The organism is Saccharopolyspora indica, from assembly GCF_027853965.1.
Taxonomy (GTDB): Bacteria; Actinomycetota; Actinomycetes; order Mycobacteriales; family Pseudonocardiaceae; genus Saccharopolyspora; species Saccharopolyspora indica.
In genome coordinates, this window is the sequence record NZ_JAQGLB010000004.1 from 56,485 (window position 1) to 114,155 (window position 57,671).

52 protein-coding genes, 2 tRNA genes and 1 pseudogene (2 of these 55 only partly in view) are annotated in these 57,671 nt (G+C 70.1%); 25 read left to right on the forward strand and 30 right to left on the reverse strand.

Features of this window, described 5'->3' with window-relative positions; all coding sequences use genetic code 11:
• Positions 1-410, reverse strand: partial view of a class E sortase gene (locus OU416_RS10870; protein ID WP_270926767.1) — the beginning only. Its footprint begins 412 nt before the window's first position; 410 of the gene's 822 nt are visible here — the first part of the coding sequence; it begins with the start codon at positions 408-410; its stop codon lies beyond the left edge, outside the window.
• A gap of 198 nt (positions 411-608) precedes the next feature.
• On the opposite strand from OU416_RS10870, the gene crgA reads away from it, so the two are divergent.
• Both crgA and OU416_RS10880 read left to right on the forward strand, forming a co-directional pair.
• Positions 609-875 carry a cell division protein CrgA gene (gene crgA / locus OU416_RS10875; protein ID WP_270926768.1) on the forward strand — a complete coding sequence of 89 codons (267 nt, stop codon included), beginning with the start codon at positions 609-611 and terminating at the stop codon, positions 873-875.
• A 162-nt stretch (positions 876-1,037) separates the two neighbouring features.
• Entirely contained in the window at positions 1,038-1,448 is a 411-nt protein-coding gene (locus OU416_RS10880; RefSeq protein ID WP_270926769.1) for a PH domain-containing protein, read from the forward strand.
• 1 nt (position 1,449) lies between these two features.
• On the opposite strand, the gene OU416_RS10885 is transcribed toward OU416_RS10880, so the two are convergent.
• Both OU416_RS10885 and OU416_RS10890 read right to left on the reverse strand, forming a co-directional pair.
• A complete protein-coding gene (locus OU416_RS10885; protein ID WP_270926770.1) occupies positions 1,450-2,379 on the reverse strand; it encodes a rhomboid family intramembrane serine protease in 930 nt (309 codons plus the stop codon).
• Positions 2,380-2,413: 34 nt separating this feature from the next.
• Complete coding sequence (locus tag OU416_RS10890) at positions 2,414-2,962, reverse strand: peptidylprolyl isomerase (protein WP_270926771.1); 549 nt, start codon at positions 2,960-2,962, stop codon at positions 2,414-2,416.
• Between the two features lie 105 nt (positions 2,963-3,067).
• Here OU416_RS10890 and OU416_RS10895 point away from each other — a divergent pair, with 105 nt between their 5' ends.
• The 4 genes from OU416_RS10895 to OU416_RS10910 all read left to right on the forward strand — a co-directional run bounded on the left by OU416_RS10895 (position 3,068) and on the right by OU416_RS10910 (position 5,043).
• Positions 3,068-3,631 carry a hypothetical protein gene (locus OU416_RS10895; RefSeq protein WP_270926772.1) on the forward strand — a complete coding sequence of 188 codons (564 nt, stop codon included), beginning with the start codon at positions 3,068-3,070 and terminating at the stop codon, positions 3,629-3,631.
• Positions 3,632-3,738: 107 nt separating this feature from the next.
• Positions 3,739-4,233, forward strand: coding sequence for an SRPBCC family protein (locus OU416_RS10900; protein WP_270926773.1), 495 nt, complete (start codon positions 3,739-3,741; stop codon positions 4,231-4,233).
• A 49-nt stretch (positions 4,234-4,282) separates the two neighbouring features.
• Positions 4,283-4,492, forward strand: a complete 210-nt coding sequence (locus tag OU416_RS10905; RefSeq protein WP_093150665.1) for a helix-turn-helix domain-containing protein — start codon at positions 4,283-4,285, stop codon at positions 4,490-4,492.
• Positions 4,489-5,043, forward strand: a complete 555-nt coding sequence (locus tag OU416_RS10910) for a Clp protease N-terminal domain-containing protein (RefSeq protein WP_270926774.1) — start codon at positions 4,489-4,491, stop codon at positions 5,041-5,043. The genes OU416_RS10905 and OU416_RS10910 overlap by 4 nt, the downstream gene beginning before the upstream one ends.
• Here OU416_RS10910 and OU416_RS10915 read toward each other — a convergent pair whose 3' ends face one another.
• The 12 genes and pseudogenes from OU416_RS10915 to dnaA form a co-directional block, all read right to left on the reverse strand.
• A complete protein-coding gene (locus OU416_RS10915) occupies positions 5,044-6,294 on the reverse strand; it encodes an MFS transporter (protein WP_270926775.1) in 1,251 nt (416 codons plus the stop codon). It lies immediately after the preceding gene.
• A 382-nt stretch (positions 6,295-6,676) separates the two neighbouring features.
• Positions 6,677-6,749, reverse strand: a tRNA-Ala gene (locus OU416_RS10920).
• Between the two features lie 108 nt (positions 6,750-6,857).
• Positions 6,858-6,965 (reverse strand): annotated as a pseudogene (locus tag OU416_RS10925) (DLW-39 family protein); the annotation flags it as partial.
• Positions 6,966-7,027: 62 nt separating this feature from the next.
• Positions 7,028-7,101, reverse strand: a tRNA-Ile gene (locus OU416_RS10930).
• Positions 7,102-7,217: 116 nt separating this feature from the next.
• Positions 7,218-7,991, reverse strand: a complete 774-nt coding sequence (locus OU416_RS10935; RefSeq protein ID WP_270926776.1) for a DUF3566 domain-containing protein — start codon at positions 7,989-7,991, stop codon at positions 7,218-7,220.
• Between the two features lie 51 nt (positions 7,992-8,042).
• Positions 8,043-10,538 carry a DNA gyrase subunit A gene (gene gyrA, locus OU416_RS10940; protein WP_270926777.1) on the reverse strand — a complete coding sequence of 832 codons (2,496 nt, stop codon included), beginning with the start codon at positions 10,536-10,538 and terminating at the stop codon, positions 8,043-8,045.
• 107 nt (positions 10,539-10,645) lie between these two features.
• Positions 10,646-12,619, reverse strand: a complete 1,974-nt coding sequence (gene gyrB, locus OU416_RS10945) for a DNA topoisomerase (ATP-hydrolyzing) subunit B (protein WP_270926778.1) — start codon at positions 12,617-12,619, stop codon at positions 10,646-10,648.
• Positions 12,620-12,957: 338 nt separating this feature from the next.
• Positions 12,958-13,506, reverse strand: coding sequence for a DciA family protein (locus OU416_RS10950; RefSeq protein ID WP_270927171.1), 549 nt, complete (start codon positions 13,504-13,506; stop codon positions 12,958-12,960).
• A 91-nt stretch (positions 13,507-13,597) separates the two neighbouring features.
• The gene (gene recF, locus OU416_RS10955; protein WP_270926779.1) at positions 13,598-14,773 is read right to left on the reverse strand and encodes a DNA replication/repair protein RecF; all 1,176 of its coding nucleotides are present in this window, start codon (positions 14,771-14,773) and stop codon (positions 13,598-13,600) included.
• A gap of 195 nt (positions 14,774-14,968) precedes the next feature.
• On the reverse strand, positions 14,969-15,856 hold the full coding sequence (gene gnd / locus OU416_RS10960) for a phosphogluconate dehydrogenase (NAD(+)-dependent, decarboxylating) (protein WP_270926780.1): 888 nt from the start codon (positions 15,854-15,856) through the stop codon (positions 14,969-14,971).
• Between the two features lie 180 nt (positions 15,857-16,036).
• Complete coding sequence (gene dnaN / locus OU416_RS10965) at positions 16,037-17,161, reverse strand: DNA polymerase III subunit beta (protein WP_270926781.1); 1,125 nt, start codon at positions 17,159-17,161, stop codon at positions 16,037-16,039.
• 1,400 nt (positions 17,162-18,561) lie between these two features.
• Positions 18,562-20,307: a chromosomal replication initiator protein DnaA gene (gene dnaA, locus OU416_RS10970; protein WP_270926782.1), complete on the reverse strand. Its 1,746-nt coding sequence runs from the start codon at positions 20,305-20,307 to the stop codon at positions 18,562-18,564.
• 741 nt (positions 20,308-21,048) lie between these two features.
• On the opposite strand from dnaA, the gene rpmH reads away from it, so the two are divergent.
• The 8 genes from rpmH to OU416_RS11010 all read left to right on the forward strand — a co-directional run bounded on the left by rpmH (position 21,049) and on the right by OU416_RS11010 (position 26,527).
• Positions 21,049-21,192: a 50S ribosomal protein L34 gene (rpmH, locus tag OU416_RS10975; RefSeq protein WP_093150693.1), complete on the forward strand. Its 144-nt coding sequence runs from the start codon at positions 21,049-21,051 to the stop codon at positions 21,190-21,192.
• A gap of 12 nt (positions 21,193-21,204) precedes the next feature.
• Positions 21,205-21,648 (forward strand): ribonuclease P protein component, encoded by a 444-nt coding sequence (gene rnpA, locus OU416_RS10980; protein WP_270926783.1) that lies wholly within the window; start codon positions 21,205-21,207, stop codon positions 21,646-21,648.
• Positions 21,648-21,971 (forward strand): membrane protein insertion efficiency factor YidD, encoded by a 324-nt coding sequence (gene yidD, locus OU416_RS10985; RefSeq protein ID WP_270926784.1) that lies wholly within the window; start codon positions 21,648-21,650, stop codon positions 21,969-21,971. Before rnpA ends, yidD begins: the two co-directional genes overlap by 1 nt.
• Before the next feature lie 5 nt (positions 21,972-21,976).
• A complete protein-coding gene (gene yidC, locus OU416_RS10990) occupies positions 21,977-22,924 on the forward strand; it encodes a membrane protein insertase YidC (protein ID WP_270926785.1) in 948 nt (315 codons plus the stop codon).
• A 32-nt stretch (positions 22,925-22,956) separates the two neighbouring features.
• Entirely contained in the window at positions 22,957-23,490 is a 534-nt protein-coding gene (locus tag OU416_RS10995; RefSeq protein ID WP_270926786.1) for a Jag family protein, read from the forward strand.
• Between the two features lie 354 nt (positions 23,491-23,844).
• Positions 23,845-24,537, forward strand: a complete 693-nt coding sequence (gene rsmG / locus OU416_RS11000; protein WP_270926787.1) for a 16S rRNA (guanine(527)-N(7))-methyltransferase RsmG — start codon at positions 23,845-23,847, stop codon at positions 24,535-24,537.
• A gap of 101 nt (positions 24,538-24,638) precedes the next feature.
• Positions 24,639-25,535: a ParA family protein gene (locus OU416_RS11005; RefSeq protein ID WP_270926788.1), complete on the forward strand. Its 897-nt coding sequence runs from the start codon at positions 24,639-24,641 to the stop codon at positions 25,533-25,535.
• Positions 25,532-26,527, forward strand: coding sequence for a ParB/RepB/Spo0J family partition protein (locus OU416_RS11010; RefSeq protein WP_270926789.1), 996 nt, complete (start codon positions 25,532-25,534; stop codon positions 26,525-26,527). The genes OU416_RS11005 and OU416_RS11010 overlap by 4 nt, the downstream gene beginning before the upstream one ends.
• Positions 26,528-26,647: 120 nt before the next feature.
• Here OU416_RS11010 and OU416_RS11015 read toward each other — a convergent pair whose 3' ends face one another.
• The gene (locus OU416_RS11015) at positions 26,648-27,598 is read right to left on the reverse strand and encodes a D-alanine--D-alanine ligase family protein (RefSeq protein ID WP_270926790.1); all 951 of its coding nucleotides are present in this window, start codon (positions 27,596-27,598) and stop codon (positions 26,648-26,650) included.
• A gap of 85 nt (positions 27,599-27,683) precedes the next feature.
• Positions 27,684-29,009, reverse strand: a complete 1,326-nt coding sequence (locus OU416_RS11020; RefSeq protein ID WP_270926791.1) for an aminotransferase-like domain-containing protein — start codon at positions 29,007-29,009, stop codon at positions 27,684-27,686.
• 260 nt (positions 29,010-29,269) lie between these two features.
• On the opposite strand from OU416_RS11020, the gene OU416_RS11025 reads away from it, so the two are divergent.
• Positions 29,270-29,896 carry a GNAT family N-acetyltransferase gene (locus OU416_RS11025; protein ID WP_270926792.1) on the forward strand — a complete coding sequence of 209 codons (627 nt, stop codon included), beginning with the start codon at positions 29,270-29,272 and terminating at the stop codon, positions 29,894-29,896.
• A gap of 103 nt (positions 29,897-29,999) precedes the next feature.
• On the opposite strand, the gene OU416_RS11030 is transcribed toward OU416_RS11025, so the two are convergent.
• The 9 genes from OU416_RS11030 to OU416_RS11070 form a co-directional block, all read right to left on the reverse strand.
• The gene (locus OU416_RS11030; protein ID WP_093350810.1) at positions 30,000-31,148 is read right to left on the reverse strand and encodes an N-acetylmuramoyl-L-alanine amidase; all 1,149 of its coding nucleotides are present in this window, start codon (positions 31,146-31,148) and stop codon (positions 30,000-30,002) included.
• A gap of 285 nt (positions 31,149-31,433) precedes the next feature.
• Complete coding sequence (gene trxA / locus OU416_RS11035) at positions 31,434-31,760, reverse strand: thioredoxin (protein WP_270926793.1); 327 nt, start codon at positions 31,758-31,760, stop codon at positions 31,434-31,436.
• A gap of 25 nt (positions 31,761-31,785) precedes the next feature.
• Positions 31,786-32,772 carry a thioredoxin-disulfide reductase gene (gene trxB / locus OU416_RS11040; RefSeq protein WP_270926794.1) on the reverse strand — a complete coding sequence of 329 codons (987 nt, stop codon included), beginning with the start codon at positions 32,770-32,772 and terminating at the stop codon, positions 31,786-31,788.
• A gap of 247 nt (positions 32,773-33,019) precedes the next feature.
• The gene (locus tag OU416_RS11045; RefSeq protein ID WP_270926795.1) at positions 33,020-33,817 is read right to left on the reverse strand and encodes an anti-sigma factor; all 798 of its coding nucleotides are present in this window, start codon (positions 33,815-33,817) and stop codon (positions 33,020-33,022) included.
• Positions 33,814-34,422 (reverse strand): RNA polymerase sigma factor SigM, encoded by a 609-nt coding sequence (gene sigM, locus OU416_RS11050; RefSeq protein ID WP_093150732.1) that lies wholly within the window; start codon positions 34,420-34,422, stop codon positions 33,814-33,816. The genes OU416_RS11045 and sigM overlap by 4 nt, the downstream gene beginning before the upstream one ends.
• Positions 34,423-34,504: 82 nt before the next feature.
• Positions 34,505-36,073, reverse strand: a complete 1,569-nt coding sequence (locus OU416_RS11055) for a protein kinase family protein (RefSeq protein ID WP_270926796.1) — start codon at positions 36,071-36,073, stop codon at positions 34,505-34,507.
• 99 nt (positions 36,074-36,172) lie between these two features.
• Positions 36,173-38,017 (reverse strand): murein biosynthesis integral membrane protein MurJ, encoded by a 1,845-nt coding sequence (gene murJ, locus OU416_RS11060; protein ID WP_270926797.1) that lies wholly within the window; start codon positions 38,015-38,017, stop codon positions 36,173-36,175.
• Positions 38,018-38,339: 322 nt separating this feature from the next.
• Positions 38,340-40,556, reverse strand: a complete 2,217-nt coding sequence (locus OU416_RS11065; protein ID WP_270926798.1) for a DUF6049 family protein — start codon at positions 40,554-40,556, stop codon at positions 38,340-38,342.
• A complete protein-coding gene (locus tag OU416_RS11070) occupies positions 40,553-41,110 on the reverse strand; it encodes an NUDIX hydrolase (protein ID WP_270926799.1) in 558 nt (185 codons plus the stop codon). Before OU416_RS11070 ends, OU416_RS11065 begins: the two co-directional genes overlap by 4 nt.
• Before the next feature lie 149 nt (positions 41,111-41,259).
• Between OU416_RS11070 and OU416_RS11075 the strand changes: the two genes are divergently transcribed.
• The 3 genes from OU416_RS11075 to OU416_RS11085 all read left to right on the forward strand — a co-directional run bounded on the left by OU416_RS11075 (position 41,260) and on the right by OU416_RS11085 (position 43,852).
• Complete coding sequence (locus tag OU416_RS11075; RefSeq protein WP_270926800.1) at positions 41,260-42,750, forward strand: CCA tRNA nucleotidyltransferase; 1,491 nt, start codon at positions 41,260-41,262, stop codon at positions 42,748-42,750.
• Positions 42,751-42,911: 161 nt separating this feature from the next.
• Complete coding sequence (locus OU416_RS11080) at positions 42,912-43,484, forward strand: YqgE/AlgH family protein (RefSeq protein ID WP_270926801.1); 573 nt, start codon at positions 42,912-42,914, stop codon at positions 43,482-43,484.
• Positions 43,485-43,495: 11 nt separating this feature from the next.
• Complete coding sequence (locus OU416_RS11085) at positions 43,496-43,852, forward strand: VOC family protein (protein WP_270926802.1); 357 nt, start codon at positions 43,496-43,498, stop codon at positions 43,850-43,852.
• A 49-nt stretch (positions 43,853-43,901) separates the two neighbouring features.
• Here OU416_RS11085 and OU416_RS11090 read toward each other — a convergent pair whose 3' ends face one another.
• Positions 43,902-44,315: an SdpI family protein gene (locus tag OU416_RS11090; protein ID WP_270926803.1), complete on the reverse strand. Its 414-nt coding sequence runs from the start codon at positions 44,313-44,315 to the stop codon at positions 43,902-43,904.
• Between the two features lie 124 nt (positions 44,316-44,439).
• Here OU416_RS11090 and OU416_RS11095 point away from each other — a divergent pair, with 124 nt between their 5' ends.
• Both OU416_RS11095 and leuS read left to right on the forward strand, forming a co-directional pair.
• Positions 44,440-45,507 carry an esterase-like activity of phytase family protein gene (locus OU416_RS11095; protein ID WP_270926804.1) on the forward strand — a complete coding sequence of 356 codons (1,068 nt, stop codon included), beginning with the start codon at positions 44,440-44,442 and terminating at the stop codon, positions 45,505-45,507.
• A 221-nt stretch (positions 45,508-45,728) separates the two neighbouring features.
• Complete coding sequence (gene leuS, locus OU416_RS11100) at positions 45,729-48,593, forward strand: leucine--tRNA ligase (protein ID WP_270926805.1); 2,865 nt, start codon at positions 45,729-45,731, stop codon at positions 48,591-48,593.
• Positions 48,594-48,666: 73 nt separating this feature from the next.
• Here leuS and OU416_RS11105 read toward each other — a convergent pair whose 3' ends face one another.
• Positions 48,667-49,716, reverse strand: coding sequence for a MerR family transcriptional regulator (locus OU416_RS11105; RefSeq protein ID WP_270926806.1), 1,050 nt, complete (start codon positions 49,714-49,716; stop codon positions 48,667-48,669).
• A 158-nt stretch (positions 49,717-49,874) separates the two neighbouring features.
• Between OU416_RS11105 and OU416_RS11110 the strand changes: the two genes are divergently transcribed.
• Positions 49,875-51,800, forward strand: a complete 1,926-nt coding sequence (locus tag OU416_RS11110; RefSeq protein WP_270926807.1) for an acyl-CoA dehydrogenase family protein — start codon at positions 49,875-49,877, stop codon at positions 51,798-51,800.
• A gap of 81 nt (positions 51,801-51,881) precedes the next feature.
• On the opposite strand, the gene OU416_RS11115 is transcribed toward OU416_RS11110, so the two are convergent.
• Positions 51,882-52,709, reverse strand: coding sequence for an isocitrate lyase/PEP mutase family protein (locus tag OU416_RS11115; protein ID WP_270926808.1), 828 nt, complete (start codon positions 52,707-52,709; stop codon positions 51,882-51,884).
• 151 nt (positions 52,710-52,860) lie between these two features.
• On the opposite strand from OU416_RS11115, the gene OU416_RS11120 reads away from it, so the two are divergent.
• Positions 52,861-53,826, forward strand: a complete 966-nt coding sequence (locus OU416_RS11120; RefSeq protein WP_270926809.1) for a hypothetical protein — start codon at positions 52,861-52,863, stop codon at positions 53,824-53,826.
• 44 nt (positions 53,827-53,870) lie between these two features.
• On the opposite strand, the gene OU416_RS11125 is transcribed toward OU416_RS11120, so the two are convergent.
• Positions 53,871-54,917, reverse strand: a complete 1,047-nt coding sequence (locus tag OU416_RS11125; protein ID WP_270926810.1) for a methyltransferase domain-containing protein — start codon at positions 54,915-54,917, stop codon at positions 53,871-53,873.
• A 281-nt stretch (positions 54,918-55,198) separates the two neighbouring features.
• Here OU416_RS11125 and OU416_RS11130 point away from each other — a divergent pair, with 281 nt between their 5' ends.
• The 3 genes from OU416_RS11130 to OU416_RS11140 form a co-directional block, all read left to right on the forward strand.
• Positions 55,199-55,612, forward strand: coding sequence for a helix-turn-helix domain-containing protein (locus tag OU416_RS11130; RefSeq protein WP_372907223.1), 414 nt, complete (start codon positions 55,199-55,201; stop codon positions 55,610-55,612).
• 35 nt (positions 55,613-55,647) lie between these two features.
• A complete protein-coding gene (locus OU416_RS11135; RefSeq protein WP_270926812.1) occupies positions 55,648-56,058 on the forward strand; it encodes a VOC family protein in 411 nt (136 codons plus the stop codon).
• A gap of 284 nt (positions 56,059-56,342) precedes the next feature.
• Positions 56,343-57,671 carry the 5' portion of an ATP-binding protein gene (locus OU416_RS11140; RefSeq protein WP_270926813.1) on the forward strand. The gene runs 792 nt beyond the window's last position, so the window shows 1,329 of its 2,121 coding nt (coding positions 1-1,329); the start codon lies at positions 56,343-56,345; its stop codon lies off the right edge, out of view.

The following is a 57,671-nucleotide window of genomic DNA, read 5'->3' on the forward strand; positions in this document are numbered from 1 at the left end:
CCCTTGCCGATCCGGTGCCCGGCCACCGCGAAGTTCCCCCGCTCGCCGGGCCAGGCGGTGCCGGTGTAGTGGCCGGGGCCGCCGGACAGGGTCGCGCTGTCGGTGCCCTCCAGCACCGCGAACCGGAAGTCCGGCCCGAACTCCGGCAGGTACAGCTGGGCGAAGCCCTCACCGGTGCTCGGCGGCGGTGGCGGCGCTGCCGGTGGCGGCTGCTGCCACCGGGTCAGCAGCCGGTCGGTGGCCGCGGCCTGCTTGCGGGCGGTGGACCAGTCGGTGACGTAGACCGCGTAGAACACGAAGAGCAGCAGCACCAGACCGGCGGTGATCAGCAGTTCGCCCACCACGCGCAGCGCGGAGCGGGCGCGGCGGCGCTCCGGCGGCGGGGCCTCGGGGTGCTCCGGTGCTGCCACGGTTGCGCTCTCCGTCACTGCTCGGACCGCGGGGACTGGTTCGTCCCCGGGCGAAATGACCACAGGCGGGCTCTAGATCAGCTCTGTGATTACGTTAACGTGGTACCTGGAACAACGAACCGATCCGCGGCTGGTTTCGCGGGTCGGCGACCGCCCGAGCACGCGGCACCCGCGGCCGCACCACCTGGCGAGGACACCATGCCGAAGTCCAAGGTCCGCAAGAAGGACTCACCCACCCCGGTGGGCGACCGCCGCACGCCGGTGAAGGCGAAGGCGGTCGGCCCGTCGCACCCCATCTACGTCGTAGTGATGCTGGGGATGATGATCATCGGGCTGCTCTGGCTGGTGATCAACTACATCGCGGGCGAGAAGATCCCGTTCATGACCGACCTCGGCGGCTGGAACTTCGCCGTCGGGTTCGCCTTCATGATCGTCGGCCTGCTGATGACGATGCGCTGGCGCTGACCGCACCGCCGCGATTCGTGACGAGGCCCGGAGGGCGCAATCCCTTCGGGCCTCACTCATCTCGTCGGGGTATTGACAGCCGGTCGTCGAACAACATGGGTGTAACTCATCCCCAATGGGGATAACTCCTGTGGATAACTCATCGGTAGCGGGTGGATAACGGTGGACGTGCCGAACGGAGCGCAGCAGTGGGCGACCCCGGCGGGGTTGGTCGCGACCGGCTGGGTGCTCACCGCAGCGGCTGCCACCTGGTGGTTCGCCGCCGAATCCGCGGTGGACCGGACCTTCGTCGGAGTGCTGGTGCTCGCCATGGCCGTCGCCTCGGCGCACGCCACCCTCTGCCGCCCGCGGCTGCGCGCCGACCGCGAGGGCGTGACCGTCCGCGGCCTGGGCGGCCGGCGGCACTGGCCCTGGTCAGCGGTGACGGTCCGGGTCCGCCACCACCGCCGCTTCGGCCGCGAGGTGCAGTCCCTGGAACTCGACGCGGACGCCGCCCTGGTCATCCTGACCCGGCTCGACCTCGGCTCGGACCCGCAGGACGTCGCCGAGGCCTTGCGCGGCTGGCAGAGCTGACTCAGGAACCGAGCACGCCGCAGCGGGTCTGCGCTCCGGATCCGAAGCACACCACGTTGCCGAACTGCACGTCGCGCGTGATCACCACGGCCAGCAGCACCACCAGCAGCGCGCCCAGCGCACCGGCCTGGATCAGCACCTGCCGGTTGCGGGGCGCGTAGACCAGCGCGCCGGTCGCGAGCACGCCGAGCACCAGGCCACCGATGTGCCCGAGCAGCGAGATCCCCGGGATCACCACGCTGGCGACGATGTTCAGCGCGATGACCACCAGCACCGGCCGCAGGCTCACCTTCAGCCGCAGCGCGGCGATGGCGATCCCGCCCATCAGGCCGTAGACGGCACCGGACGCACCGGCCACCGGCGTCACCTCGTCGCCGAACAGGAACACCGCGGCGCTGCCGCCGAGCAGCGACAGCAGGTACACCGCGATGAACCGCGCCCGCCCGAGCAGCAGTTCCAGGTCACGCCCGATCACCCAGAGGGCGATCATGTTCATCGCCAGGTGCAGCAACCCGATGTGCAGGAACCCGGCGGTGAGCAACCGCCACCACTGGCCGCCCGCGACCAGGATCGGCCACAGCGCGAACTCGTCGAACAGCGGCGCGGTGAAGTTCGCACCGATGCTGCCCGCCTGCACCGCGGTGAGCGCGAAGATCAGCACGTTCACGGCGATCAGCACCGGCACCAGGATCGGCTTGGCGGGCAGCCGCGCACCGGCGACGGTCACCGGCTGCCGCATGCCGCGCTGCCCCTGCGCGACGCAGTCGACGCAGTGCTGGCCGACGGAGGCGTCGCGCAGGCACTCCGGGCACGCCGGGCGCTCGCACCGGGTGCAGCGCAGGCCGGTCGGGCGGTCGGGGTGCCGGACGCAGGTCGGCAGCTGCGGCGGCGCCCCGTCCGCCCCCGGCTGGGATCCGGGCGGAACAGTCACGTGTGGGACCTGCCCTCTGCTCGGTGAGCGGGGATCAACCTCGCTCGATCGAGACCCTCTCGATGACGATGTCGGTGACCGGGCGGTCCGCCGCACCGGTGGCGGTCTGCCCGATGGCGTCGACCACGTTGCGGGACTCCTGGTCGGCGACCTCGCCGAAGATGGTGTGCTTGTAGTTCAACCAGCTGGTCGCGGCGACCGTGATGAAGAACTGCGAGCCGTTGGTGTTCGGGCCCGCGTTGGCCATGGCCAGCAGGTACGGGCGGTCGAACTGCAGGGTCGGGTGGAACTCGTCGCCGAACTGGTAGCCCGGGCCACCGCGGCCGGTCCCGGTCGGGTCACCGGTCTGGAGCATGAAGCCGTCGATGACGCGGTGGAAGATCACCCCGTCGTAGAACGGGCCGGACTTCTCGCCCTTCGCGTTGGGGGCCGCGTAGTCCTTGGTGCCTTCGGCGAGACCCACGAAATTACTCACGGTCTTGGGCGCCTGGTCGGGGAACAGGTTGAGCCGGATATCCCCCTGCGAGGTGTGCAGGGTCGCGGTCACCTTCGTCCCAACGAGCGATCCGTTGTCTTCAGCCACCCGGCCATCCTGCCATCGAACAGGCCGATCGCGGTCTCTGGGTGCAGTATGGGCCCCGATGCGGCCAGTAGTCGACCGGCGGACGCCGGGCCCAGGAGGCACACGATGGATGAGGTGAAGGCGATGGCCCGAGCTGGCGAGAGCGTGGGCAAGGCGGTGGGAACCGGCATCAAATCCGCTCGCCGCAACGCCAAGCGCGCGGGCGAGGTCGGGGTGGCGCTGTCCAAGCACGCCGCCGCGCTGGCCGAGCAGGAACTCGCCAGCCACGGCATCTCGACCGAGGACCTGCAGGAGAAGCTCGCGCAGCGCGCCACCGGGATGTCCCGCGAGGAGCTCGCCAAGCAGAGCCGCCGGGCGCGCAAGCGGTGGGAGAAGAAGGCCGCGGCCTCCCGCAAGCAGCTCGCCAAGAACACCGCGGTGGCCCGCAAGGAGCTGGCCGAGCGGATCAGCCCGAGCAAGCCGAAGCGCCGCAAGTGGCCGTGGGTGCTGCTGGTGCTGGCCGGGTTGGCGGCGGCGGCCGCGGTGGCGTTCTCCCGGCGCCCGGAGGAACTGCCGGTCGCCTCTGCGGACAACGACCTCACCAGGCGCGACACCCCGGCCCGCCACCGCGCGGAGGTGCCCGCCCAGACCGACGGCCAGCACCGCCCCACCTCGGAACGCTCCCGCTGACGAACGCGGCGAAGGGCACTTTCGGGCGAACCTCCTGCCCGGAGGTGCCCTTCGCTATGCCCCAGATCACAGATCGGTGGATCGGTTCGCGGGGCCAAGATGCTGGCATGGCTGAACTGATCAGTTACGACCTGCGCGCCACCGCGGACGTGGCCGCGACGGCGGACGCCGTCTACCGAGTCGCCAGCGACATCACCCGGATGGGCGAGTGGAGCCCCGAGTGCACGGGCGGCCGGTGGACGTCCGGCGAGCCCGGCGCCGTCGGCGCCCGGTTCGAGGGGGACAACCAGGCCAGGGGCGACACCTGGACCACCGAGTGCCAGGTGGTCGAGGCCGAACCGGGACGCCGGTTCGCCTGGGAGGTGCTCACCGCCCCCGCGCTCACGGACAACATGGTGTGGTCCTTCGAGATCGAACCGACCGCGGACGGCTGCGTGCTGACCCAGCGCTTCCGGATGAAGTCCCCGCCGAGCCGCCTGCTGAACATCCGGGACAGCCTCCCGCCGGAACGGGCCGCGACGTTCGCGGACTTCCGCCGCGGCCTCCTCCAGAAGGGCATGCAGCAGACGGTGGACCGGATCAAGGCGGCCGCCGAGGGCTGATCTGTCAACGTGGGTTGACACCTCCCGCTTGTCAACGTAGGTTGACGTCATGGCAGGAGCTACGGAACTCGCCGCCGCGGCGAGCGATCGCGATCCCCGAGTGGGCCTGCGCGCCGTGGCGGCGCTGCGGAAGCTGCTCGAACAGCTCGAATCGGTGCAGGTCCGCAACGCGCGCAACCACGGGTGGTCGTGGCAGGAGGTCGCAGCGGAACTGGGCGTGTCCAGGCAGGCCGTGCACAAGAAACACGGGAGGTCATGACCATGTTCGAGAGGTTCACCGCAGCCGCCCGCCAGGCGGTGGTCGGCGCGACGGAGCAGGCGCAGCGGCAGGTGCACCCGGAGATCACCGACGAGCACCTGCTGCTCGCGCTCGTGCACATGCCGACGACCCGCGCCGGCCAGTTGCTCGCCGAGCACGGCGTCGACGAGGACGGCGTGGTCGCGGCCTACGCGAAGGCGCGCAGGTTCGGCGGTCTGAGCGATTCCGACGCCGAGGCCCTGCGCGAGCTGGGCATCGACGTGGGCGAGGTCGTCGCGCACGTCGAACGCTCCCTCGGCCCCGACGCCATGGCCGAACCGAACCGCCGCCGGCGGCGGCGCTTCTTCAAAGCGCACCGGCCGTTCAGCACCAGTGCCAAGTCCACGATCGAAGGCGCGCTGCGCGAAGCGGTCGAACTGCGGCACCGCGAGATCCGCGACGAGCACATCCTGCTCGCGCTCCTCAGCGGCCGAGGTGTCGCCGCCGACTTCCTGGCCGGGCACGACCTGACCCACCGGACCGTCCGCCAGGCACTCCGCAACGCGGCCTGATCACTGCTCGACCCGCTCGGCCGCGCGCTCCGAGGACTGCGCCACCTCGGGGCGCCGGACCAGCGCGGCACCGACGGCGCCCAGCGCGCCGACCACGGCGAACGCGTAGAAGCCCCACGGGTAAGCGATGCCGGCCGTGAGCAGCGCGCCGCCGAGCAGCGGGCCGCAGATCGCGCCGATGCGCCCGATCCCGGCCGACCAGCCGAGCCCGGTCGCCCGGTTCGCGGCCGGGTAGACGCGACCGATGTAGGCGTACACCAGCACCTGCGAGCTGAACACGAAGCAACCGGCGACCAGGACGGCGACGTACACGCCGATCCCGGGCAGCTTGATGCTCAACGCCGCCAGGAAGACGGCCGAAGCCGCGAACCAGCCGATGGTGGACGGCCGAGGCCCGATCCGGTCGGCCACCGCACCGGCGATCAGCAACCCGATCACCGCGCCGATGTTCAGCGTCAGCAACAACCCCAGCGCCGCGTCGAGCGGATAACCCGCCGACTTCATGATCTGCGGCAACCAGGTGTTCAACCCGTAGACCAGCAGCAACCCCATGAACGACGTGACCCAGAAGGCGATGGTCGCGCGGGCGAACCCACCGCGGAACAGCGAAGCGACGGCATCGGCCCCACCGCGGGGACCGCGCTCGGCCTTGACGCGCTGGAACGACTCCGACTCGGGCAGGTACCGGAGCATGAGCGGCACCAGCACCAGCGCCGGAGCAGCTCCGATCACGAACATCGCGCGCCAACCCAGGTTCGGCAGCACGGCGATCCCCAGCAACGCCGTCAGCACGGCCCCGACGTGGTACCCGGTCATGATCGTGGTGGTGGCGCTACCGCTCTTGCCCGCACGAGCGTGCTCGGTGACCAGGGCGATCGCGGTGGGAAGGCAACCTCCGAGCCCGAGCCCGGCGAGGAACCGAAGCAACCCGAACACGAAGACCGAAGGCGCAACCGCGCACAACGCGGTGAGCAGCGAAAAGCTGGTGACCGCGAAGATCAGCGCCTTCCGCCGCCCGATGACATCGGTGATCGTCCCGATGGCCAGCGCCCCGATTGTCATCCCGACCAGGCCGGCGGTGGACGCGATGGAAGCGCTGGCGGCGGTCAGCCCCCACTGCTTCGTCTCGAGCAGCACCGGAAGCACGCTGCCGAGCACGACGAGGTCGAACCCGTCCAGCAGCACAGCGGTCCAGCAGAGCGGCAAGACCCAACCGCTCCGCCCGACAGAACCCGTCCCGGACCCGGACATAGCCCAACCTCCCTGCCCCACTGCAGAAAACCCAGTGCAGGGATGCTCCCCGTCCAACCCCCAAGACACCGAACCAAACTTCCACCCAGCAAAAACCCCCACCAAAAACCCCAGAAACCCCCACAAGCACCAACGAAGAAACCGAATAAGAAGCCGAAACGGACACTGGAGAAGGTGCCAACAAAGCCACCGATGCCTCGGAGCCAGGGGCTGGTCGGTGAGCAGACCGGGAACGCCACCCCACGCAAGGAGCCCACGAGAGGCAACCCCCGCACCGTGGGGGGCTTGGGGGGTTCGACCCCCCAAAATAATGACGTAGAGATAAAGCGAAAAAGCCCCCGCACAAGCGGGGGCTTTGAGCACACTTCACCGAATCTCTACGTGGAGACGAGGGGAATCGAACCCCTAACCCCCGCCTTGCAAAGGCGGTGCTCTGCCAATTGAGCTACGTCCCCTGGCCGTCGCCGCACGAGATCGGTGGATCGTCGGTGGCGACGAGAACAGCCCGGCGCGGCGAAACCGGACCGGGCTGGTTCAGGTGTCTCGCCGGGCGATCAGGCCTCGGCGGTCGCCTCGCGCCAGAGGTCGGCCTCGGCCTTGGCGGCGCGGTTGCGCCGGACCACGAACAGCACGACTCCAGCAACTGCGGCGAGTGCGAGCAGCTTCTTCACTTCCGGTCGCCTCCTTGCACGCGGCGCGCGGCCCGTGACGTTCGGGTTGAAAGGGTTACCAGTGGGCCTAGAAGGACTTGAACCTTCGACCTCTTCGTTATCAGCGAAGCGCTCTAACCGCCTGAGCTATAGGCCCTTGTTGTGATTCAAAGACTACAGGACGCCTTCCGGCCCTTCGAACGGGGGGTCGTCTTGCGCCCGGAGCGACGTGGCGATCCCGGCCCGGTGGACCGGAATCGCCACGTCAGCGGCTCATTCCCGCTCGGACAGGGTGATCTCGACGCCGCCGGCGAAGTCGGCCGCCACGTTGTAGATGAACGCGGCCACCGTCGCCAGCGCGGTCACCAGCACGATGTTGATCGCGCCGATGATCGAGGCGACGCCGAACACCCGGGCGGCGCTGATCAGCGGCTCGGCCGCCGCGTCGTCCGGCTGGGTCAGCTCGCTGAAGGTGCCGTTGAGCTGATCCCACACGCCCATGCCGTCGAGCACGCCGTAGAGCACCGCGACCGCGATCATCCAGACGAAGAACAGCGCCACGCTGAGCACCAGCGCGAGCTTCAGCACCGACCACGGGTCCACCCGCTTGACCTGCAGGCTGGCCCGCCGCGGTCCGCGGCTGGGTCGGCGCGCCGACGGCGTCGACGCGCGCGGCCCCGCGGCCCCGGTACCGGCCCCGGTGAACGAGACCTGGGTCCGGGCCGACGGCGGCACCTTGGTGCGCACCGTCTCCTGGTCCGCGGTCTGCTTGGGGATGGTCTGCGTGTCGTCGACGTCCGGCACCTGGGCGACCACCGGAGGGGCCTCGGGGGCCTCCCCGCCGGTCGCCGACGCCGACGCGCGCTGCCACGGCGGCGGCGTTTCCGTGCCGTTCAGCTCCTCACCGCTGGGGCTGTCGGCCTCAGCGGCCACCGGGGCGGTCTCGGTTTCCGCCTCGACGGTGCTGTCGACGGTCTGCGTGCTGGCCGAAGCCTGGTCCGCGTCCTTGTGCGGGCCCGAGGACTCCGGCTTCTCGGAAGATGTCACGAGCGATCCTTCGGTGATCGTCGGCGGTGTGCGGCGTGGTCTCCCACAGTGTTACTTCTGCTGCTCCGGCCCCGCAGCGTCCGGGTCGGCGGCCTCATCGGCGTTGCGCGCGATGGCCACCAGCGCGGAACCCTCGTCGAGGTTCATCAGACGAACCCCCTTCGTCTGCCTGCCGGCCTTGCGGACCTCCTTGGCGGTGGTCCGGATGACCCCTCCGCTGGAGGTGATCGCGTAGAGCTCGTCGTCGAGCTCGACGATGAGCGCCCCCACAAGCCTGCCACGCTTGTTGTCGTACTGGAGAGTCAGCACTCCCTTTCCGCCGCGACCCTGCACCGGGTAGTCGTCGATCGGGGTGCGCTTGGCGTAGCCGCCGTCGGTGGCGACCAGCACGTACCGGTCCTCCCGCACGACGCCCATGGCCAGCAGCTCGTCACCGTCGTTGAAGCGCATGCCCAGCACGCCGGAGGTGGCGCGGCCCATCGGGCGCAGCGCCTCGTCGGTGGCGTGGAACCGGATCGACTGACCCTCGGCGGACACCAGCAGCAGGTCGTCGTCGGCGGAGCAGAGCACCGCACCGACCAGCTCGTCGTCCTCCTTGAGGTTGACGCCGATGAGACCACCCGATCGGTTGGAATCGAAATCGGTCAACCGGGACTTCTTGACCAGGCCCTTCTTGGTGGCGAGCACCAGGTACGGGGCGGCGGTGTAGTCCTTGATCTGCATGACCTGGGCGATCTGCTCGTCCGGCTGGAAGGCCAGCAGGTTCGCCACGTGCTGGCCGCGCGCGGTGCGGTTGGCCTCCGGCAGCTCGTAGGCCTTCGCCCGGTAGACCCGGCCCTTGTTGGTGAAGAACAGGATCCAGTCGTGGGTCGAGCAGACGAAGAAGTGCGACACGATGTCGTCCTGCTTCAGCTGCGCGCCCTGCACGCCCTTGCCGCCGCGCTTCTGCGCCCGGTACAGGTCGGTGCGGGTCCGCTTGGCGTAGCCGGTGCGGGTGATGGTGACGACCACGTCCTCCTCGGCGATGAGGTCCTCCATGGAGACCTCGCCCTCGAAGGGGATGATCTGCGTGCGGCGGTCCTCGCCGTACTTGTCGACGATCTCCATCAGCTCGTCGCGGATGATCTGCCGCTGCCGCTCCGGCTTGGCGAGGATGTCCTTGAGGTCCTCGATCTCGCGCTCGATCTCGGCCAGCTGGTCGACGATCTTCTGCCGCTCCAGGGCGGCGAGGCGGCGCAGCTGCATCTCCAGGATCGCGTTGGCCTGGACCTCGTCGACCGTGAGCAGGTCGATCAGGCCCTGGCGCGCGTCGTCGACCGTGGGCGAGCGCCGGATCAGGGCGATGACCTCGTCCAGCATGTCCAGCGCCTTGACCAGACCGCGCAGGATGTGGGCGCGTTCCTCGGCCTTCTTCAGCCGGAACCTGGTGCGCCGGACGATGACCTCGATCTGGTGCTTGACGTAGTACCGGATCACCTGGTCCAGCCGCAGCGTGCGCGGCACGCCGTCGACCAGCGCCAGCATGTTGACGCCGAAGGTCGTCTGCAGCTGGGTGTGCTTGTAGAGGTTGTTCAGCACCACCTTCGGGATCGCGTCGCGCTTGAGCGTGACGACGATCCGCATGCCGCGCCGGCTGTTGGATTCGTCGGCGATGTCGGAGATGCCGGTGAGCTTGCCCTCCCGGTGCATCGAGGCGATGTTCTCGATGAGGTTGTCCGGGTTGACCTGGTAGGGCAGCTCGGTGACGACCAGCGTGGTGCGCCCCTTGCTGTCCTCCTCGATGGTGACGACGGCCCGCATCTTGATGGAGCCGCGGCCGGTGCGGTAGGCGTCCGCGATCGCGTTGGTGCCCAGGATCTGCGCGTGGGTCGGGAAGTCCGGGCCCTTGATGCGCGCCATCAGCGCTTCGAGCAGCTGCTCGTCGTCGCACTCCGGGTTCTCCAGCGCCCAGACGACGCCGTCGGCGACCTCGCGCAGGTTGTGCGGCGGGATGTTGGTCGCCATCCCGACCGCGATGCCGCCACCGCCGTTGACCAGCAGGTTCGGGAACCGGGCCGGCAGCACGTCGGGTTCCTGGGTGCGGCCGTCGTAGTTGTCGGAGAAGTCGACGGTGTCCTCTTCGATGTCGGCGAGCATGTGCATCGCCAACGGGGCCAGCCGCGACTCGGTGTACCGCATGGCCGCGGCCGGGTCGTTGCCGGGCGAACCGAAGTTGCCCTGGCCGTCGATCAGCTTGTGCCGCATCGACCACGGCTGGGCGAGCCGGACCAGGGTGTCGTAGATCGCCGAGTCGCCGTGCGGGTGGTAGTTGCCCATCACGTCGCCGACGACGCGGGAGCACTTCACGTAGCCGCGGTCCGGGCGGAAGCCGGAGTCGTACATCGCGTACAGCACGCGCCGGTGCACCGGCTTGAGCCCGTCGCGCACGTCCGGCAGGGCGCGCGCGACGATGACGCTCATCGCGTAGTTGATGTAGGAGTTCTGCATCTCCTGCTGGATGTCGACCGGCTCGATCCGGCCGTGTTCCGGCGGCAGGACTTCAGTCACGACTTGAGATTCCTTTCGGGAGGTCGGAGGCCGCAGCCCGGGCGGATCGGGCGGTCATCGCCGCGAACCGGGTGTCCGACCGGGTCGGGTGAGTTCCGGCGAGCGGGTCACACGTCGAGGAAGCCGGCGTCCTTGGCGTTGCGGGTGATGAAGGAGCGCCGGGCTTCGACGTCCTCGCCCATCAGCACGCTGAACAGCTCGTCGGCGGTGGCCGCGTCGTCCAGCGAGACCTGCAGCAGCAGCCGGGTCTCCGGGTTCATCGTGGTGTCCCACAGCTCGTCGGCGTTCATCTCGCCGAGACCCTTGTAGCGCTGGATGCCGTCGTCCTTCGGCAGCTTGCGGCCGGCGGCGGCGCCCGCCTCCAGCAGCGCGTCGCGCTCGCGGTCGCTGTAGGCGTACTCCGGCTCCGAGCGCGGCCACTTGATCTTGTACAGCGGTGGCTGCGCGAGGAACACGTGGCCGTTCTCGATCAGCGGGCGCATGAAGCGGAACAGCAGGGTGAGCAGCAGGGTGCGGATGTGCTGGCCGTCGACGTCGGCGTCGGCCATCAGCACGATCTTGTGGTACCGCAGCTTGGCCAGGTCGAACTCGTCGTGGATGCCGGTGCCCAGCGCGGTGATGATCGCCTGGACCTCGTTGTTCTTGAGGACCTTGTCGATCCGCGACTTCTCCACGTTGATGATCTTGCCGCGCAGCGGCAGGATCGCCTGGAAGCGGGACTCGCGGCCCTCCTTGGCCGAGCCGCCCGCGGAGTCGCCCTCCACGATGTAGAGCTCGCACTCCTCCGGGTTGTTGGACTGGCAGTCCTTCAGCTTGCCCGGCAGGCCGCCGATGTCCATCGCGCTCTTGCGGCGCACCAGCTCCTTGGCCTTGCGCGCGGCCATCCGCGCCTGCGCCGAGGAGACCGCCTTGTTGACGATCACCTTGGCCTCGGCCGGGTTGCGCTCGAACCAGTCGGTCAGCCACTCGAAGGCGGTGGTCTGCACGAACGACTTGACCTCGGTGTTGCCCAGCTTGGTCTTGGTCTGGCCCTCGAACTGCGGCTCGCGGACCTTCACCGAGACGATCGCGGCCAGGCCCTCGCGGACGTCGTCACCGGTGAGGTTGCCGTCCTTGTCCTTGATCAGCTTCTTGTCCCGCGCGTAGCTGTTGACCACGCGGGTCAGCGCGGAGCGGAAGCCCTCCTCGTGGGTGCCGCCCTCGTGCGTGTTGATGGTGTTCGCGAAGGTGTAGACCGACTGGTTGTAGCCGGAGTTCCACTGCATCGCGATCTCCAGCTCCTGCCCGGAGCCGGACGCGTTGAAGGAGACCACCTTCTTGTGGATGGGCTCCTTGGTGGCGTTGATGTGCCGGACGAAGTCCTCCAGACCGCCCGGGTAGTGGAAGGTCCGCTCCTTCGCGCGGGCGGTGGTGCCGCTCGCGTCGACGCCGGCCTCGTCCTCCTCCGCGACCCGCTCGTCGCGCAGGATGATGGTCAGGCCCTTGTTCAGGAACGCCATCTCCTGCAGCCGGCGCGCGATCGTCTCGGCGTTGTACCGGGTGGTCTCGAAGATCGACGGGTCGGCCCAGAAGGTGATGCTGGTGCCGGTCTTGTCGGTGGTCTCACCGCGCTCGACCTCGGCGACCGGCTTGGAGCCCTCGTAGCGCTGCCGCCACACGTGGCCGCCGGTGTGGATCTCGGCCTCCAGCGCCGTGGACAGCGCGTTGACCACCGACACACCGACGCCGTGCAGACCACCGGAGACCGCGTAAGCGTCGCTGTCGAACTTGCCGCCCGCGTGCAGCACGGTCAGCACGACTTCGAGGGTCGGCTTCTTCTCCACCGGGTGGATGTCGACCGGGATGCCGCGGCCGTCGTCGATCACGCGCACGCCGCCGTCGGGCAGCAGGGTCACCTCGACGGTCGTCGCGTACCCGGCCATCGCCTCGTCGACCGAGTTGTCCACGACCTCCTGCACCAGGTGGTGCAGACCGCGCTCACCGGTCGAGCCGATGTACATGCCCGGACGCTTGCGGACGGCCTCAAGGCCCTCAAGAACGGTGATGGATGAAGCGTTGTAATCGCTCTTCTTCGGTGCCACGGGCCTCGATTTCTCCTTGAGCCGACTGTGCTGGCAGGGTGATCGGTCGATGCCGGTTCGAACGCGACGGCGTCGGAGCACCGCTGACCACTCGGGGCGACTCTCGTCTGCTGGCGCCGCGACCGGCCATGACCCGGTGCCGCGCACCACGCCGGTGCGCTTCGCTGGCGGGCGCCTCGGCCACACCCGGTTTGATTCTACTGGTCGACCCGGACAGAAGTGGGGCAAGGACACCCCTGACTTGCTCACAGAGCGGAGAACTCGAATCAATCCACCATCCGAGAGCCGCGAGAGTCGGCCAGCGGGTCTCGGCGCCGATCCGCCGCCCGCTCGCGGGCTCAGCCGTAGGTGTCGCGCGGGCCGCGACCGGGAACGTGCCGCGGGCCGTGCCGCCAGCTCGGCGCGGCCGGCCCCTGCACCTTGATGCGGCGGACCACGTCGCGGCCGACGCCATCGCTGATCCGCTTGAGGATCTGCCGTTGCAGCAGGCGCAGCTGGGTGGCCCACGCGGTGGACTGGGCCTGGACGGTGAGCTCGCCGTCCTTGAGCGCGACCGGCTTGGTGTGCTCGGCGACGTCGGCGCCGACCAGCGCGGGCCACTTCGCGAACACCTGACCGCCGGAGAGGTGCTCGGTCCAGCCCCGCTCGGAGGCGATGCGGGCCGCCAGCCTGCCCAGCGGCTGCGGATCCCGATCGTCCGGCCCCGGCCCCGACCAGCCACGACGGCGTCGCGGCCGGATCTTGCCGCCCTTCTTCTTGGCGTCCCGGCGGCGAGCCGCCGACTGCTCGCGGGCGGCCTGCAGAGCGGCGCGGGCCAGGTCGGGGCCGCTCAACTCGGCGCCATCGCCCCCGGCCACCGGCCCGGTCGGTGGCGTCGAGTTATCCACACCATCCACAGAGTTATCCCCAGCTGTGGGTGAATCCGTGGGCCGAGTGGCCTCTTCGATCACGCTGGGTGAAGCTTTCGGCCGCGCGCGGTCACTGGACACGTCGCACCTCGCCTTCGCGGACGTCGAATCGCGCACCGGTGAGCTCGGGCGGCACGTCCTCGGCCACCGCCGCGGTCACCAGCACCTGCTCGGCCCCGGCGACCAGTTCGGCCAGCCGGGCCCGCCTGCGCCGGTCCAGTTCGGCGAAGACGTCGTCCAGGATCAACACCGGTTCCGCGCCATCCTCGGTGAGCAGGTGGTAAGAAGCCAGCCGCAACGCCAGGACGAACGACCACGATTCGCCGTGGCTGGCGTAGCCCTTGGCGGGCAGGTCGCCGAGCAGCAGCTCCAGGTCGTCGCGGTGCGGTCCGACCAGCGAGACGCCGCGCTCGATCTCCTGCGGCCGGACCCGCGCCAGCTCGGCGAGCAGCGCCGCCTCCAGCTCGTCGACGTCGGCCGCCTCGCCCATCGGCTCGCCGCAGCCCTCGGGCAGCGACTCGCCGAGGCTGCTGCGGTAGCGCACGTGGGCGACCCGACCGGATGGCGCGCTGGCTTCGTCGGTCGCGGCGACGTTGGCGTAAGAGCTGGTCACGTGAGGTGCGATGGCGGCGACGAGGTCGAGCCGACCGGCCAGCAGCTCCGCGCCGAAGCGCGCCAGGTGCCCGTCCCAGACCTCCAGGGTCCGCAGATCCGCCTTGCCGCCGCCGCGCCGCGCCGCGCCGGCGGACTTCAGCAGCGCGCTCCGCTGCTTGAGCACCCGCTCGTAGTCGGAGCGCACGCCCGCGTACCTCGGTGCGCGGGCGACGAGCAGCTCGTCGAGGAAGCGGCGGCGTTCGCCCGGGTCGCCGCGCACGATCGCCAGGTCCTCCGGCGCGAACAGCACGGTGCGCAGGATGCCCAGCACGTCGCGGGGCTTGGCGGCCGCGCCGCGGTTGATCCGCGCGCGGTTGGCCTTGCCCGGCGTGATCTCCAGTTCGACCAGCAGCTCGCGACCGCTGTTGACCACTGCGGCCCGCACCACCGCGCGCGCCGTGCCGTCGCGGACCAGCGGTACATCGGAGGCGACGCGGTGCGAACCGAGGGTGGCGACGTATCCGACGGCTTCGACCAGGTTCGTCTTGCCCTGCCCGTTCGACCCGACGAGCACGGTGATCCCCGGCTCCAGCGCGAGGTCGGCGTGCGGCCAGGACCGGAAGTCGGTCACCTGCAAATGACGGACGTACACGACGATCCAACTTAGTGGTCGGCCGATCCGATCCGAGAGCGCTTCGCATTCCTCGGGCGGAACGGGGTGGAGCGAGCAGAGCTCGACCAGGCGAGCGGCCGCGAACCGCTCGCCGGCAATCAGCGATTTGTCGACAAATCGCTGTGACGACGTCCTGGTGCCGGGTCGGCACAGCGACCCGGCACCAGGATCAGATCACTTCTCGGACTTGGTGATGGCGTGGCCGCCGAACTGGTTGCGCAGCGCGGCGACGGCCTTCATGGCCGGCGAGTCCTCCTGGCGGGAGGCGAAGCGGGCGAACAGCGCCGCGGTCATCACCGGGGTCGGCACCGCGTTGTTGATCGACTCCTCCACCGTCCAGCGGCCCTCGCCGGAGTCGTTGACGTACCCGCGCAGCTCGGACAGCTCCGGGTCCTCGTCCAGCGCCCGGACCAGCAGGTCCAGCAGCCAGGAGCGGACCACGGTGCCGCGGCTCCACGCCTTGATCGTCTCGGGCACGTTGGTGACCACGCCCGAGGCCGACAGCAGCTCGAAGCCCTCGGCGTAGGCCTGCATCAGGCCGTACTCGATGCCGTTGTGCACCATCTTCGCGTAGTGCCCGGCACCGACGGGCCCGGCGTGCGCGAAGCCCTCCTCGCGCGGGCCCTCCGGGCGCAGCGCGTCGAAGATCGGCATGGCGCGCTCGACGTCCGCGGCGTCGCCACCGGCCATCAGGCCGTAGCCGTTCTTCGCACCCCACACGCCGCCGGAGACGCCGACGTCGAGGTACTTGATGCCGCTCTCGGCGAGCAGCGCGGCGTTGGCCTGGTCGTCGGTGAACTTCGAGTTGCCGCCCTCGATCACCAGATCGCCGGCGGACAGCAGCCCGGCCAGCTCCTCGACCGTCTGCCGGGTCGGGTCGCCGTGCGGCACCATGATCCACACGATCCGCGGGCCGGCCAGCTTCTGCACCAGCTCCGCGATCGAGGCGACGTCGCTGACGTCCGGATTGCGGTCGTAACCGACGACGTCGTGACCAGCGGCGCGCAGCCGCTCACGCATGTTGAAACCCATTCGGCCGAGACCGACAAGTCCGAGTTGCACCGGATCTCCTCTGCGAGCTGTGTTTCCACTGGTTGGTCGGCGCGAGAGGTGGGACCGCACCAGCTGAATCGATCTGACCGGAGCCTAGCCGCCCGCGGCGCGGACCCCGGCCGGACCGGGCACCGGATGTGACCCACCCTGCTCCGGTTCTGCCGCTGCACGCGCCGCGGCGGCTGCAGATCAGCCCGGCAGGCGGACCGGCATCAGCAGGTACAGGTAGCCCTCGACCACCGCGCCCTCGTCGTCGATCGGCTTGATCAGCGCCGGGCGGTTGGACGTCGTGAACTGCAGCTGGGCGCGCTCGCTCTTCATCGCGCCGAGGCCGTCGAGCAGGTACGTCGGGTTGAACGCGATGGTCAGCGGCTCACCGGAGAGCTCCACCGCGAGCTCCTCCTCCGCGCTGCCCTCGTCGTCGCCGCCCGCGGTCAGCCGCAGCACCCGGTCGGAGAACTCCAGGCGCACCTGGGTGCCGCGCTCGGCGACCAGCGACACGCGCTTGATCGCCTCGATCAGCGGGCCGACGCTGATGTTGGCCGTCACCGCGCTCTCCGCGGGCAGCAGCTGGCGGTACTTCGGGAACTCCGCGTCCAGCAGGCGCGTGGTGTTGCGCCGGGAGGTGCCGGACAGGCCGAGCAGCCCGTCGCCGGAGGCCAGCGAGATCTCCACCTTGCTCGCCCCGGCGCCGAGGGTCTTCGCCGAGTCGGCGAGCGTCTTGGCCGGGACCAGCACCGAGGTGTCGCCGATCGTGGTGCCCGGCTCCCAGGTGATCTCGCGCATCGCCAGCCGGAACCGGTCGGTGGCGACCATGGTCAGCTTGTCGGCGTTGATCTCCATCCGGATGCCGGTGAGCATCGGCAGCGTGTCGTCCTTGCCCGCCGCGACCGCGACCTGGCCGACGGCCTCGCCGAACAGGTCGGTGGGCACCGAACCGACGTGCTCCGGCATCGCGGGCAGCTCCGGGTAGTCCTCCACCGGCATGGTCGGCAGGCTGAACTTGGAGCTGCCGCAGGTGATGGTCACGCGCGTGCCGTCGACGGTGAGCTCCACCGGACGTGCGGGCAGCGCCTTGGTGATGTCGGCCAGCAGCCGCCCGGAGACCAGCGTCTTGCCGCTGGCGTCGATCGAGGCGTCGATGGTGACCTGTGCGGAGACCTCGTAGTCGAAGCCGGAGATGGTCAGCGCCTCTCCGGAACTCGCATCGAGCAGCACCCCGCCCAGCACCGGAACCGGCGGCCGCGACGGAAGGCTGCGCGCGACCCAAGCGACGGCGTCGGCGAGACCGTCACGTTCCACGCGGATCTTCATGGGTGTCCTTTCGGTTTCAGCCGTGAGCGGGCTGCCGAGAACTGTGTCCGAGCTCCAGAGCTCATTGGCGCGTCGTGGTGCTCCGGCCCCGTGCGGGGGTGGAGCGATCCCCGCACGGTCGCCCCTAGGTACCGACCGGCCCGAGCAGCAGGACTGCGGCGCGAAGTTCGTCGGGGCTGCCTCCGCGGGAGTTCCACCGTAGAGCGTGCGCCGCGATCTCCGCATCCGGGTCCGGGCAGTTCGTCAGCCCGTCCAGGCCCGCCGAGCCGAGTTGTCCACTTATCCACCGCCCCTTACTTCTGTTCTCTTTTTTCTTCTAGAAGAACAAAAGACCGCAGTAGTAGTAAGGGCTGTGAGTTGTGGGGACAACCGGCGTTTGGGCTGGTCGTGCGGCGTGGCCGGATGTGGATGAACACGGGATGTAACCGTGGACTACGACAACCGGGTGGTGGACAACTTCGGCCCTCCTCCGAACAGTCCACAACCATCCCCAGTTGTCCACAGTTCCATCCACAGTTCGACCCCCCGGTTGTACCCAACCCCTGTGGTTTCCGGCGGTTCCACCGGTCAGGTTGTGGGCAAACCTGTGAGCTCCCTGTGGTCAACCGCCGTCCGGGTTGTGGGCAGACCGCCACAACCTGTGCACAGCCTGTGGATGAATTGGGGAAAACTCCAGGTCAGCCCTGGGGATGCAGAAACTGTGGACAGCTCGGCCCCTGGCGGACTTTTCTGCTGCCGGGGTGAGGCGAAGGCCACCCGGCCGCCCAGAAAAGTTCGTCGCCCCAAGGCCTCCGGCGTGCGCGGAACGCGCTCGTGCGACCTCGGAACGTGGCCGTCCACGCTTGAGGAGACGCCTGAACCCCCTCGTTCGGTTGGCATCGAAGCCTCCGGAGCTGTCGCCGGAGGCAGAACTTTTCTGTCAGAGGGGGTGTCCCGGGGCAGATGGCCCCAGCAGAAAGATGTGCGCGCCCGCGTTCCAGCGCTCGGTGCGGCCGCAGCAGCGCGCCCGCGACGCGACCGGCCTACCTCCGGGCCGCGCGCATCCGCGCACGAGCTTTCTGCTGGAGGGGGTGCGCCGCGCGAGGGCGGTCGGACAGAAAGGATCCGCGATGCGTCCCGGGCGTCAGCACACCGGCCGGACGGGCAACGTCCGGCAGCGGCCGACCGTCATCCGGGGACGCCGAACGTCCGCACGTCCAACGGCGGCTGCCGGGACGTGCGGAGTGAGGTGAACGATCTGCTCGTGCCGTTGCGCGGCCAGCGCGGGCCGCACCGGCGGGGAGATCGGGGAGGCGTCGTCGCGAGCGCTCGAACTAGGCCCAGCGGCGCACCCCGGGCACTGGCCGGATCAAGGAGCACCGCGGTACCACCGCGCGGACCAGCCGATGCGCAGCCAAGAACTACCTGGACTGCTGCTTGATCCTGGCGGTCAGCTCCTGCACGTGCTCGTACACGCGGCGCCGCTCGGCCATCTCCTTGCGGATCTTCTTGTCCGCGTACATCACCGTGGTGTGGTCGCGGCCGCCGAAGTACTGGCCGATCTTGGGCAGCGAGGAGTCGGTGAGCTCGCGGCACAGGTACATCGCGATCTGCCGCGCCTGGGCCAGCGCCTTGGTCTTGCCGGGACCGCAGAGGTCGTCGATGGTCACGCCGAAGTAGTCCGCGGTGACCGCCATGATCGTCGGCGCGGTGATCTCCGGGGTCTGCGAGTCGGGGATCAGGTCGCGCAGCACGATCTCGGCGAGCTGCAGGTCGACCGGCTGCCGGTTCAGCGACGCGAACGCGGTGACCCGGATCAGCGCGCCCTCGAGCTCGCGGATGTTGCGCTCGATGCGGGAGGCGATGAACTCCAGCACGTCGGCCGGTGCGTTCATCCGGTCCTGGGCCGCCTTCTTCCGCAGGATCGCGATGCGGGTCTCCAGCTCGGGCGGCTGGATGTCGGTGATCAGGCCCCACTCGAAGCGGGTGCGCAGCCGGTCCTCCAGGGTGCGCAGGCCCTTCGGCGGCCGGTCGGAGGACACCACGATCTGCTTGTTCGAGTTGTGCAGCGTGTTGAAGGTGTGGAAGAACTCCTCCTGAGTTCCTTCCTTGCCCTCCAGGAACTGGATGTCGTCCACCAGCAGCACGTCGACGTCGCGGTAGCGCCGTTGGAAGGCGACCTGGCGGTCGTCGCGCAGCGAGTTGATGAAGTCGTTGGTGAATTCCTCGGTCGAGACGTAGCGGACCCGCATCCCGGGGAACAGGCGCTGCGTGTAGTGCCCGACCGCGTGCAGCAGGTGCGTCTTGCCGAGACCGGACTCGCCCCAGATGAACAGCGGGTTGTACGCGCGGGCCGGCGCTTCGGCCGCGGCCACCGCGGCGGCGTGCGCGAACCGGTTCGACGAGCCGATGACGAACGTGTCGAAGGTGTACTTCGCGTTCAGCCTGGTCTGCGAGGTCGGCGGGGCGTGCTTCGGCGCGGTGAAGGGCTGGCCCTGCTGCGGCTCGGGCACGGCGCGGCCGAAGGTCGGCCAGTTCTCCCCGCTGTTCTTCTCCTCGGGGACGGCCTCCTCGGCCTCCGGCTCGGCTTCTTCGGCTTCGCCGTCGGCCTCCAGCGGCTGCGGGATCTCACCGCCGGGCCACTTGAACTCCGCGGTCGGGAAGTCGATCTCCGGCTTGGGCTCGGGAGCGGCGTGCCTGCCCTCTCCGACGCTGGGGATCGAGCCGGTGTGCGCGGTGTTCCCGAAGTTCTCCGGCGGCCGGTAGCCCTCGGCGGTGCCGAAGCTCTCCGGGGCGCGGCCCAGGCCGGTCGTGGTGAAGAAGGGCTGTGCGGGCTGATCGCCCGTGCGACCGCTCCACTGATCAGCGGGTGCGGGCGCGGCGACCGGCCGGGTCGGTGCGGGAACCGCGGTGTCCACCTTCACCGCCAGCGACACGTCCCGGCCGAGGCGGCGGGACAGGGCGTCGGTGATGGGATCGCGCAGCGCGCGCTCGATGGCTTCCTTCGCGAAGTCGCTCGGCGCGGCGAGCAGCGCAGTCCCGTCCAGCAGTCCGATCGGACGGGTCACGCGCATCCACGCGCGTTGCTGAGGTGAGAGCGTGCCGGAGGACAGCTCCTGCACCACCTCGCCCCAGACTCGAACTAGATCGGCCTGGTGGTCGGACACCGCCTTGCTCCCCTCCCCTCGCTCGCGCGGCCCCCGATCGCGGTCCCGAAGACCGGGCTCCCACAGTGCTCGGGTGCGGCGATGTCACGGGACGGTGGGGCCGAACCCCGGGGATCACCTGTTCGCAGAAGATCTCCACAGAGTTGTCCACAACTTGTGTATGAAGGTACGGCAGACCACGGCGGTGTCGCCCCCAGGGTCCGTCGTACCGCTGCGATCGAGGTCAGAGCGCCCCGCGGCCAGAGCTCTCGGCCGGCGGACTGCGCATCGCAGGAGGTGCACGCTATCAGCACTGTCGCGAGGACGGCCCCTCCGCCGTGTATCTGGTCATACATCAGGAGGGGCACCCGCAGTCCAGGGAAGCACTCAGGTTCCGCCAAGCGACCACCCACGCAGAACGACCACCAACAAGATCCGACAAGGTCGCGCGGGGGTCACAAGTGAGTCCCCGGGGGTGCCTGGAAGATCGGGATGTGGCAGCCTGGTCGCCGGTACCCGGGCGTGCGGTCGAGCTTATCCCGACCCCGGTAGTGCGAGCCTCGAAGGCACTGCGTACCCTCGTACAGTCCCCGCTTTCCTGAGCGGGCATGTCACTGCGCCGATATTTCGGCGTCGTGCGCCGCTCGGTAACGCCGATCTTCGCACGGGTTGGCGACCGCGGCTCGGGAAGAACTGGGACACCTTGACCGAACCGTGGTTCACCGTGGCCATCGGTGCCTGTAGTAACCGGGAGATCCGACCGTGAGCAAGGGCAAGCGCACTTTCCAGCCGAACAACCGCCGTCGTGCCAGGAAGCACGGCTTCCGGCTGCGCATGCGCACTCGCGCCGGCCGGGCCATCGTGGCCTCGCGCCGTCGCCAGGGCCGCGCGCGTCTGACTGCCTGATCGCGTCCGGCCGTGCTTCCCGCGGCAGCCCGGCTGACCAGGAGCCAGGAGTTCCGCCTGGTGGTCCGTCGTGGTCGCCGGTCCGGGCGCTCCCGCCTGGTGGTCCACGTGCTGCGACCGGACCAGGCTCCGGAGCTCGGGCGGTACCGCGGCGAGGCCTTACCGGAAGCCGAGGCGAATACGGCACCCACCCGGAAATCGACTGGATCGACCCGGGTGGGTTTTGTCGTGAGCAAAGCCGTGGGCAGCGCCGTGATCCGGCATCGGGTCACGCGCCGCCTGCGCCATCTGATGCGTGACCGCTTCGCGGCGCTGCCCGCTGGCACACTGGTGGTGGTCCGAGCCCTGCCGGCGGCGGGCGATGCGTCCAGTCGCGAACTCGGCGCGGACCTGGACGCGGCCTTCCGCAAGCTCCGCGTCCTCGAACCCGATGGTCCGGCGACAGGTCCCAGGTGATGGTTCAGGACCACCAGCACGATGAACGGCTCCGCGCGCCCGCTCGGCGCCCGAGCCCGTTCGCCTGGGTGCTGCTCGGTCCGGTGCACGCCTACCGCAAGGTGATCTCCCCGCTGCTGCCGCCGATGTGCCGGTTCTACCCGAGTTGCAGCACCTACGCGGTCGAGGCCTTGACGACGCACGGCCTGTTCCGCGGTGGTTGGCTCACCCTGCGCAGACTGCTGCGCTGCGGTCCCTGGCACCCTGGAGGGATCGACCCGGTGCCGCCACCTCGTGAGCGCGCCGCCCCTGCCCGAGCACCCGAGAAACCTGCCGAGGAGTAGCCCGCGTGCTGGACTTCATCTACTACCCGGTGTCGGCCATCCTGTGGTTCTGGCACAAGGTGTTCGGCTTCCTGCTCGATCCGGCCAGTGGTTACGCCTGGGCGCTGTCGGTCATCTTCCTCGTCTTCACGCTGCGCGCGCTGCTGTTCAAGCCGTTCGTGCACCAGGTTCGGTCGATGAAGAAGATGCAGGAGTTCGCGCCGCAGATCCGCGAGCTGCAGGCCAAGTACGGCGACGACCGGCAGAAGCTCGCGATGGAGATGCAGAAGCTGCAGTCCGAGCAGGGCTTCAACCCGCTCAGCGGCTGCCTGCCGGTGCTGGTGCAGGTGCCGGTGTTCTTCGGCCTGTTCCACGTGCTCAACGGCTTCAAGCCGGGCGCCCCGTCGAACTACATCTTCGACGCCAACGACGTGGCCTCCTTCGTGGCCGCGGACTTCTTCGGCGCCAAGCTGTCCAACACGATCAGCCAGTCCCCCGAGATGCTGGCGGCCTTCGGCACCGACCGCATCGAGATGATGGTCGTCGGCGTGCCGCTGATGATCGCCGCCGCGATCGCCACGCACTTCACCGCCCGCCACTCCGTGCAGCGCCAGACCGCGGATGCGGCCGCTCAGCCGCAGACGGCCGTGATGAACCGGATGACGCTGTGGATCTTCCCGATGTTCGCGATCATCGGTGGCCCGTTCCTGCCGCTGGCGATCCTGATCTACTGGCTGGCCAACAACTTCTGGACGCTGGCCCAGCAGCGCCTGGTGTTCAGCCGGATCGACCGCGAGGAGGCAGCGCAGGCCGGCGCGCCCGCGGTCGTCGAATCCACCGTCGTGGACACCACCCCGGTGCCGGAGGCCGACACCGGCGATGCCGCGGACACGACCAAGGACCAACCCGGTGAGATCCCCGGGGTGATCGAAGACCGTTCTCGCGACACGGACAAGCCGGGCGAGACCCGGTGAGTGCGGCGCGAACCCTGGAGAGGAGACACCCAGTGTCCGAAACCGTGCAGGAGTCGAGCCCGGCTGCACCCGAGACCGATGCTGCCGAGGCCCCTTCCAACACCGAAACCCTGCTGGTGCAGGAGGGCGACATCGCGGGTGACTACCTGGAGCGGCTGCTGGACCTGCTGGACTACGACGGGGACATCGACCTCGACGTGGAGGCCGGCCGCGCGGTGGTGAGCATCGACGGCGGCGACGACCTGGAGAAGCTCGTCGGCGGCCGCGGCCAGGTGCTGGAGGCGCTGCAGGAGCTGACCCGCCTCGCGGTGCAGCAGGAGACCGGCGTGCGCAGCCGGCTCATGCTGGACGTCGCGGGCTGGCGTGCGGCTCGCCGCCAGGAGCTCAGCGAGCTCGGCCGCTCCACCGCGGAGGAAGTCCTCTCCAGCGGCAAGGAAGCCCGCCTGCGCCCGATGACCCCGTTCGAGCGCAAGATCATCCACGACGCGGTCGCCGCTGTGGACGGAGTCCACAGCGAGAGCGAGGGCGAAGAGCCCAACCGCAAGGTGGTCGTCTTCAAGAGCTGACGCTCCCCGACCGCTTTCCCAATGCCCCCGTCTCCGGACGGGGGCATTGTTGTTTTCCGGGACTGATCGCGGTAGACCTTGATCCGGGCCGTTCGTCGGCCGTGTTTCACGTGAAACACCGGCCGACGAGAAACGTCACCGTGACATTAGTCCCCGGAGTGGTCGGACGGGGCGATTCGATCGGCTATGACCCCCTCTCCCCTACCTGTTGGCACGGGGTGCGCAGCGGCATCGTTCGAACCGGTGGAAGACGTCCTCGGACGCGCCGGAGGGGTTGATGGTGATTGCGGAGTGCTATCCGGCAGGCTTGGTCGGAGATTCCTTGGTTCCACGTGAAACATCGGGGTGAATGCTTTGACCGAGCCTGCGGCGGCGCGGGTCGTGTTCGGTGATCGGCTGGACTTGGCCGAGCGGTTCCACGAGATGCTCCAGGAGCACGGGATCCGCCGCGGACTCATCGGTCCGCGCGAGCTGGACCGGCTCTGGGAAAGACATCTGTTGAACTCTGCGGTGATTGCGGAGTTGCTGCCACCGAATTGCCGGGTGTTGGACGTAGGCTCTGGGGCAGGGTTGCCGGGCATCCCGCTGGCGATCGCTCGCCCGGATCTCAACCTGACCCTGTTGGAGCCGATGGCTCGACGGGTGACGTGGTTGCAGGAAGTCATCACCGAGTTGGAGCTCACCGTCGAGGTGGTGCGCGGACGTGCCGAGGAGGGCCCGGTGCGAGAGCGGCTGGCCGACCAGGACGTCGTGACCGCGCGCGCTGTCGCCCCGATGGAACGGCTCGCGAAGTGGTGCCTCCCCCTGCTCCGGCAGGGCGGCCGGCTGCTCGCCATGAAGGGCGAGAGCGCGGCGGAAGAGCTGGAGCGGGATGCCGCGGCGATCGCTGCGCTCGGTGGCGGTCGTGGCGAAGTGGTGTCGTGCGGCGTCGGTGCGCTCGAAGTGCCGACGACCGTCGTCGTGGTGGAACGGGTCGCGGCGACCCGAAATGCGTCCGGTCGGCGTCGTGACGGTGCACGTCGAACGAGAAAGGATCGTGGACGGTGAATCCGGAGTCAAACGGAGCGGGTCGTGTTTCACGTGAAACGAAGGGCCGTGCGGTGGGCGGTATGCGGTTCCCCTCCGGTCCGACGAGCGGGGATCCCGCGATGAGCTTCGGGAAGGACGACATCGGCTGGACGCCGATCATGGAGGAGGCCCAGCGGGCGACCCGGGTGCTGCACCCGGAGACGCTGGAGCTCCCCCGCCCCAGCCATCGGCGCATCATCACCGTCGCCAACCAGAAGGGCGGCGTCGGCAAGACGACGAGCACGGTGAACCTCGCGGCCGGGCTCGCGCTGCACGGGCTCAAGGTGCTCGTGATCGACCTCGACCCGCAGGGCAACGCCAGCACCGCGCTCGGCGTCGAGCACCGCTCCGGGACTCCGTCGGTCTACGAGGTGCTCCTCGGCGAGATGAGCATCGCCGACGCGGCGGCGCAGAGCACCCAGTCGAAGAACCTCTGGTGCGTGCCCGCCACCATCGACCTGGCCGGGTCGGAGATCGAGCTCGTCACCATGGTGGCGCGCGAAGGCCGGCTGAAGGAGGCGCTGAACTCCGAGGCGGTCAACCAGATGGATCCGGACTACGTCTTCATCGACTGCCCGCCGTCGCTCGGCCTGCTCACGGTGAACGCGATGGTCGCCGCGCACGAGGTGCTGATCCCGATCCAGTGCGAGTACTACGCGCTGGAGGGGCTCGGGCAGCTGCTGCGCAACATCGAGCTGGTGCAGTCGCACCTGAACCCCGCGCTGTGGGTGTCGACGATCCTGCTGACCATGTACGACGGGCGCACCAAGCTGGCCGACCAGGTGACCGCCGAGGTGCGCGGCCACTTCGGCGACCTGGCGCTGCGCACCGTGATCCCGCGCAGTGTGAAGATTTCCGAGGCGCCGGGCTTCGGTCAGACGGTGCTGACCTACGACCCGGGCTCGCGCGGCTCCATGAGCTACCTCGACGCGGCGCGGGAGATCGCCGAACGGGGTGTGGAGAGGACGACGGCATGAGCGAGCGCAGAGGCGGTCTGGGGCGCGGCATCGCCGCCCTGATCCCCAGCGGTCCCCCGGCGGGCGCGGACGGAGCCGCGCTGCGCGGCACGACCGTGCGCGGCGGCCCCTCCCTGGGGCGGCCGGAACCGCCCACCGCCGAGGTTTCACGTGAAACCAGCGGCGGCGAGGTGGCCGGGGCGGTCTACCGCGAGATCGCCATCTCCTCGATCACGCCGAACCCGAAGCAGCCGCGGCAGGTGTTCGACGAGGAGGCGCTGCACGAGCTCCAGCACTCCATCCGCGAGTTCGGCTTGATGCAGCCGATCGTGGTGCGCGAGCTGGACGCCGACCGGTTCGAGCTCATCATGGGCGAGCGCCGGTGGCGCGCCTCGCAGCTGGCCGGGCTGGACGTCATCCCGGCGATCGTCCGCAAGACGCAGGACGACGCGATGCTGCGGGACGCCCTGCTGGAGAACATCCACCGCGTCCAGCTCAACCCGCTGGAGGAGGCGGCGGCCTACCAGCAGCTGCTGGGCGAGTTCGGCGTGACGCACGACGAGCTGGCGGACCGGATCGGTCGCAGCCGCCCGGTCATCACCAACACCATCCGACTGCTGAAGCTGCCGCTGGAGGTCCAGCGGCGGGTGGCCGTCGGCGTCCTGTCGGCCGGGCACGCCCGTGCCCTGCTGAGCCTGGAGGACGTCGGCCAGCAGGAGGACCTGGCGAAGCGGATCGTCGCGGAGGGGCTGTCCGTCCGGGCGACCGAGGAGCAGGTGACGCTGCTCAAGCGGGAGGCCCCGAAGAAGAAGGCGGAGCCGAAGAAGCCGATCCAGGCCCCCGGGCTCGACCGGCTCGCCAACCGGCTGTCCGATCACTTCGACACGAGGGTCAAGGTCGAGCGCGGTCGCCGGAAGGGCCGGATCGTCGTGGAGTTCGGCTCCGTGGACGATCTTGAACGAGTCGCCGAGTTGATCTTGGGTGAACAGGCCCGCGGACTCGGCGAGGAATGACACCAAGGTCTTTTGTCACGGTGACGATGACGTTCCGTAGCCGATTGCGCTGAAGGTCCACAGACGACGAGGGCCGGTCTCCCGCGGGAGACCGGCCCTCGTTTCACGTGAAACATCGCATCAGTGCGCGCGCGAGATGGCCCTCTCGACGAGTCCGGCGAAGACCTCCCCCAGCGACCGGCCCGCGGCCTCGACCGCCATCGGCAGCAGCGACGTCTCGGTCAGCCCGGGCGACACGTTGACTTCCAGGAAGTGCGGGATCCCGTCGCGGTCGATGATCGCGTCGGTCCGGGAGACGTCGCGCAGGCCGAGCAGGCGGTGCGCGGCGATCGCGAGCTCGGCCGCGGCGGCTGCGGATTCGGCCGGGATCTCGGCGGGCGTGCGGTAGCTCGTGAGGCCGGCGGTGTAGCGGGCGGTGTAGTCGTAGACGCCGTCGGCCGGTTCGATCTGCACCGCGGGCAGCGCCTCCGGTCCGTCCGGACCGTCGATGACGGTGATCGCCACCTCGGTGCCCTCGACGAACTGCTCGACGAGCACGGTGTCGCCGTACGACAGCGCCCCCACCATCGCCGACGGGAGCTCCGCGGCGTCGCGCACCACGTGCGCGCCCAGCGCCGACCCGCCCTGGTCCGGCTTGAGCATCAGGGGCAGTCCGAGCTTGGCCACGAGCGAGTCCAGGACGGACTGCGCGCCCAGCTCGCGGAAGGTCGCGTGCGGCAGGGCGACCCAGTCCGGCGTGGCCAGCCCGGCGCGGGCGAGCTCCGCCTTCGCGGTCGGCTTGTCCCACGCCCTGCGGCACGCGTGCGGGCTGGTGCCGACGTACGGGACGCCGACCATGTCCAGCACGGCCTGCACCGCGCCGTTCTCCCCCTCGCCGCCGTGCAGCGCGACCACGACCGCGTCGGGGCGGTCCTGCTCGATTCGGGACAGCAGGCGGGCGTCGGCGTCCCACTCCGCCACGGTCAGGCCGACCGAACGCAGCGCCGCCGACAGCCGGCGCCCGGAGCGCAACGACACCTCGCGCTCGTGCGAAAGCCCACCTGCGAGCACGGCGACCCAGCGATCAGACACTCGACAACACCCCTGGAAAGTAGTAGTCCACTGTGCACCGCGGAAATCCCGTGCACAGTGGACCGTTTCGGAAACCGGGAAAACTCTACGCCGTATCGGGAGACGGGGCCTGCGGTCCCGGCACGCTGCGCTGCGGCACGGTGCCGAACGTGCGGACCAGCTCCATCTCCTCGGTCAGCGTGTTGGCCAACCGGCGGACGCCCTCGCGGATCCGCTCCGGCGTCGGGTAGCAGTAGGACAACCGCATCTGGCGGCTGCCGAACCCACCGCGGTAGAAGCCGGTTCCGGAGACGTAGGCGACCCGCTGGGTCACCGCCCGCGGCAGCATCGCCTTGGTGTCCACGCCTTCCGGAGTGGTCAGCCAGACGAAGAAGCCGCCGTCCGGCCGGGTCCACGTGCAGCCCGCGGGCATGTACTGCTCCAGGGCGCTGAGCATCGCGTCGCGACGCTCCCGGTACTGCTCCTGGAAGATCTTGATCTGCCCCTGCCAGTCGTGCGTGCTCAGGTAGCGCGACACGATCATCTGGTTCAGCGTGGGCGGGCACAGGGTCGCCGACTCGGCGGTCAGCACCAGCTTCTCGCGGATCGCGTGCGGCGCGAGCACCCAGCCGACCCGCAGGCCGGAGGCGAAGGTCTTGGAGAACGAGCCGAGGTAGACCACGTTGTCGGCGTCCATGCTGCGCAGCGCGGGCAGCGCCTTGCCGTCGAAGCCCAGCAGGCCGTACGGGTTGTCCTCGACCACGAGGATGCCGTGCTGGGCGCAGATCTCCAGGATCTCGGCGCGCCGCGGCAGGGCCAGCGTGATGCCGCCCGGGTTGTGGAAGTTCGGGATCGTGTAGAGGAACTTGATCCGCTTGCCCTGCGCGGTCACGTCCGCGATGGCCTGGCGCAGCGCGGCCGGGTCGAGGCCGTCGTCGTCCATCGCCACGTGGACCACCTCGGCCTGGTACGCGGCGAAGGAACCGAGCGCGCCGACGTAGGACGGGCCCTCGGCGAGGATGACGTCACCGGGGTCGCAGAAGATCCGGGTGACCATGTCCAGGGCCATCTGGGAGCCCGAGGTGACCACCACGTCGTCCGGGTGCGCGGAGATGCCCTCCAGCGCCATGACGTCGCAGATCTGCTCGCGGAGCTCCGGCACGCCGTGGGCGGAGCCGTACTGCAGCGCCACCTGCCCGTCCTCGGACACCAGGCGCGCCACCTCGGCGGCCAGCGAGTCCAGCGGGAGCGCCGCCAGGTTCGGCATGCCGCCGGCCAGCGAGACCACCTCGGGGCGGCTGGCGACGGCGAAGAGAGCTCGGATCTCGGAAGCGGTCATCCCTGCGGTCCGCTCGGCGTAGTGCGCCCGGTACGCGTCCAGGTTGCGTGCGGGCTTCTCCGGCGGGTTCGGCTGACTTCCGTGATCCGTCATATCGCGCTCCGGTTCGGTTGTGCGCACTGCTCGTTCCCGGGCCAGCCCGGGAACGATTCCGGCGATTCTATAGGTCCTATCGTCGGGACCCCGCTCAGATGTAACGAGCGCCTCGAACAAACCGACCCGTCGGTAACCCATCTCACCCCATCGGGTCGCTGTCGGTGCTCGGTGGAGCTTCCGGTGCCGGGGCGCGGGCGCTTATCCTGGCCACATTCCCGCCGGTGGTGCGGGTTCGTGCGGGTTCTCCAGGAGGTCAGGTGTCGCGACGTGTCGTCGGCGTCACGCTGGACAACCTCGACGACCTGCCCAAGCGGTGTCGCCGGTGCGTCTTCTGGGAGCTCGCGCCGCACATCCGGGAGCAGGCCGAGGAGTTCGGCGAGACCGAGCTGGAGAAGGAGGCCTGGGTCTCCAGCGTGCTGCTGGAGTGGGGCTCCTGCGGCCGCATCATCTACGTCGACGGCGTTCCGGCGGGCTACGCGATGTACGCCCCGCCTGCCGCCGTGCCCCGTGCGGCGGCCTTCCCCACTGCCCCGGTCAGCGCGGACGCGGTGCTGCTGACCGCGCTGCACGTGCTGCCGGAGTTCGAGCACGGCGGCCTGGGCCGGGTGCTGGTGCAGAACGTGGCGAAGGATCTGACGCGCCGCGGCGTCAAGGCCGTGGAGGCCTTCGGAGACCTGCAGGGCACCGCTGAGAGCTGCGTGATCCCGGCCGGGTTCCTGCAGCAGGTCGGGTTCAAGACGGTCCGCCAGCACCCGAAGTGGCCGCGGATGCGCCTGGAGCTGCGCACGGCGATCTCCTGGAAGGAAGACGTCGAAGCAGCCCTCGAACGCCTGCTCAGCTCGGTGACCATCAAGACCGCGGAGCCGGTCGTCGGCGGAGCCTGATCGGCACATCGCCAAGTCGACAAATCGACCTGGACTGCCACCTGCTGCGCGATTTCAATTGAAATCAGCCGTCTGACTTCAATTGAAATCGCGAATTCGCAGGTCAGGCGCCTTCTGCTCGGGCCAGTTCGTGGCGGAGGAGGTCGTCGAAGGTGAAGGTGCCGGTCGGCTGGTCGTCCTTGCCCAGCAGGTACAGGCGCTTCACCGCGACCAGCAGGCCTTCGGCGATGACGTCGCGGAAGGCCGGGTCCAGCAGGCGGGAGCGGTCGCGGGCGTTGGTCAGGTAGCCCAGCTCCATGCGCACCGCGGGCATCCGGGTCAGGCGCAGCACGTCCCAGGTCTTGGCCTGGGTGTGGCAGTCCCGCAGCCCCGTCCGCGCGACGATCTCGCGCTGCAGGAAGCCCGCCAGGGCCTCCCCCACCGTCGAGGTGGTGCCGTTGCCGGTGCCGAAGTGGAAGCTCGCCACGCCCTCGGCCAGCGGCGAGTGGTTGGCGTCGATGTGCAGCGACAGGAACATGTCCGCGCCCGCCTCGTTGGCGAACCCGGCGCGGTCGGCGTCCGGCGGGCAGGCGTTGGGCCCGCGGGTGATCAGCGCTTCCATGCCGGTGGCCACCATCCGGCCCTCCAGCCGGCGGGCCAGGTCCCAGGTGAGGTCGGCCTCGCACACGTCGCCGATGCAGGCGCCGCGGTCCGCGCCGCCGTGACCCGGGTCGATCACGATGCGCTTGCCGCGCAGCCGCGGCCCGGCGCGGCGCACCTTCTCCTGCTCGCGCAGGTACACCGGGCGGCCACCGCGGACCTTCGGCGCGAGCTGCCGCAGCGCCCGCAGCGTGCCGGGCCCGCAGATGCCGTCGGGGTTCAGGCCGTACTCGCGCTGGAAGCTGCGCAGCGCCTGCTCGGTCTCGCGGCCGAAGATGCCGTCCGGGCGGCCGGCGTCGAAGCCCAGCTCCAGCAGCCGCTCCTGCAGCGCGAACACGTCGTCGCCGCTGATCGGCTTGGACACCAGGAACGCCAGCGACCGGTCGCCGAGCCGCCAGCGGGCCTCGGTGAGCGCGCGGTAGGTCGCCGGGCCCACCACGCCGTCGGTGATCAGCCCGCGTTGTTGCTGGAAGACCCGAACCGCCTGTTCCACCGCGTCGTCGAACAGCGCCGGATCCGTCCGGCCGTTGGCCGCCAGCAGACCCAGCGCTGCAAGGGTGTTCCTGATCTCGGCAACGGCCGGACCGACGTCACCGCGGTGGAGCAGCTGCATGCACTCCTCGCTCGATTCAGGCGCCGGGTGCACCGGCGCGGAGGATGGTCGGGTACGTCCCGCTGTCCCGCTCGCGTGGCGGGCCGCAGAACACGAACCCGTCGGGTAATTGTGCCTTGTGCGCCGGGACTCGGCGCTGCGGCCCACGGCCACCGGGCGGACGTGCGACAACGGTGCGTGGGTGCGCGATCTCTCCTGGTGCGCAAAAACACGATCCCGCCGTCACTGTCATATCGACATGACGGCGGGACCGCGTTATTCGGTTGCGTCAGATGGAGTCCGATTTCACAGGTAGTCGGCGAGGTCGGACAGCAGCGCGGCCTTCGGCTTGGCGCCGACGATCTGCTTGACCGGCTCGCCGTCCTTGAACAGCAGCAGGGTCGGCACCGACATCACCTGGTAGTCGCGCGAGACGCTGGGGTTCTGGTCGATGTCCAGCTTGGCGATGGTGATCTTGTCGCCGTGCTCGGCGGCGATCTCCTCCAGCACCGGGGCGACCATCTTGCACGGGCCGCACCAGGTGGCCCAGAAGTCCACGAGCACGGGCTTGTCGCTCTTCAGGACGTCGGCCTCGAAGCTGTCCTTCGTGACGGTCACGGTGTTGCCGGCCATTTCATCTCCCTCTTGTTGAGTCAGCTCAGTTCGCCGGGCCGTATCCGCCGCCGACGAGCTCGGCGACGGTTTCGGCGGCGGGCGTGTCGTGCTCGGCGAGCCAGCGCTCGGCGTCGATGGCGGCGGAGCAGCCCGAACCGGCGGCGGTGATGGCCTGCCGGTAGGTGTGGTCCACCAGGTCGCCCGCGGCGAACACGCCGGGGATCCCGGTGTGCGTGGTGGGCTGCTGGACCTGCACGTAGCCCTCGTCGTCGACGGTGACCTGGTCGCGCACCAGCTGGCTGCGCGGGTCGTGGCCGATGGCCACGAACATGCCCGCCACGGCCAGCTCGGAGGTCTCGCCGGTGACCGTGTCGCGCAGCTTGAGCGCGCTGACGCTGCCGTCGCCGACGACCTCGGTGACCGCCTTGTTGGTCAGCCACTTGATCTTCTCGTTGGCGCGGGCGCGCTCGAGCATGATCTTGGAAGCGCGGAACTCCTCGCGGCGGTGGATGATCGTCACCGAGCGCGCGAAGCGGGTCAGGAAGGTGGCCTCCTCCATCGCCGAGTCACCGCCGCCGATCACGGCGATGTCCTGGTCGCGGAAGAAGAAGCCGTCGCAGGTCGCGCAGGCCGACACGCCGTGGCCGAGCAGCCGCTCCTCACCCGGAACACCCAGGTAGCGGGCGGCGGCGCCCATGGCCAGGATGACCGCCTTCGCGCGGTACTCCACGCCGTTGGCCAGCACGGTCTTGACCTCGCCTTCGAGGTCGAGGCGCTCCACGTCCTCGGCGCGCAGCTCGGCGCCGAAGCGCTCGGCCTGGGAACGCATCTGCTCCATCAGGTCGGGACCCATGATCCCGTCCTTGAACCCGGGGTAGTTCTCCACGTCGGTGGTGGTCATCAGCGCACCGCCGAACTGGGTTCCCTCGAAGATCAGTGGTTCGAGCTCCGCCCGCGCGGCGTACACCGCTGCGGTGTACCCGGCCGGGCCCGAGCCCACGATGATCACGTTGCGGACGTCGCCAGTCACCGCGCCCCTTCCGTCGTAGCGTCCCCGCCGCGCTCGGCGCGCGACCGTATCCGGCACAACGCGATCCTATTCGGCTCTGTTCCCGATCACGGGCAGCCGGTGCTCCAGGGCACAGCGAAGCGCCCCGTTCCGCCGGGAAGGGGCTGGGAGGCGACGGTCGGGCTCTGCCGATTTCGCGCGAAATCGGCGTCGGGCACGCGTGTGAGGTGGCGATTTCGCGCGAAATCGCCACCTCACCGAGCGCGGGCTAGCCGCCGAAGGTGCTGTCGGAGATCTTGGCCGGGTTGTCCGGACCGCAGTCCGGGGCGACCGCTAAAAGCCGGAACTCGCCCGCCATGCCGGTTGGCAGGACCATCAGCTGGGCCGGTCTGCCGTCGAGCGTGATCTCCCGCGCGCCGATCGGTTTGCCGCTGGTCACGCCGTTGGCCTGCAAGCAGCCGAGGAGCTGCTGCGGATCGCTGAGCGAGCCGAGGTACTGCTTGCTGCTGAGCGCCTCGGCGAACTGCTGGCCGTTGAGGTCGACCTGGTCGCCCTGCAGCGCCAGCGGTGGTTTCGCGCTCGGTGCCGGGCTCGGCGGTTGCTGGGCCTGCGGCGCCGAGGTCTCGGTGTTGGCGGGCAGCACCGAGAACACCACGGCAGCCGCCGCGGCGGCGACGCCGACCACCCCGGCACCGAGGGTGAAGCGCCGGCGGCGGCGCTGCTTCGCCGCCGCGAAGTCGATCACCTGACCGCCCTGCTCGGCGGCCGGAGCGGCCGGAACCGCGGGCTGCTGCTGCTCGGCCCAGGCCCGGACCTCGTTCTCCAGCGCCGCGTCGATGCGAGCCGAGACGTCGTCCGGGATCGTCAGCGGCGGCAGCTCTGAAAGGTCCGCGCTGGTGGCGTCCAACGCCGCCAGGATCTCCCTTGCCTCCGGGTCGTTCTGGACCTGGCCGCGGAGCTCCTCGGCCGTCTGCTCGTCCAGCACCCCCGCGTGGAGATCGGCTAGCAGGTCCAGAGACCACGGTGGCCCCTGCGGCGCCCCCGTGCGCCGGTGTTCGCCACTCATCGTCCCTCCCGTCGACGCATGGCCATCGCGTCATCTGGGACGTTCGCATCTGCACTTGGGTTCCGCAGGTGTCCCAGAAGTTTGGCGAGCTTGGCCCGTCCCCGTGCGCAACGGCTCTTCACGGTGCCGTCGGCAATGCCCAAGATCGACGCCGTTTCGGCCACCGAGTAGCCCTCGACGTCCACCAGCACGATCGCCGACCGCTGATCTTCGGGGAGTTCGGCCAGCGCGTCCTGGACCGCCATCTTGGTGTCCTGCTCGGCGATGGCGTCGCGGGGCACGGCGGGCTCGGCGGGACCGGTGTCCGGCAGCGGCACGGTCGGGCGGGCCTGCCTGCGCCGGATGCGGTCCAGGCACGCGTTCACCACGATCCGGTGCAGCCAGGTGGTCACCTGGGACTCGGCGCGGAAGGACGAGGCGTTTCGGAAGGCCGAGATCATCGCGTCCTGAAGCGCGTCGGCGGCGTCTTCGTGGTCGCGCATGGTGCGCAGCGCAACAGCCCACAGCCGATCCCGATGTCGGCGGAAGAGCTCGGAGAACGCGTGCGGATCTCCGTTTGTATGCGCCGCGATGAGGTCGGCGTCCGATCTCACGGGGACAGACACGAGTCAGCACTTTACTGATCGTGAGTTCGAACATGGGCCACAACCCGTGTTCGGCCTCACGACCAGGCCGTGCTGCGTCGGATCAGGCCGCGCTGCCGGTCACCTTCACCTCGTTGATCCGGGCGCCGAACCCGCCGCCGCTGGACGGCAGCTGGGTGATCAGGACCAGGATCTCCTGGGACGCCGAGTCGGGGCTCAGCTTGATCGTGGTCTGCCCCGCGGCCAGCACGCCCTGGCCGATCACCTTGGTGTCGCCCAGGTTCTGCGTTCCGTTGACCTGCCGGACCTCCACCTTGGCGCCCGCGCTCGGCGAGTCGATGACGAGCTCCTGCAGGACCGACGGGTGGGCGAGCGTGAGCACCGCGCCGGTGCCGTTGCTGATGCCGCCCGGGCCCAGCTGCTGCCGGTAGTCCGCCGTCGCCCAGTAGGTCCCCGTGTCGCCGTCGAACAGGTACGGGACGCGGCCCGGGGTGTCCGGGGTGCCGTTGGTGTTGTACGACTCCGCGCCGGTGATCTGCACCGGGCTGGCCGGCGGCGGGGCCTGTTGCTCCTCGCTGCTCGCGGGGTTGCCGGTGCCGTCGAGCATCTCGCCGGTGGTGTTCCGGTTGGACTCGGTGAACACGCCGATCAGCGAGGTCGCGATCCAGGCGACCACCAGCAGCGTGGCCACCGCCAGCACGCCGACGCTGACCATCAGCTTCTTGCGCTTGGCCTCGTCCGGCTTGGGATCCTCGCGCCGCCAGACTTCGTTGCTCTCGCTGCTCGAAGCCCCTTGACCGTTGGTGCTCGGCGTTTCGAAGGTGGCGTGCTGCTCCAGGACGCGCAGCACCGCGGCACCGGTGCGGACACCGCCGGTGGTGCCGGTGGCGTCCGGGTTGCCCAGCGCTCGCACGGCGACGGTGGACAGCTCCAGCGGCACGGTCGGCCGCAGCGTGCGCGGCGCGACGATGGTGCCGTCCGGTCCCGTGGGAGCGGTGGGCAGTCCTTCCGGCGCGTCGCCGAGCGCCCACCGCCCGGTGAGCAGCAGGTACAGCGCGGCACCCAGGCCGCGCACGTCATCGCTGGAGGTGGCCTTGGCCATCGGGCCGGGGAAGGCCATCCGGATCTCGCCGTCCGGCGTCACCCGGATCCGCTGCGGGTGATCGGCGCCGAGCACGAGACCGGCGTGGTGCGCCGCCTCGACCGCGGCGGCCAGCGGCTGCAGCAGCCGGGCCGCGGTGCCGGGCGGCAGCGGGCCTTCGGCGACCAGGTCGAGCAGATCGGTGCCGTGCGTCCACTCGGCGATCACGATGCCGAGGACGCCGTCCGGATCGTTCGAGGACTGGGTGACCACGTCGAGCACGCGGGCCACGCCGATGTGGTTGAAGGTGCTCGCGTGCATCGCGCGTTCCAGGGTGCGCCGCGCGTTGGACGCCGCCTCGGCCTCCGAGCGGTCGCCGACCAGGATCGTCAGCGCGACGTCGCGGCCCAGCACGCCGTCCTTTGCGCGCCAGAGCTGGGCGTTGCAGCGATCGTCCACGCCGACCTGGGAAAGGAGCCGGTATCGGCCGTGGTCCAACACCCGGCCCGGGGTCAGCGCCTGCTCGGCCGAACCCTCGTCGCCGGAATCGTCGCGGTCCGCAGCGATCTGCTCGGTGGGTTTGCTGGTCACCTTCCCTCTCCCGCTCCTCCCGGTCCGCAAGGGGATGCGTACCACCCCTCTTCCCCGCACAGGAGGAGACTTCGACACCGAGGGTACGTGACGCGAATGTCAGCGACGACGCAGCAAACCGGTGAGCCGTCCGATGGCGGGCTGCAGTTCGGCCACTCGCAGGATCGACATGAGTCCGAAGATCGCCCCGAAACCGACCGCGCAACCCACCAGCAGCTGCAGCCAACCGGTGCCCAGACCAGGAGGACCGGGGATCAGCGCGTCGACGCCGAGCGTGCTCGCCCAGCACAGCAGTCCGCCCACGACCGACGCCAGCATCGTCTTCAGCAGCGTCTTGGTGAACCGGCGGCTGCCCAGCGCACCGAGCCGGTGCCGCAGCCAGATCTCGCCGATCAGCCAGCCGATGACGTAGGTGAAGGAGTTCACGAAGGTAAGCCCGAACACCACTTGGTCGGGCTCCAGCACCAGGGGCAGCGCGAAGGCCATCAGCACCTTGGCGGCGGTCATCAAGGTCACGATCAGCGTCGGCGTGCGCGCGTCGTTCAGGGCGTTGAACGTGCGCATCTGCATCATCGTCAACGCGTAGGGCAGGACGCCGAAGGCCGAGACGGCCAGCGCGAGCCCGAGCGTGGTGGCCTGCCCGGACATGTCGGACTTCACCGCGAACAGCGCCAGCGACAGCGGCACGCCGAGCGCGGTCATCACCGCGCTGACCGGCAGCAGGGTCACGGTGGACAGCCGGTTGCCCAGCGACAGGTCGTCGATGACCCGCTGGTTGTCGCCGTCCGCGGCCGCGGCGCTCATCCGCGGCAGGATCGCGGTCATGATCGAGAAGCCGATCACCCCGTACGGCAGCTGCAGCAGCATCCACACGTAGCTGTAGGTCGACCAAGCACCCTTGGCGCTGTCGGTGGCCACCCGGCTCAGCGCGACCAGGCCGATCTGGCTGACCGCGACGTAGCCGAGCATCCACAGCGCGAGGCCGCCGAACTCCGAGAGCCTGCGGTCCCAACCCCAGCGCCAGCGCATCCGGAACCCGGTGCGGCGCAACGCGGGCAGCTGCACCAGCGCCTGGCAGAACACGCCGAGGGTGACGCCGATGCCGAGCACGAGCAGCTGCGGGTCGGTCATCGAGACCGGGTCCAGGGAGATCGCTCCCGGCATCAGCGCGAGCACGCTGATGGTGGCGATCACGACCAGGTTGTTCACCACCGGCGCCCAGGCCGGCGGGCTGAAGATCTGCTTGGACTGCAGGACCGCGCCGACCAGCGCGCTGATCCCGTAGAAGAAGATCTGCGGCAGCAGCAGGTAGGAGAAGGCGGTGACCAGCGCCCGGTTCGAGGCTTCGGAGTCGGAGACCAGCGCCATCGTCAGCAGCGGGGCGGCGACCATCGCCAGCAGCGTGCCCACGGCCAGCACCACGACCGCCAGCGTCATCAGCTGCTGCACGAACCGCTCGCCGCCGTCGGCGTCGCCCTTGCGCGCGCGCACCAGCACCGGCACCACGACGCTCGTCAGCACGCCGCCGATGAGCAGCTCGAAGAGCATGTTCGGCAGCGTGTTGGCCACGTTGAACGAGTCGTTGACGACGCCGAAGCCGATCACCCCGGCCAGCATCAGCTTCCACAGGAAGCCGGTGATCCGGCTGATCAGGGTCGCGATGGCCATCGAACCGCTGGCCTTGAGCAGCGACGGCTTGCCCTTGCCCGGCGAGACCGGGCGGATCACCTGGGTCTGCTCGGCGGCCTGCTCGGCCGCCTGGTCCATGCCGGGTTCCGGCGGGACCGCGGGGATCGGCTGGGTCTCGGCGACGTGCCACCCGCGGTGGGCGGGGGGCGGTCCCGGGCGCGGGGCGGTGGCCGGTCGCCGGATCGGCTCGGTGGGGCGCGTCCCGGGCTGCGGTCCGCGACCACCCATCCGCCCGGCATCCCTGTCTCGGTTCACTGCCTCAATCCTTCGCCCGCGCGGGAGTTGCCCGCCCGATCCTGTCGATTCCGCGGTGCGCCACCCCGAAAGTGTGATGGGACGGCATTCCGCCCAGGATCTCAGAGCACATCTGCGGATCTTTTCGTGGTCTTCGTCTTGAAGCGGCGTAGCCGCTTAGCCCACCCTCGCAGCTCGCACCGCCGCGGGTTCTCAGCGTTCGCCTGGCGAGGATGGCCCGGCCGCCGTGTATTGGCATACATAAGGCCGGGCACCCGCAGTCCAGGCGGGCGCTGAGGTTCCGCTACCCGCACCGCCACGCAAACCGAGTTCGCTGATGACTTCAGCCCGGGTTTCGATCACCTTCGGTGGTGGCGACCTGCGCGGTTTCCGGGTTGTCCGGCGTCTCGCCCGCCTGCTCCGCCGCGCGGCGCTTCTGCCTGGCCCGCAAGCGCTTGAAGATCCGCCGTGCGGACATGAGCACCAGCAGCGCCGCGGCGCTCAGGGTGATGATCATGATCAGCGGGCCGTAGTTGCCGGACTTGTAGGTCAGCCGCTTCGTCTCGCCGAACTGGGTGCCGGCCTGGGTGCTCACCTTGACGTCGAGGGTGAAGGTCCCGGCGCGCTGCGCCGTGGTCTGCAGCCAGAACACCCGCCGCGACTTCGCCGGGACGGTGCCGAACCCGCCGAAGTCGGTCTGCACCTGCACGCCCGGCACCTGCGGGATGTGGAACACCACGCCCACCGTGATCGGCAGGTCGTTGACCACGGTCAGCGGCGTCGGGCTGTCCGGCGAGGCGCCCACCAGCTGGGTCGGGGACTCCTCGATGCGGACCATGCCGAAGATCTCCTCGACGGTCCCCCTGGCCAGCCCCACCCAGTGCTCGGCGGCGCCCGGGTTCCCGCGCCACGCGCTGGACGCGCCGCGCAGCAGCCCGTTGACCAGCGGCGTGGTGATCCGGCCGCGTTCCACGTCGGAGGCCGGGTCCCGCTCCGAGGACCGGTACAGGTCGCCGACCTTGAAGTTCTGCTCGGCCAGCTGCTTGAGCACCGGCTGCGGAATCTCCGCCGAACCGGCTTCCACCGGGTAGCTGAGGTCGGCTTCGGGCAGCGTCGCCGGCTCCGGCTCGGGCAGCGAGCGGAGGCGGATCAGCCCGGCGTCGTTGAGGCCGCGCATGCCGTCGAGCAGTTCGCGCAGGTCGTCGCCGCGGAGGTTCCAGCGGCGCGGCGGCGCCAGCACCGAGGTGGCGTCGCCGACGGAGCCCTGGGTCGCCCGGAAGGTGAGCGCGCCGAGCGCGTTCTGCGCCGACTCCAGCTGCGCGACCGGCGGCGAGAGATCGGTGGTCTTGTCCCCGGTGTCGCGCAGCGGGTCGAGCGCGCTGGTCAGCAGCGGGTCGACCGGGATGGCGGTCATGTCGCGGCCGCGGATGCGCACCGGGTCCAGCGAGCCGGCCGGGATGTTCAACGACTGCGGCTCCAGCAGCACGGTGCCGGGCAGGTCGCCGCTCGCCGGATCGGCCAGCGCGCCTTCGACCGGCCACAGCACGCTGCGAGGTTCGACGCCCAGCACGCTCTTGTCCTTGAGCAGGTCGGCGCCGTCCAGCGCGATGTCGACCAGGTCGGGCAGCCCGGCGCGGGCGAGCGCCGCCACGTCGGCGTCGGCGTAGGGCAGCGCGATCACGCACCGGCCCGAGGTGACCTCCCGCAGCTTGCTCATCCAGAGGTTCGCGGCACCGGTGCCGATCCCGTCGGCGAGCTTGCCGTCGGGCTGTTTCACCTGGTACGGCGCCTGCATCGCGCGGACGGTGATCAGCAGGTCGGGGTCGATGGCGAAGCACAGCGCGCTGCCCATCGGCGAGCCCGCGGGCGCGCTGTCGGACACCGCCTGCAGCAGGTCGTACAGTCGGCCGCCGGGCGCCAGCGAGGTGGACAGCGCGTCGTCGACCAGCACCGGGCGCATGCCGGGCAGGGCCTCCCGCACCAGCCGCGGGTAGTCGACGATCGGCACCAGCATGCTGACCTCGGTGGGGTGCGCGGGCGGCGGCGCCGGGCTGCCCGGGGTGCTGAGCACCGGCAGCAGGAAGCGGGATTCGGCGATCCGCGCCCGGCCGCCCACCGCGGGCACGCCGTTGACGTTGACCAGCAGCGGGTAGACGCCGGGCTGGGTGATCTGCAGCGAGTTCGGGCCGGTCAGCGGGATGCGCAGCTCGATGTCGATCTGCTGCCCGGGAGCCAGGCGGTCCGCGACCGAGGTGAACGCGGGTTCGGTGACCGTCGGGGTGGCGCTGCGCATGGCGCGCTGCACGGCCGGTTCGTTGGTGGCCGGGTTGCCGCGCTGGACGCGGGCCTCGATGCCCTTGATCGGGCTGTCGCCGGTGTTGGTCAACCGGCCGGAGATGACCACCTCGCCGGGGCCGCCGTCCGCGACCACCGATGGGGTGACTTTCGTCACGTCGAGTTGGGCGGGGCTGTCGCCCTGCGCCGCGGCCGGCGGCGCCATGGCCACCGGGAGACCTGCGAAAACCAGCACCGCGACCACCGCGGCCAGCAGAAACCTCAACCCGGCTCCGTCCCGCTACCTCGCACCGGACGGGCCCCGAGCCGATCGCTCGCCCCGTCCGCACCGTCGCCGCGCATGCTCAGCGCGCGGCGCACCAGCCGACGCTCATCGGCGTAGGCCAGCACCTCGTCCAGTTCACCAAGCGGCACCCACGCCACCTCGGTGACCTCCACGTCCTCGTCGGAAAGCTCACCGCCCACCGCATCCAGCAGGAAGTGGTGGACGGTCTTGTGTATGCGCCGGTTGCCCGCGACGAACCAGTAGTCGATGGTGCCGATCGGGTGCACGACCCGACCGATGATCCCGGTCTCCTCGGCGACCTCGCGCACCGCGGTCTGCTCCGGGGTCTCACCGGCCTCGATGTGCCCCTTCGGCAGCGACCACAGCAGTCGGCCCTTGCGGTCCAGCCTCCCGATGATCGCAGCGCGCTGTTCGCTGCCGTTCACCACCAGCCCGCCTGCGGACGTCTCGTCGACGGTCCGCAGCCTGCGCCGCCGGCGTCGGTTCCGACGCCCCGGCTGAGCACCGCCGGAGCGGCCGGGCGACGGGGGCATGGAGCCGATGGTAGTGCGATCAGGGCTCGGTCGTTCCCAGTGGCCGATTTGCGCTGCTCATGCACCGGGAGCGTTTCGGGGCGCCGAACGCTCCCGAGCGGACATGCCGTCGCTCAGGCACCGTGCGGGGGCCGATATCCTGGTAAATCGTGTCCTCTCCTTCGCACCACGACCCCGCTTCGTCCGCCGAGCTGCAGGCGCGCGAGCGCCAAGCGCAGCGCAACGCCGTGGTCGAGCTCGTCCGGGTCGCACCCGTCGCGGAGGAGCTGGCCGAGCGGTTCGCCGCTGCCGGGCACCGGCTGTTCCTGGTCGGCGGGAGCGTGCGGGACGCGCTGCTGGGCCGGCTGGGCACCGATCTGGACTTCACCACCGAGGCCCGGCCGGAGCAGGTCCGCGAGCTGCTGAACGGCTGGGCCGAGACGATCTGGGACACCGGGATCGAGTTCGGCACGCTCGGCGCCTACCGGCACGGGACGACGGTGGAGGTCACCACCTTCCGCGCCGACACCTACGACCGGGTGGGGCGCAACCCCGACGTCGCCTTCGGCGACTCCATCGAGGGCGACCTGGTGCGCCGCGACTTCACCGTGAACGCGATGGCCATCGAGCTGCCGAGCCGGACGTTCGTCGACCGGCACGACGGGATGGCCGACCTGGCGGCGCGGCGGCTGGACACCCCCGCCGCCCCGGAGGACTCCTTCGCCGACGACCCGCTGCGCATGCTGCGCGCCGCCCGGTTCGTCTCCCAGCTCGGCTTCACCGCCAGCGACCGGGTGGTCCGGGCGATGACCGACATGGCCACCGAGATCACCCGGATCACCCCGGAGCGGGTCCAGGTCGAGCTGTCCAAGCTGCTGTGCGGCGAGTTCCCGCGGCGCGGCGTCGAGCTGCTGGTGGAGACCGGGCTGGCCGACCACGTGCTGCCCGAGGTGCCCGCGATGAAGCTGGAGATCGACGAGCACCACCAGCACAAGGACGTCTACAGCCACTCGCTGACGGTGCTGGACCAGGCGATCGACCTGGAGCGCGCGGCGGACCCGGACGGCGAGCCGGACCTGGTGCTGCGGCTGGCCGCGCTGCTGCACGACATCGGCAAGCCCGGCACCCGGCGCTTCGAGTCCGGCGGCGGGGTGAGCTTCCACCACCACGAGGTGGTCGGCGCGAAGATGGCCCGCAAGCGGCTGCGCGCGCTGCGCTACCCCAAGGACGTGATCAACCAGGTCGCCGACCTGGTGTTCCTGCACCTGCGGTTCCACGGCTACAGCGACGGCCAGTGGACCGACTCGGCGGTGCGCCGGTACGTCAACGACGCGGGCCCGCTGCTGGACCGGCTGCACAAGCTGGTGCGCGCCGACTGCACCACCCGCAACAAGCGCAAGGCCGCGGGCCTGCAGCGCGCCTACGACGATCTCGAGGAGCGCATCGATCGGATCGCGGCGGCGGAGGACCTGGCGAAGGTCCGGCCCGATCTGGACGGCAACGAGATCATGCGGCTGCTCGGCGTCGAGCCCGGACCGGTGGTCGGCAAGGCCTGGAAGCACTTGAAGGAGCTTCGCCTGGACCGCGGGCCGATGTCTCACGAGGAAGCCGTCGAGGAGCTCCACAAGTGGGCTCGCGAGCAGGGCATCGACGTTCCCTGATCGGGTAATCGCAGGTCAGAAGGTTAATAGTAATACTAAATCCTAACTCTCACTGATATCTGCGGTTGTTGAGCACTGATTGCTGCTGATTCCGGCCGCCGGTGCGGCAATGTTCGGTCCAGGTGGGTCCGTGCACGGGCAACCAGTGAGATCATGTGCAGGTGGGAACAGACGCGGACGTGGAACCGGGGACGCTGCTCGTCGCCGCCCCACAGCTGCTGGACCGGAACTTCCGGCGAACCGTCGTGTACGTCATTCACCACCGCGCCGAGGGCACCCTCGGCGTCGTGCTGAACCGGCCGAGCGAGGTCACGGTGGGCGAGGTGCTGCCGAAGTGGGGCGAGCACGCGAGCGAGCCGCAGTCGCTGTTCGTCGGCGGCCCCGTCGAGCAGCGCACCGCGATCTGCCTGGCCGCGCTGCGCGCCGGCGAGGACACCGGGACCGTCTCCGGCATGGTCGGCGTCCGCGGCCCGGTCGGCCTGGTCGACCTCGACGGCGACCCGGCGGACCTGGTGCCGAAGGCGCGCGGGCTGCGCTTCTTCGCCGGCTACGCGGGCTGGGAGCCGGGCCAGCTGGCGGGTGAGATCGAGCGCGGCGACTGGATCGTGGTGCCCGCGCTGCCGGACGACGTGATCGCCGACCCGGGCGCCGAGCTGTGGGGCCGCGTCCTGCGCCGCCAGGGGCCGCCGCTGGCGTTCCTCGCGACCCACCCCGGAGACGTCCGCCTGAACTGAAGGGGAGCCGCATGGACTTGCGAAGCGCGACGGTGGGGATGCCGGTCAGCGACCTGCGCCGCGCCGTGGAGTGGTACCAGCGCGTGTTCGCGCTCGCCGGGCCGGATCTCGAACCGGCCGACGGAGTCGTGGAGTTCCAGCTCGGGCCGATCTGGCTGCAGCTCGGCGAGGAGCCGACCGCCCGCTCCGGCGCCGAAGTGGTGACCCGCTTCGACGTCGCCGACGTCGCGGCGGAGCGGGACCGCCTGGTCGGGCTCGGCGTCGAGGTCGGACCGCTCGAGCACGTCCCCGGTGCGGTCGACTACTTCGACTTCGCCGATCCCGACGGCAACCGGCTCAGCCTCTACACCCTGCTGGCCCAGGGCTGAGTTGTCCCCAGGTTCTGCGGGTTGTCCACAGGCCTGTGGACAACCTCGGTCAGCCGCGCGGGAGGGAACTGCAGCAGCCGCCCGCGCAACCGCCGCACCCACCGGCCGCGGCCGGAGCGGGCATCGCCTCGGCGGCGCGGTTGCCGAGCACGCCCCCGGCGGTCATCAGGACGAACGCCCCGACCAGGCCGAACACCGAGATCATCACCACCGAGAACGTCGAGGCGAGCATCGGCAGCGACGCACCGGCCAGCACGGCCGCCGCGCCACCGGCCAGCATCGCGGGCCCCGCCGCCCGGTTGGCGACGTCGAACGCCTCGTCGCTGCTCATGGCGGCGGGAGTGCGGACACCGACGTAGCGGTTGCGGGGCAGCTGCCCCCGCAACCCCCGGAAGCCGAGCAGCAGCAGCGCCGCCCCGCCGAGGACCAAGATCGCGCAGAGGATCACCTGAACAGCGAGCACCCCACCAGACTAGGAGAGCACCGGACTTGACCTGCGTCACGGTGCGGCTACGACGCTCCGCGGCGGGCCGATGCGCAACTTGATCGCCACCTGCCGGACACCCTGATCGGGTGTGCTGTGGCGCATGGCGAAGACAACTGTGCTGAGCGGGGTGCTGGCCGCCGGGCTGCTGGTCGCGGCCGCGACTCCGGCGACGGCCGGGCCCGACCGGGTCGAGCTGGTCGGCGAGACCACCCTGCCGCACGCGATGCAGTTCGACGGCACCACCGTCGGCGGGCTCTCCGGGATCGACTACGACCCGCAGACCGGCGAGTGGGTGCTGATCAGCGACGACCGCTCCGACAAGCAGCCGGCGCGGATCTACACCGGTCGCTTCGAGGGCGGCGAGTTCCGGCTCACCGGCACCTCGCCGCTGCTGCGCCCGGACGGCACCACCTACCCGCAGGGCACCGTGGACCCGGAGGACGTGCGCTGGGACCCGTGGACCGGCGACATCTGGTGGACCAGCGAGGGCGAGCGCGCCCAGCAGCTGATCGACCCGACGATCCGCCGCGCGAAGGCGGACGGCTCCTTCGCCGGTGACCTGCCGATCGCGGACAACCTGCGGATGCGTCCGGAGACCGGCCCGAAGCAGAACGAGGTGCTGGAGGGGCTGACGCTGGCCCAGGGCGGCTCCCTGGTGGTCAGCGCGATGGAAGGCCCGCTGGTCGAGGACGGCGAGTCGCCGACCGCCGAGCACGGCGCGCTGTCCCGGATCACCGTGCAGACCCGCCACGGCCGCGTCCTCGGCCAGTACGCCTACCCGCTGGACCCGGTGTTCGCCGAGTCCCCGACCGGCGGCTTCGCCAACAACGGCGTCACCGCGGTCCTGGCCGATTGGGGCGGCGACTACCTGGTGCTGGAGCGCTCCTTCGTCACCGGCGTCGGCAACTCGGTCCGGCTCTACCGGGTCAACCCGCGGGGCGCCACGGACGTGCGCGACGTCGACTCGCTGGCCGGCGCCGACGTCCGCCCGCTGCGCAAGCAGCTGGTGGCCGACCTGGGCGACCTCGACCTGAGCACGGTGGACAACGTGGAGGGCATGACCTGGGGCCCGTGGCTGCCGGACGGCCGCCGCAGCCTGGTCCTGGTCAGCGACGACAACTTCTCCCCCACCCAGACCACCCAGCTGATCACCCTCGCGGTGCGCTGATCCGCTGGGGAAACGGGGTTGGCGGTCTCCGCTACCCTGGGTGCATGTGCGCCGCGAGGCTGCTTCTTGCGAGGCCGCGTTGACCGTCCGTTAGGCGACGTCAGCGCGGCGACCCCTCATGCCCGGCAGGGCCTGGGGGGTTTTCCATTTTCCGCAGGCGGCACACTAGGAGCGCACGACTCGCGCGTTCGAGGGCGATAGGCAGGGAAGGACACAAACCGATGAGTGGCCAGGCAGAGACCTCGACCGAAGAGGTTCCGCAGCACCGCTACACCGCGGAGACGGCGGTCGAGATCGAGCAGCGGTGGCAGCAGCGGTGGGAGGAGCGCGGCACCTTCCACGCGCCCAACCCCGCCGGGTCGCTCAAGGGTGACGTGCCCGAGGGCAAGCTGTTCGTGCAGGACATGTTCCCCTACCCCTCCGGCGCCGGGCTGCACGTCGGGCACCCGCTGGGCTTCATCGGCACCGACGTCTACGCGCGCTTCCACCGGATGCTGGGCCACAACGTCCTGCACACGATGGGCTTCGACTCCTTCGGCCTGCCCGCCGAGCAGTACGCGGTGCAGACCGGCACCCACCCGCGGACCACCACCGAGCAGAACATCGAGCGCTACCTGGGCCAGATCCGCCGCCTGGGCCTGGGCCACGACGAGCGCCGCCGGATCGCCACCACCGACGTCGAGTTCTACCGCTGGACGCAGTGGATCTTCCTGCAGATCTTCAACGCCTGGTACGACGCCGAGGCGGGCCGGGCGCGGCCGATCGGCGAGCTGGAGGAGCAGTTCGCCAACGGCGAGCGCGCGACCCCGGACGGCCGCCCGTGGGCCGAGCTGACCGGTGTCGAACGGCGCGAGATCATCGACTCGCACCGGCTGGCCTACGTGTCCGAGGCACCGGTCAACTGGGCGCCGGGCCTGGGCACCGTGGTGGCCAACGAGGAGGTCACCGCCGACGGCCTGACCGAGCGCGGCAACTTCCCGGTGTTCCGCCGCAACCTGAAGCAGTGGATGATGCGGATCACCGCCTACGCCGACCGCCTGGTCGACGACCTGGACCGGCTGGACTGGTCGGAGCAGGTCAAGACCATGCAGCGGAACTGGATCGGCCGCTCGCAGGGCGCCAACGTGGTGTTCGGGCTGGACGGCTCGGCGCAGCGCGTCGAGGTCTTCACCACCCGCCCGGACACGCTGTTCGGCGTGACGTACATGGTGCTGGCCCCGGAGCACCCGCTGGTCGACGAGCTGACCGCGGCGGCGTGGCCGGAGGGCGCCGACGACCGCTGGACCGGTGGCGCGGCCACCCCGGCGGAGGCCGTCGCGCAGTACCGGCGGGCCGCGTCGATGAAGTCCGACCTGGACCGCCAGGAGAACAAGGAGAAGACCGGCGTCTTCACCGGTGCCTGGGCGACCAACCCGGTCAACGGCCAGCAGATCCCGGTGTTCATCGCCGACTACGTGCTGATGGGCTACGGCACCGGCGCGATCATGGCGGTGCCGGGCGAGGACACCCGCGACCACGAGTTCGCCGAGGTCTTCGGGCTGCCGATCGTCCGCACCGTGCAGCCGCCCGCCGACTTCGACGGCGGCGCCTTCACCGGTTCCGGCCCGCGGATCAACTCCGCGAACCCGGAGATCGGGCTGGACCTCAACGGCCTGGACCTGGCGGACGCCAAGAAGGCGATCACCAGCTGGCTGGAGGAGCACGGCCACGGCCGCGGCACCGTGCAGTACAAGCTGCGCGACTGGCTGTTCGCCCGGCAGCGCTACTGGGGCGAGCCGTTCCCGATCGTCTACGGCGAGGACGGCCTGCCGCAGGCGCTGCCCGAGGACCAGCTGCCGGTGGTGCTGCCCGACGTCGCGGACTACTCGCCGCGCACCTTCGACCCGGAGGACGCCGACAGCCGTCCGGAGCCGCCGCTGGCCAAGGCCACCGAGTGGGCGAACCTGGAGCTGGACCTGGGCGACGGGCTCAAGCACTACCACCGGGACACCAACGTGATGCCGCAGTGGGCCGGTTCCTGCTGGTACCAGCTGCGCTACATCGACCCGGACAACTCCGAGCGGTTCGTCGACCCGGCCAACGAGCAGTACTGGATGGGCAAGCGGCCCGAGCTGCACGGCCCGCGCGACCCGGGCGGCGTGGACCTGTACATCGGCGGCATGGAGCACGCGGTCCTGCACCTGCTGTACTCGCGGTTCTGGCAGAAGGTGCTGTTCGACCTGGGCCACCTGTCGGCGGAGGAGCCGTACCGGCGGCTGTTCAACCAGGGCTACATCCAGGCCTACGCCTACACCGACTCGCGCGGCGTCTACGTCCCGGCCGAGGAGGTCGAGGAGCGCGACGGCAAGTACTTCCACCAGGGCCAGGAGGTCCGGCGGGAGTACGGGAAGATGGGCAAGAGCCTGAAGAACTCCGTCTCGCCGGACGAGATGGTCGACGCCTACGGCGCGGACACGCTGCGGCTGTACGAGATGGCGATGGGGCCGCTGGACTCCTCGCGGCCGTGGGCGACCAAGGACGTCGTCGGCTCGCACCGCTTCCTGCAGCGGCTGTGGCGCAACGTCGTCGACGAGAGCACCGGTGAGCTGCGGGTGACCGACGAGCAGCCGGACGTCGAGATCGTGCGCGCGCTGCACAAGACCATCGCCGGGGTTCGCGAGGACTACGCCGAGCTGCGGTTCAACACCGCGGTGGCGAAGCTGATCGAGTTCAACAACCGGGTCACCAAGGCCTACTCGGCGGCGGCCGGCACGCCGCGCTCGGTGGTGGAGCCGCTGGTGCTGCTGGCCGCGCCGCTGACGCCGCACCTGGCCGAGGAGCTGTGGTCCCGGCTGGGGCACGCGGAGAGCCTGGCGCACGGGCCGTTCCCGGTGGCCGACGAGCAGTACCTGGTCGAGGACACCGCGGAGTACCCGATCCAGGTCAACGGCAAGGTCCGGTCCCGGGTCGTGGTGCCCGCTTCGGCGGACCAGGACGCGGTGAAGGCCGCGGCGCTGGCCGACGAGAAGATCGTCGCGGCCCTCAACGGCAAGGAACCGCGCAAGGTCATCGTGGTCCCGGGCCGCCTGGTCAACGTCGTCGCCTGAGTTCAGTCGCAGCCGTGAGCGGTTTGGGGTGTTATAGCGCCCCGAACCGCTCACGGCTTTTGTGCCGCCGAGGTCAGGTCCGCGGCACGGCGTCGATGACGACGCAGGCGATGTTGTCGGGAGCTCCCGCGTCGTGGACCTGCTGCGCGAAGCGGTCGACCGCTTCCTGCGGGTCGGTGGCCGAGTCGAGGACGTCGTGCAGGGCCTGTTCGCTCAGCACCGCGTGCAGGCCGTCCGAGCAGAGCAGGTACCGGTCGCCGGCACGCGCTTCGCGCAGGTGCATGTCCGGTTCCGCCGTGCCGCCGCGGACCAGCGCGCGCAGCAGCTCGGCGCGCTTCGGGTGGACCGCCGCCTCCTCCGCGGTCAGCCTGCCCTCGTCCACCAGCGATTGCACGAAGGTGTGGTCGTGGGTGATCTGCGTCAGCTCGCTCCCCCGCAGCAGGTATGCGCGCGAATCGCCCACGTGCGCCAGGGCGAAGCTCGTGCCCGACCACAGCATGGCCGTCAGCGTGGTGCCCGCGTGGTCCTGCGCGGAGTCGTCGACGGCCCGCTGCGCTTCGCTCGTCGTGCTGCCCAGCGCGCTCAGCAGGTCATCGCCGGGTTCTCCGGTGTCGAGCGGTTCGAGCGCCGCGAGCGCTGCTCGCCCCGCGCCCCGGTCACCGAATCCGTCGGCGACCGCGAACAGCCGCGTGCCCGCGAACACCGCGTCTTCGTTGTTCTGCCGCACCAACCCGCGGTCCGCGCGGGCAGCGTGGCGCAGTTCCCACTCCGGCATTCCGGTCATGTCAGCGTCCTTTCTGGACAGTTCTTCGACGAGAGCGGCGGCCAGTTCGCCGCGAGCCGCGGTTTCGGCTTCGATCTGGCGCCAGTACGAGGAGATCTCCGCCGCGGCGGCCAGCGGTGGCAGGTCGATGACCACCCGGATCCTGGCCAGCGGCATGCCGAGCGCGCGCAGCCGCGCGACCAGCTGCGCCGTCGCCAGCTGGGCCGGGACGTAGCTCCGGTAGCCCGTGCGCGGGTCGACGTGCGCCGGTGGCAGCAGCGCGAGCTCGTCGTAGAGCCGCAGCGCCTTGGGCGTGAGGCCCGAGGCGTGCGCGAAGTCGCCGATGCTCAGTTCGTCCACGGTTCCCCTCCTCGCACCGGGCCCGCCGCCCGGTGACCGGACTTTGCAGCTTTCCCCGGGGTGAAGGTCAACCCGGCACCGGCGAGGTAGCTCACATGGCGGGGTTACTCGTCGGTAACTACGCTTGGAGCAGTCGGTACCGACGAGTGGAGGCCGCGATGGCATTCGAGGCAGGCGAGCTCACGACGCTGCTGGACGGGCGCTGGGCGCACGTCCGCGACCAGGTCCGGGAAGCGCTGGAGGGCGTCGACCTGGCACCGGCCGACGACCTCGACACCGAGAGCCACCGCGCGCGCACCCTCGAACAGCTGCGCCAGCTGGCCAAGACCGACATCCCCGGCCTCGGGTTCCCGACCGCGCACGGCGGCAGCGGTGACACCGGCGGTTCGGTGGTGTCCCTGGAGATGCTGCCCGGCAACCTGTCGCTGATGGTCAAGTCCGGCGTCCAGTGGGGGCTGTTCGGCGGGGCGGTCGTCGCGCTGGGCACCGAGCGCCACCACGAGCGCTACCTGCGCGACATCATCAGCCTGGAGCTGCCGGGCTGCTTCGCGATCACCGAGACCGGCCACGGCTCGGACGTGCAGAACCTGCGCACCACCGCCACCTACGACCCGGAATCGCAGGAGTTCGTGGTGCACACGCCGCACGAAGCGGCGCGCAAGGAGTACATCGGCAACGCCGCCCGCGACGGCCGGATGGCGGTGGTCTTCGCGCAGCTGATCACCGGCGGTGAGAGTCACGGCGTGCACGCGCTGCTGGTGCCGATCCGCGACCAGGCCGGGAACCCGCTGCCCGGCGTGGAGATCACCGACTGCGGCCGCAAGGCCGGGCTCAACGGCGTGGACAACGGCCGGATCGTCTTCGACCAGGTCCGCGTGCCGCGCGAGGCGCTGCTCAACCGCTACGGCGACGTCGCCCCGGACGGCACCTACAGCAGCCCGATCGCCAGCAAGGGCAAGCGGTTCTTCACCATGCTCGGCACCCTGATCCGCGGCCGCGTCTCGGTGGCGGGCACCGCGGGCAGCGCCGCCAAGCTCGCGCTGGAGATCGCGCTGCGCTACGGCGACGCGCGCCGCCAGTTCGGCCGCCCCGGCACCGAGGACGAGGTCGTGGTGCTGGACTACCTGGCGCACCAGCGCAAGCTCCTGCCCGCGCTGGCCAAGTCGTACGCCCTGCACTTCGCGCAGGAGCAGCTGGTGTCGAGCCTGCACGAGGGCTCGGGCGACGAGCGGGCGCAGCGCGAGCTGGAATCCCGCGCGGCCGGGCTGAAGGCGATCACCACCTGGCACGCCACCAGCACCATCCAGACCTGCCGCGAGGCGTGCGGCGGCGCGGGCTACCTGGCGGAGAACCAGCTCGCGCAGCTCAAGGCCGACACCGACGTCTTCACCACCTTCGAGGGCGACAACACGGTGCTGCTGCAGCTGGTCGCCAAGGGCCTGCTGACCAACTACAAGGACCAGTTCGACGACCTCGGCACGCTCGGCATGGCCAAGTTCCTGGCCGACCAGTTCGTCGGCTCGGTGATCGAGCGGACCGCGACGCGCTCGCTGGTGCAGCGGATCATCGACGCCTCGGGCAAGGACGACATCCTCGACCGCGGCTGGCAGCTCAAGATGTTCGACGACCGCGAGCGCCACGTCCTCGACGGTCTCGGCCGCCGCCTGCGGAAGTCCAACCGCAGCAACGCCTTCGAGGTGTTCAACAGCGCGCAGGACCACGTGCTGCGCGCGGGCCGGGTGCACGTGGACCGCCTGGTGCTGGAGTCGTTCGTCGCGGCGATCGAGCGCTGCCGCGACCGGAAGACCGCGGCGCTGCTGAACAAGGTGTGCGACCTCTACGTGCTCTCCACCATCGAGGAGGACCGGGGCTGGTTCCTCGAGCACGAGCGCATCTCGCCGCGCCGCTCGAAGGCGATCACCGAAGCGGTCAACGACCTGTGCGCCCAGCTCCGCCCGCACGCGGTCGACCTGGTCGCGGCCTTCAACCTCCCGCGCCAGTGGCTCACGGCCCCGATCGCCACCGGCGCCGAATCCCACCGCCAGCAGGCCCAGCAAACCCACGACCGCTCCCTCCGCCCCTGAGCGGAACGAGGTGAAGGGCACCTTTCGCCAAGTATGTTGGTGAAAGGTGCCCTTCGCCTTTCACCTGATCGCGTGCCGGGATCAGTTCTGCAGCAGGCGGTTGAGGTCGCGGAAGTCGAGCGCGTCGGCGATCGCTTCGTAGCCGCCGGTGGTCAGGACCTCGCGGATTCCCCGCTGTGCCACGGCGTACGCGGCTTGGGCCAGCGCGGCGCCGATGCTGATGCGCGACGCACCGGCCGCCGCCAGCTCCGCGACCGCCGGGGCGCCCGGACCGGCCAGCACGTTGAGCGGCCGGTCGATGGCGGCCGAGAGCTCGCCGATCACACCGAGGTTCGTGGTGCCCGGCACGAAGATGCCGTCGGCACCGGCATCGACGTAGGCGGCGGCGCGGTCGATCGCATCGCGCAGCCGGTCCGCCGGGTCGTCGTGCACCGGGCGCAGGAACGGATCGGTGCGGGCGTTGATGAACAACGGGATTCCCGCCGCGTCCGCCGCAGACCGGGCGGCCGCGATGCGGGCGACCTGCTCGTCGACCGGCCGCAGCGCGGGACCGGTGCTGTCCTCGATGTTGACGCCGATCGCGCCCGCGTTCAGCACCAGCCGGATGGTCTCGGCGACACCGGCCGGGGTGTCGGCGAACCCGCTCTCGACGTCCGCGGTGACCGGGAGTTCCACCGCTGCGGCGACGCGCGCGATGAGGTCGACGGCGAGCTGCCGGTCGAGCTGGTCGCCATCGGGCGCACCGAGGCTCCAGGCGACACCCGCGCTGGTGGTGGCGACGGCTGCCGCCCCGGCGTCGGCGACCAGCCGTGCGCTGGCCACGTCCCAGGCGTTGGCGAGGACCAGCGGGGCTTCCGCGCGGTGCAGTGCGCGGAACTGCTCCGCCTTGTCGTGCTGGGAGATCGTCATGATCACAGTCAAGCAGGCCCGGCCCTCCCGGGCTCGTGGGTTTCCGACACGTTCAACTCGTCCGGTCGGATGAAGATGGATCTTCGTGGAACCGATCCGGCTCGCGTGCGTCACACCTGGGACGAGCCGATGCCGAGATGGTTTGCGAGGCATGATGAAACCCCTGCTCCGGAAGGTCACCACCGCCGCGCTGAGCGCTGCGCTCCTGCTGAGCACCGCTGCGGTGTCCACGGCGGCGGCGGAAGGCGTTGCCGGCCAGAGCATCGAGTGCGCCTCCGCGGCCAGCGGCCAGGGCCCGTTCTACCCCGGCCCGTCGGCTTCGCACGTCTACGACAAGGCGTTCGGCAAGGGACCGGCGGTGCCGGAGCTGGGCAGCACGACGCCGCAGGGCCTGGCGACCTGGACCGGGTGGGACGGTGCGGGCAAGGACCTGCTGCTGGTCACCTCCTACGGGAAGTCCGGCCAGGACGCGCTGATCATCGGCATCGACCCGAAGACCGGCGAGCACGTCGGCACGGTCGCCATCGCCGAATCGCACGTCGGCGGCATCGCGGTCAGCAAGGGCTGGGCCTTCGTGCAGGGCCGCCCCTCCGGGAGCACGCCGACCATCCGCAAGTACAAGCTCTCCGAGCTGCGGGACGCGCTGAAGAAGAGCGGCACCCCGTACCTCAAGCAGACCGGCGAGGCCCAGAAGGTCACCGCGGCGTCGTTCCTGACCTCCGACGGCGGCACGCTCTACGCGGGCAAGTTCAGCGAAACCGGCCGCGGTTCCATGCAGTCCTACCAGGTCGGCGACGACGGTTCGCTGACCGAGCAGAAGACCTACGAGGTCCCGATGAAGACCCAGGGCCTGATGGTCACCAAGGACCACTTCGTCTACAGCACCTCCTACGGCCGCACCAACCGCAGCAACCTCTACGTGGTCGACAAGGGCGCCACCGACATCGACGTCCCGTCGACCAAGTGCTACCGCGCGCCGAGCATGACCGAGGGCATCGCGCAGTACGGCGACCAGGCCTTCCTGCTGTTCGAGTCGGGCTCCTACCTGTACCCAGATGCCCGCAACGTCATCAAGAACCTGCACAAGGGTGCGGTTTCGGCGGTGACGAACCCCTGACGGAAAACGGCGGCCCGAGCACCCCACGGGCCGCCGTTCTCCTCTCAGGCGCGCAGTCGGACCACCTCCGGGTGCGAGCCGAACAGGCTGACCGGCCGCCGATCCAGCACCGCGAACCCAGCGGATTCCGCGCCTGCCAGGTCGGGTTCCGGCAGCAGCAGGACCGCGTGGCCACCGGGTCGCAGCACGCGGCGCAGTTCCCGCCAGAACCGCGCGGGCTCGCGCGCGAGGACTCCGGCGGGCGGGACTCGGCGGTCCCACGGCGGATTGCTCACCACCAGATCCACCGAGCCGGTTGCCACCGGCAGCCGACCGGCGTCGGCCACCGCCCAGCGCGCGGTGGTGCTCGCGCCGTTAGTGGCCGCCGCGGCCACCGCCCGCGGGTCCCGGTCGCAGCCGATGACGGACAGCGAAGGCCTGCTCAGGACGGCTTCGATCGGGATGGTGCCGGTTCCGCAGCACGGATCGAGCAACCGCGCGCCGTCGAACGGCTCGGCCAGCCGGACCAGGGCAGCGGCCAGCGGGGGGTGCAGGCTCCCGGGCCGGGACACCTGCCGGTACTCCCGCCGGTGCGCCGGACGGGCGCCGATCCGCAGGGCCAGCACGGCTCGATCGTCGACGACCGTGACCCGCCAGGAGCATCCGCCTTCCGGTGGTGCGGCCCCGCCCCGCCTGCTCCGGTACGGGATGCCCAGCGCGGCGCTGAGCGGCGCGCCGACGGCGTCCTCCAAGTCGTACCGGTTGTAGTTGCGCCGCCCGAGGAACGACGCCGTGACGTCCACGTGCGCCGACCGCTCCGGACCCCCGAAGTGCTTCCGCAGGGCCAGCATCCGGCGCGCTGGAACGCTCTCAGCGGCTTCCGCCAGCAGCCGCAGGTCGGCCCGGTGCCTGCCGACACCGGTCAGCTCCGCCGCCACGAGCAGCACGTCGTCCGCGCAGCGCAGTTCCGCGACTCCCGGGCCCGGCTCGGCGCAGTCGAAGAACACCTCGCGGTGCCCGATCCGCCGAACCCGGCCGAAGGACCGGACTTCCGCGGCCACCACGGTTTCCACACCCCGCACCGATCGCGCCACCAGGCGCGCGGCCGTCACAGCGCGACGGCGGTGCCAGGACGTGGTTCAGCTCCGGCGCGCGACGACGCCGGTGCGGAGGAGATCATCCGTTTCTCCCACGTCGCGACCCGGGACGGCGGAGCAGCCGTCCCGCATCACCGGCGAGGGGTTATCCGCAACCCGCCAGCGGTCGCGTCAGAATCGGAAGAAGAACTTCATGGCGGGCACGGTAGTCGCGCGTTCGCAGTCGGTCGACCGATTTTCCGGCGGTGGCCCGGGGTTCCGTCGACGACCGCTCGCCCCGCGCGCCGTGTGCTTGGATGTCGTTCGTGAGCCGCGCGTCCGAGCAGACGAACCGATTGATGCTTCGCGCTCGCGATGCGATGGACCGCTCTTACGCCGAACCGCTGGACGTGCCCGCGCTCGCGCGGATCGCGCACGTCTCGCCGGGGTACTTCAACCGCAGGTTCCGCGCCGTCTTCGGGGAAACTCCGCACCGCTACCTCCAGCGGCGCCGGGTGGAGCGCGCCATGTGGCTGCTGCGCGAGGACGCGCGCAGCGTCACCGAGATCTGCTTCGCGGTCGGCTTCTCCAGCCTCGGCACGTTCAGCCGCACCTTCCACGACATCGTCGGCGTCTCGCCGACCGACTACCGCGAGCGCAACCGCGGCGGCGCGACCGGCGTCCCCACCTGCTTCACGAAGAGCTGGACGCGACCGGTCAGTTCTGGATAAGCACCCGCGCGGTGCCACCGCATAGCGTTGCGGCCATGTTCAACGCGGTGACCCTCTCCCAGATCTACGTGCTCGACCAGGCCGAGGCGTACGACTTCTACGTGGGCAAGCTCGGCCTGGAGGTCGGCAGCGACCAGGACCTCGGCTTCATGCGCTGGCTCACCGTCCACGCGCCCGGCGACCCCGGGCGGCAGGTCCTGCTGGAGCGCCCCGGCCCGCCCGCCATGTCGGAAGAACTCGCCGAGCAGGTGCGCGACCTGATCACGAAGGGCGTCATGGGCGGCTGGCTCGGCCTGACCACCGACGACTGCCAGAAGACCTACGAAACCCTGCTGGCCAAGGGAGTCGAGTTCACCGACGAACCCACGGAACGCCCCTACGGAATCGACTGCGGCCTCCGAGACCCCTTCGGCAACCGAATCCGCTTCACCCAACCGAAGCAGTGACCTGATCGCGGGTGGTCCGAACCCCGGGCCGCCCGCGATCCGGCGAGCTCACCCGCGGCGTGCCGATCAGCTGCGCCGCCCGATCCCAGCGATGCGCATTGGTCCACTTCCTGACGGAGTTCACGAAGTCGACCTAGCGATGCGGTGCGAACACCAAGAACCTGCACAAAGGCGAGGTCGCGGCTGTGTCGAACCCCGGACAGAGAACGGCTGCCCGAGCACCCCCACGGGCTTCGGGCAGTCGTGCCAGGCTAGATGGCGACCTACTGGCTTTGGGGGGAACCGTGCGCGAGAAGTCAGACGGATTCGGCAACGAGTTGGCAGCGCCGGTGACGGGGCCGGTGGTGCAGGCGGGTTCGATCCACGGGAATGTGAACTTCTACGCCACCACCGGTTCTGTGGTGCCACGACAACTTCCCGGCACGATGCGGCATTTCGTGAACCGTGCGGTCGAGCAGGACATGCTGACCACGCTGCTGGCAGGCGTGCGCAGTGATGGTGTGGTTCTGCTGTCGACCATCGACGGCACGGCCGGCGTCGGCAAGTCGGCCCTGGCCGTGCACTGGGCGCACCGGATGCGAGACCGCTTTCCCGATGGCGAGTTGTACGTCAACCTGCGCGGATTCGATCCGATCGCAGAGCCCATGACGTCGAACGAAGCTCTGGGATTCTTCCTCGCAGCGCTGAACATCCCGCCTGAACGCATCCCGTCGAGCGATGACGCCAGAGCTGCGATGTTCCGCAGCATCGTCCACGACAAGCGAATGCTCGTACTCCTGGACAATGCCCGATCAGCTGAGCAAGTACGACCGCTGCTGCCAGGAACGCGAACCTGCTTGGTCGTGGTGACGAGCCGCGATCGGCTCGATGACCTCGCCATCCGGGAAGGCGCCACGCGGTTGACGCTCAAGGTGCTCACCGAGCCGGAGTCCCACGAGTTGCTTGCGCACTACCTGGGTCGTGATCGGATCGCGGAGGAACCGGATGCCGTGGCTGAGATCGTGTCGCACTGCGCTGGACTCCCCCTCGCGTTGGGCGTGGTCGCGGTCCGGGCAGCTGAGTTCGCGGACTTCCCGCTCGACGAACTGGCCGAAGAGCTCCGGAACGAGCGCGAGAGGTTGGATGCCCTGGACTCGGGCGGTGAGACCGGCGTTCGAGCGGTCTTCTCCTGGTCCTACCGCTCCCTCTCCGACGAAGCCGCACGGCTGTTTCGCCTGATGGGCCTCCCGACCGGCCCGGACATCGGCATGGACGCCTTGAGCGCGCTCACCGACCGCACCAGGCGTGACCTCCGACGCCCGCTCGCGGAGCTGCTGAGGGCCAACCTCATCGAACAACCAGAGCGAGGTCGCTACCGGTTCCACGACCTCCTCAGGTCGTACGCGGCGGAATGCGCGACGACCGACGATTCGGCAGAGACTCGCCGCGCAGCCGTTTGTCGCCTGCTCGACTTCTACCTACGCACCAGCGCAGCGGCGGATCAGAGGGCTTGGTTCGCGAGACGATTTCGACCAGTCATGCCTGAATCGGATTTAGCGGGGTTGGCCTTTTCTGAAAAGAAAGGTGCGTTGAAGTGGGCTGAGGGCGAGCGCGCTAACGCAGTAGCTGCCGTC

Bases quoted from the DNA above. Each gene is read 5' to 3' on its own strand.
- OU416_RS10900 (WP_270926773.1), top strand. From the start codon at position 3,739: ATGGCTGAACTGATCAGTTACGACCTGCGCGCCACCGCGGACGTGGCC.
- OU416_RS11005 (WP_270926788.1), top strand. From the start codon at position 24,639: ATGAGCTTCGGGAAGGACGACATCGGCTGGACGCCGATCATGGAGGAG.
- trxA (WP_270926793.1), bottom strand. From the start codon at position 31,760: ATGGCCGGCAACACCGTGACCGTCACGAAGGACAGCTTCGAGGCCGAC.
- OU416_RS11045 (WP_270926795.1), bottom strand. From the start codon at position 33,817: ATGAGTGGCGAACACCGGCGCACGGGGGCGCCGCAGGGGCCACCGTGG.
- OU416_RS11115 (WP_270926808.1), bottom strand. From the start codon at position 52,709: ATGACGATCTCCCAGCACGACAAGGCGGAGCAGTTCCGCGCACTGCAC.
- dnaN (WP_270926781.1), bottom strand. From the start codon at position 17,161: ATGAAGATCCGCGTGGAACGTGACGGTCTCGCCGACGCCGTCGCTTGG.
- OU416_RS11130 (WP_372907223.1), top strand. From the start codon at position 55,199: ATGTCGTTCGTGAGCCGCGCGTCCGAGCAGACGAACCGATTGATGCTT.
- OU416_RS11085 (WP_270926802.1), top strand. From the start codon at position 43,496: ATGGACTTGCGAAGCGCGACGGTGGGGATGCCGGTCAGCGACCTGCGC.
- OU416_RS11135 (WP_270926812.1), top strand. From the start codon at position 55,648: ATGTTCAACGCGGTGACCCTCTCCCAGATCTACGTGCTCGACCAGGCC.
- OU416_RS11010 (WP_270926789.1), top strand. From the start codon at position 25,532: ATGAGCGAGCGCAGAGGCGGTCTGGGGCGCGGCATCGCCGCCCTGATC.
- OU416_RS10910 (WP_270926774.1), top strand. From the start codon at position 4,489: ATGACCATGTTCGAGAGGTTCACCGCAGCCGCCCGCCAGGCGGTGGTC.
- OU416_RS10915 (WP_270926775.1), bottom strand. From the start codon at position 6,294: ATGTCCGGGTCCGGGACGGGTTCTGTCGGGCGGAGCGGTTGGGTCTTG.
- leuS (WP_270926805.1), top strand. From the start codon at position 45,729: ATGAGTGGCCAGGCAGAGACCTCGACCGAAGAGGTTCCGCAGCACCGC.
- OU416_RS11110 (WP_270926807.1), top strand. From the start codon at position 49,875: ATGGCATTCGAGGCAGGCGAGCTCACGACGCTGCTGGACGGGCGCTGG.
- OU416_RS11070 (WP_270926799.1), bottom strand. From the start codon at position 41,110: ATGCCCCCGTCGCCCGGCCGCTCCGGCGGTGCTCAGCCGGGGCGTCGG.
- OU416_RS11095 (WP_270926804.1), top strand. From the start codon at position 44,440: ATGGCGAAGACAACTGTGCTGAGCGGGGTGCTGGCCGCCGGGCTGCTG.
- OU416_RS10895 (WP_270926772.1), top strand. From the start codon at position 3,068: ATGGATGAGGTGAAGGCGATGGCCCGAGCTGGCGAGAGCGTGGGCAAG.
- yidD (WP_270926784.1), top strand. From the start codon at position 21,648: ATGGTTCAGGACCACCAGCACGATGAACGGCTCCGCGCGCCCGCTCGG.
- OU416_RS11030 (WP_093350810.1), bottom strand. From the start codon at position 31,148: ATGCAGCTGCTCCACCGCGGTGACGTCGGTCCGGCCGTTGCCGAGATC.
- OU416_RS11120 (WP_270926809.1), top strand. From the start codon at position 52,861: ATGATGAAACCCCTGCTCCGGAAGGTCACCACCGCCGCGCTGAGCGCT.
- OU416_RS11020 (WP_270926791.1), bottom strand. From the start codon at position 29,009: ATGACGGATCACGGAAGTCAGCCGAACCCGCCGGAGAAGCCCGCACGC.
- OU416_RS10905 (WP_093150665.1), top strand. From the start codon at position 4,283: ATGGCAGGAGCTACGGAACTCGCCGCCGCGGCGAGCGATCGCGATCCC.
- crgA (WP_270926768.1), top strand. From the start codon at position 609: ATGCCGAAGTCCAAGGTCCGCAAGAAGGACTCACCCACCCCGGTGGGC.